Origin of the sequence: Duganella sp. (assembly GCF_039595735.1) — a bacterium.
Classification (GTDB): Bacteria; Pseudomonadota; Gammaproteobacteria; order Burkholderiales; family Burkholderiaceae_D; genus Rugamonas.
In genome coordinates, this window is the sequence record NZ_JBCNLB010000006.1 from 229,168 (window position 1) to 285,225 (window position 56,058).

The window sequence follows — 56,058 nt, forward strand, 5'->3', positions numbered from 1 at the left end:
CCAGCAGGCGCGGGATCTCGGCGCCCGGGTCGCCCACCAGCAGCGCGCGCGCCGCGCCATCTTCCAGCGGCGGATCGGTCGGAATGCCGCTGAATGCGCGCAGCTTGGCGCCGCCCACCAGCCCGCGCTCCAGCGTGAAGATGCTGGAGCTACGCAGCCAGTGCGCATCCTTGCGCGGCACGTCCACCACCACGCGTGCCTTGCCTTCCGGGCTTAGTTCGATGCGCCGCACGCGGCCAATGGGGAAGCCGGCAAAAGTCACATCCATGCCGACTACCACACCCTCCGAATCGTCGGCCTGCAAAATCAGCGTCTGCGTCGCCTCGAAAGCGCCGCGCGCGTACAGCAAATACACCGCCGATCCAAGCACCAGCACCACCATCAGCACCAGCAGCACGGCAGCCTTGAATTCGGCATTGCGCACTGGCGCGGCTTCGTTGTTCTGTTCTGTCATATCAGTAGTAATTACCCATGAGCGAGGCGACTTCGATCAACAGCATCACGCCAAACACGCGCACCATGTCCGACAGGCCGTGCGAGATGCGATTCGAGGTTGCCATCGGTATCAGCCCGACCGCAAAACTGAAGAACACAATCTTCAGCACCAGTATCAGCGCGACCGCAGGATTGAACACCTGCCCGACCACGCGCGTGTAGCCCGTCAGCGCCCATGGCGTAAAGCCGTAGAGCGAGAGATAGGCCAGGATCAGCGTCAGCACGCAGCTGACCGCGGCCAGCATCCAGACCGCAAAAATGCCGGAGACCACGCGTGGAAAGAATTCGCGATGCAGCTCGCCGCCGCTGGCCGTGCCGGCCGCCTGACGGCGCTGCGCCAGTTCCAGCCCGGCGGGCAGGGTGGTGCGCAGGGCAACGAAAGCGGCAGCGGTCAGTGGTATCAATTCCAGCACCAGTACCCGCACCACCATCTCCAGCGCAAAGCGCGACAGGCCGTAACTCTGCGAGGTCACCACCACGATGCGGATCAGCACCAGGCTGACCAGCGCGGATAGCACCCCAAACCACGCCAGATTCGGCACCGTATCGGCCACCAGATGGCGCGCCAGCACCGGCCGGTTGGCGCGGCCATAGCTGGCCGGCGTCAGCGCCATGGAAAACATCAGCACCGCGAAATGCAGCAGCCGCCACCAGCCATGCAGCCAGGCGACAGCGCCTTGGTGCAGTCTTTGCAGGATGCCCGGGGTAGATGCTTGCGTGTTCATGTTGGCAGTTTAGCACCGTCGCGGCTTGGACCGGAGCACGCTATTTGTCCGGGAAGCTGGCGATGATGGCATCGGCGGCCGCGCGCACGCGGGCACTGCGGCTTAAATCGGCATGCATCACCAGCCACACATCGTAATGATCGACGCGCTCCGGCCAGATGCGCACCAGCCGCTTGTCGCTATCGGCCATGTGGCATGGCAGTTCGGCAACGCCCATGCCGAGCCGCGCCGCTTCCAGCATGGCCAGCCCGCTGTTGACCTCCATCGCCACGCGCGCATTGTGTACCGGTTCAAAGCAGATCTTCTCCTGATGGCGTGGCGCCACCGAAGCCTGGTAGATCACAATGTCATGGCCGGCCAGGCCGTTGCCCGGTTCCGGCATGCCGCGCGCCTTCAGGTAAGCCGGCGTAGCGTAGAGGCCCATGCTGCGCTTGGTCAGGTGGCGCGAGATCAGGTCCGGACTGGTGGGCTTGAGCGTACGCACCGCCAGGTCGGCCTCGCGCCGCGTCAGGCTGGTGATGGCGGTGCTGGTGCTGAGCGAGATGCGGATGTCCGGATGCTGCACGTGCAGCCGCTGCATGGCGGCGATGACGAAGTGCGCGGCCATGGTGTCGGAGGTTGTCACCCGCACCACACCGGACAGGCGGTTATCGATGCCCTGCATCTCGCGCTGGAACTGCAGGGCGGCGTGTTCCATCTTTTCGGCGGCGCTGACGGCCAGTTCTCCGGCTGGCGTGGCCATGTAGCCGGACGGCGTGCGCAGGAACAGGCGCGCGCCGAGCGAGCTTTCCAGCGCGTTGAGGCGGCGGCCCACCGTGGCCTGGTCGATGTCCAGCAGCGCGGCGGCGGAGCGCAACGTGCCCTTGCGGTAGATGGCAAGGAAGATGCGGGCGTTGTCCCAGTCCATGAAGTTCTCCTCGGTGATGCAATTTTGCATCAGAGTGCCGATGTTATGCGTATTTACTGCATCAGGCAAGCGGCCTACCATGTGGACATGAATACTTCCACTAGCGCCGCCGTACCAGCACGGCACGTGCCTCCCTTATTGATGCTGATGACGCTGGCCATCGGCTTTGTGATGGCGATGATCGATGTCACCGCCGTGAATACCGCGCTGTCCGATATCTCTGTCAGCCTGGCGGTGCCGCTTACCGGCCTGGTTTGGGTGGTGGACGGTTACACGCTGACTTTTGCCGCGCTGCTGATGGCCGGCGGCGCGCTGGCCGACCGTTTCGGCCCCAAGACCGTGTATCAGGGCGGCCTGAGCGTGTTCATACTCGGTTCGATTTTGTGCGCGCTGGCCCCCAGCGGCAATGCACTGATCGCCGCGCGGCTGCTGCAGGGCGCGGGCGCGGCGCTGTTCATGCCGAGTTCCTTGAGCCTGCTGACGCATGCGTATGAAGATCAGGCCACACGGGCTCGCATGCTGGGCACCTGGTCGGCCATTGTCGGCTGCTCGTCGGCCGCCGGTCCGCTGGTCGGCGGCTTGCTGGTCCACGAATTTGGCTGGCGCAGCGTGTTTTGGGTGAACGTGCCTATCGGCCTGCTGGGGATTGTGCTGACGCAGGCGCTGGCCCCGGCCACCGCGCGCCACAAGCGTGCCTTGTCGATGCTGAGCCACGCGCTGGGGGTGGCGGCGCTGGCAGCCTTGAGTTTTGTGCTGATCGAGGGGCCGGTGCTGGGTTGGCTGTCCGCGCAGGTGTTGACCGCTGGCGCGGCCACGGTGATTGCCGCCTCGCTGCTAGTGCGGCGCGAGCGCATCGGCGCGCATCCGCTGCTGCCCAAGGCTTTGTTCGAAACGCCGGCGTTCGCGGCGGCCAACGGCGTCGGCTTCCTGATTAACTTCGCCGTGTTTGGGCAGCTGTTCTTGCTGAGCCTATTCATCCAGCAGGGAGGGGCGGACGCACTGCGGACGGGCGTCAAGCTGATACCGATGATGGCGGCTTTCGCCATCGGTAACCTGACTTCGGGCCGCATCACGGCACGTGTCGGCACCCGCCCGCCGATGTTGTATGGCTTGATGGTGGGGCTGTCGGTGGCAGTATTGATGCTGCTTGGTCTGCGTCCTGAAACACCATACTGGCTGCTGGTGACGGCTGCGGTGGTAATGAATGTGGCGATCGGGATTGCGATTCCCGGCATGACGGCAACCGTGATGCTGGTGGCCGGCAAGGCCAATGCCAATAGCGCCGCCGCCGCGCTGAACGCCAACCGCCAGATCGGCGCCCTGGTCGGCGTGGCGATGATGGGAACGGTGATGCATGTCGCGCCGCAGTGGGCGCTGCGCCTGCCACTGGCGTTCACGCTGATCGCAGCGGCATACGCGGGCGCCTTGCTACTGGTGTACCGCTACATCAAGCTGGGTAAGCCGGTTTAAACACCGTGCTTGTTGCGCCACTCGATCATCTCCGCGATGGTCAGGATGGGCATCTGGTGCAGTTCCGCGAAACGCTCGATATCGGCGCCACGCATCATGGTGCCGTCCGGGTTCATCAGCTCGCACAGCACGGCCGATGGATTCAGGCCCGCCATGGTGGCCAGGTCCACCGAACCCTCGGTGTGGCCCTTGCGCGCCAATACGCCGCCCGGCGTGGCGCGCAGCGGGAATACGTGGCCCGGATGCACCAGGTCCGACGGCCTGGCGCCGGCCGCGGTGGCGGCGCGGATGGTGGTCACCCGGTCGGCCGCCGAAACGCCGGTGGTCACGCCGTCGCGCGCTTCGATCGATACCGTGAACGGCGTGCCATAACGGCTGCCGTTATTGGCCGCCATCATCGGCAATTCCAGCTCCCGTACCTTGTCGGCGCTGAGACACAGGCATACGATGCCGCTGCACTCGCGGATCATCATGGCCATGGTCTGGACGGTCATCTTTTCAGCGGCGACGATCAGGTCCGCTTCGTTCTCGCGGTCGAAATCATCCAGCAGGATGACCGGCACGCCGGCGCGCATGGCGTCCAGCGCCGCGTGCATGCGGCCTTCCAGATCGTCGGATACCAGGGAATAAGGGGATACTGCTGCTTGGTCAAACATGAAAAACGCTCCTCGCAATAGGCGAAAAACGCGACAGGGCAAGCGAATACGCGCAGCCGGCCACGCCACAAGTGGCGTGCAGGATGCGAAAACCGCACATCTTCTTTCATCCGGACTTTAACCGTCGGCCCTGGAGTTTCACCAGATCTGCGCCTGAGCGCTCGCGGGCTTTACCGCCGGTGGGGAATTGCACCCCGCCCCGAAGACGTCGTTGTTGTACCTGCCGGGCGGCAGGCAGCGAGGATTTTAGCCCAAATTAAGGATTTCAGTGTATGGTAGCTGTTCTCTAAAAAATCCAAGTATCCGGAGACGAAGTTGATTACCCTGCGTACCCTGTGCGGCGCTGCACTTCTGGCCTGTACTTTCCCGGCGCAAGCCGAAGCCCTCCCACCACTGAAACTGAGCGACCAGATTCCTGTCGGTCCGCAGGTAAAAGTTGGCAAATTAGCCAATGGATTGACTTACTACATCCAGAAAAACGGCCGTCCGGAGAAAAAACTGGAATTGCGGCTGGTGGTCAAGGCAGGTTCCATCCTGGAGGACGAGGATCAGCAAGGGCTGGCGCACTTCACGGAACACATGGCGTTCAACGGTTCGACGCACTTCAAGCGCAACGAACTGGTTTCGTATCTGCAGTCGATCGGCGTCAAATTCGGCGCGGACCTCAACGCCTACACCAGCTTTGACGAAACCGTCTACATCCTGCCGATACCGACCGATAAAAAGGAAGTCGTCGAGCAGGGCTTCCAGGTGCTGGAAGACTGGGCGCACGGCCTGTCCTTCAATGATGCGGACATCGACAGCGAGCGCGGTATCGTGCTGGAAGAGCTGCGTCTCGGTAAGGGCGTGGATGACCGCATGAACAAGGTGGTGCTGCCCAAGGTGCTGAACGGCTCGCGCTACGCCGAGCGCATGCCGATCGGTAAAGAAGACATCATCAAGAGCTTCAAATACGATGCCATCAAGCGGTTTTACCGCGACTGGTATCGTCCGGACCTGATGGCGGTGGTGGTGGTGGGCGATATCGAACCGGCCGAAGCCCAGCGCCTGATCGAGCAGCATTTCAACAAGCTGAAAAATCCGGCCAATCCGCGACCGCGCGAGTACGCCAAAATCGCCCAGCGCGAAGAGTCGGAAGGCGTGGTGTTCACCGACAAGGAAGTCGGCGCCAACACGGTCTACATCCGCTACCCGATTCAATCGTGGCCGGCCGGCGAAACGATTGCGGACTATCGCCAGAAGCTGATCGAAGGGATGTACAGCTTTATCCTCAGCCAGCGCATGTACGAATTGACGCAGCAGGCCAATCCGCCTTTCCTGCAAGGCGGCAGCGGCATGAACAAGATCGTGCGCGGCTACCGTTCCTTTGGCGCCGGCGCGGTGCTGGGCAAGGGCGGCGCCACGCCGGCCATCAACGCGCTGGTGCAGGAAGATCAGCGCGCGCGCCAATACGGCTTCAGCGCGGCGGAAGTGGAGCGCGCCAAGAAAGGCATGCTGCGCAACTATGAGCGCATCTACAATGAGCGTGACAAGTCCGATTCGTCCGGTTATGCGGCCGAATACATCCGCAACTTCCTGGAGCAGGAGTCGATTCCCGGGACGGCGGCCGAATACCGCTACGCGACCGAGCTGATACCGGGCATTACGGTGCAGGAGGTGAACGCCGCCGTGCGTGCCGCCATCCCGGACAACCAGAGCAAGCTGGTGATCTATACCGGCATGGAAAAGCAGGGCTTGGCCCAGCCGAAGGCGGACCAGCTGGTGGCAACCGCCACCGCGGCTGAAAAAATCGCCGTCAAGCCGCTGGAAGACAAGGTGTATGCCTCGCAGCTGATGCCCAGGCCACCCAAGGCCGGCAGCATTGTCAGTGAAAAGGTGAATGCCAGCATCGGCACCACGGAGCTCACGCTCAGCAACGGCGTGAAGGTGATGCTCAAGCCCACCGACTTCAATAACGACCAGGTGATCCTGGGCGGCTTGCGCTATGGCGGCTGGTCGCTGCTGCCGGACAGCGATGTCTTTGCCGCGCACTACGCCAGCAGCATCGTCGGCCAGATGGGGGTGTTGAACTACACGCCCAACGATCTGGTGAAAGTCCTGGCAGGGAAGAGTGTGAGTTCCAGCGCCAATGTCAGCTCGCTCAACGAATCGGTCGGCGGCAGCTCGGGCAGCACGGATGTGGAAGCCATGCTGCAGCTGGTCTATCTGCAGATGACGCAGCCGCGCAAGGACGCCGCCATCTACACGGCCTACGTTGACCGTCAGCGTGAGCTGGCGCAGAACAACCTGGCGCGTCCGGAGTCGCTGTTCCACGACACGGTTACCGCCACGCTGTACAACAACAGTCCGCGCGTGCTGCGCGCCGCCAAGCCGGCCGATTTCGACCAGCTGGCGCTGGATCGGGTGCTGGATATCTATAACAGCCGCATGTCGAGCGCGCGCGATTTCACCTTCTTCATTGTCGGCAGCTTCGATGTGGAGAAGATCAAGCCGCTGATTGCCACTTACCTGGCCAGCCTGCCGGTGGGGGAGATTCCGGTGGCCTTCAAGGATGAAGGCGTGCGCCCGATCAAGGGCGTGGTCAAGAAGGAGGTATATGCGGGGACGGAGCCGAAGAGCACCATCTCGCTGTCCTTCACCGGCGAGGTGGAATACTCGCGCGCCGCGCGCATGCGCTTGCAGGCGCTGGTGGAAGTCATGAATATCAAGCTGATTGAAACCTTGCGCGAGAAAATGGGCGCCATGTACAGCGGCGGCATGAGTGGCTCCATGAGCCGCATCCCCTACGGTAACTACACCATCAACGCCAGCCTGCCGTGCGCGCCGGAGAACGTGGACAAGGTGCTGGCCGCCACCTTTGCGGAAATCGACAAGATCAAGCAGGATGGCGTGGAAGAGGCGGATCTCAACAAGGTCAAGGCGGCCTGGATCAAGAGCTACCGCAAGGGCATGCGCGAGAACGGCTATTGGATGGCGTCCCTGCAGAACGCATTCTTTAACAATACCAATCCAGAGGATATACTGACGTACGAGTCGCGCGTCAACGGTTTGACCGTGGCGGACCTGAAGCAGGCCGCGCAGCGCTACTTCGACACCAATAACTACCTGCAGGTAGTGCTGTACCCCGAGAAGTAAGGAGTCATCATGGCAAAGAAAAAGGAAGAGCTGGACCCGGAAACCCTGGAGCTGATTAACTGGTGCATTGAAGTGGAAGGCTTCCTGGTCAAGGGCGGCGCCACGCAGCAGCAGGCGCAGGAGCACATAGAAGAGCAGGTCGAGTGGTTCACCGACCAGTTCTACGAGGGCTTGACGCCCGAGGAAGCGGCCAAGGAAGCTTTGGCTTAATTGTTAACCCGGCTGTGCTTCGTGACAGACGACGCACAGCTTATTCCCCTCTGGATCGCGGAAATAGGCGCCGTAGTAGTTGGTGTGATACTGCGGCCGCAGTCCGGGCGCGCCTTCGCAAGTGCCGCCATGTTCACGCGCCGCCGCGTAGGCGCGGTCCACCATCTCCCTCGACGTTGCCATCAGCGCCAGCATCTGGCCGTTGCCGCAGCTTGCAGGCTGGTTGTCATACGGCGCGCCGATCACGAACAGCGGACGGGCGCCTTCCGCCGGCTGCCACGCCGCCCACGGCCGGTGCGCGTCAACGAAGCGCTGGCGCGCGCCCAGTTCCGTCATCAATGCGCTATAGAACGGCAGGGCTTCTTCAAAGTTGTTAATCCCCACATAAACATGTGACAGCATTTGCTTCCTCCGACGAGTGAGTATATCGTCAACATTGTGAGATATAGTGTACGCGGAGATGAGCGCAAAATGGAAAAAAACACCTTGGAACTGATACCGGGCGTGGCGCCGCCGCGCCGCATCGCGGATTTGCCGGGGCCGAAGGCGCGGCCGCTGTTCGGCAATATACGCGAGATTCGCGCCCAGCCGTTTCACCTGGTGATGGAGAACTGGGCACGCGAGCACGGGCCGCTGTACCGCTTCCGCATCATGCGCAAGCAAATGCTGGCCACCTCGGACCGCGACCTGATCGCCGCGCTGCTGCGCGACCGGCCGGACGTCATCCGGCGCTCCACCCGCTCGGCCGAGATGTTGAACGAGGTAGGCACGCGCGGGCTGTTCACCGCCGAGGGCGACGACTGGCGCCGCCAGCGCAAGCTGGTGATGCGCGCGCTGACGCCGGAAGTGATCCATAACTTCTTTCCCACGCTGGCGGCCATGACGGACCGCCTGCGCCTGCGCTGGGAGCGCGCCATCGCCGCCGGCAAGCCGGTGGACCTGCTGCGCGACCTGAAGGCGTACACGCTGGACGTGACCATCGGCCTGGCGATGGGGCAGGACATCAACACGCTGGAGCTGGAAGAACACCCGCTGCAGCGTGACATCGAATTCCTGTTCAAGCTGGTGGCGCGCCGCCTGACCACGCCGTTCACTTACTGGCGCGTGCCGGTGTTGAAGCGCGCGCAGGACCATGAAGCCACGGCGGCGGCAGCGCGCATCCAGACCGCGATTGCCGGCTTCATTGCCGACGCCCGCCAGCGCATCGCGCACAATCCGGCCTTGCGTCAGAAGCCGGCCAATATGCTGGAAGCACTGATCGTGGCGCGTGATGAACCGGATTCCGGCTTTACTGACGCTGAAGTCATCGGCAACGCCATCACCATGGTGTTCGCCGGCGAGGACACCACGTCCAACACTATGGGCTGGCTGCTGGAGTTCCTGGCCGATCATCCGCCGGCCGCGGCACGCATGGCGCAGGAAGCGTCCGAGGTGCTGGGTGCGCGTGCGGTGCTGGACGATTACCATTTGCTCGATCAGCTCAACTACATCGACGCCGCCACGCGCGAAGCCATGCGTCTCAAGCCGGTGGCGCCGTTCATGGCGGCGGAAACCAATCATGACACGACGCTGGGCGATCTGGCGGTGCCGGCGGGGACCGTGATCTTCCTGCTGTTGCGTCATTCGGCCGAACGCGCCAATGACCTGGCGCAGCCGGAGCGTTTCATGCCGGAGCGCTGGCTGGAAGGGGCGAACGGGCAGGGCGACGACCCAGGCCGCAAGCTGTTCCCGTTTGGCGGCGGGCCGCGCTTTTGCCCGGGGCGATACCTGGCCATGGCGGAGATCAAGATGGCGATGTCCATGCTGGCGCGGCAGTTTGCGCTGGAACGCGTGCCCGGCGCACCGGCGGCGCGCGAGTGCTTTACCTTTACCATGACGCCGGATAAGCTGCCGGTGCGGCTGGCCAGCCGCGCATAAAAAAAGGAGATGCCATGTTCAAGAAAATCATCGTTGGCCTGTCGGTACTGATCCTGATCGTGCTGGCGGTTGCCGCTGTGCAGCCGGCCACCTACAGCGTCACGCGCAGCGTGGCCATCAAGGCGCCGCCGGAGAAGATCCAGCCGCTGATCAGCGACTTCCATAACTGGGTACAATGGTCGCCATGGGAGCATCTGGACCCGGCCATGAACCGCACCTTCAGCGGTGCGCCCAAGGATCTCGGCGCGGTCTATGCTTGGCAGGGCAACCGTCAGGTGGGCGCCGGCCGCATGGAGGTGATCAGCCTGACGCCGTCCAAGGTCGGCATCAAGCTGGACTTCTATGTGCCGGTGGAGTCGTCGTCGCTGACGGATTTCGTGCTGGAGCCGAAGGGCGACGGCACCCAGGTCACCTGGACCATGTCCGGCAAGACTGATTTCGTGGCCAAGCTGATGGGCATGTTCGTCAGCATGGACAGCATGATCGGCCCGGCGTTTGAAAGCGGCCTGGCCAAGATGAAAGCGGTGGCGGAAAAATAAGCGGAGGTGTGTGATGCGAATGCTTGTGGCGGGAGGCTTGGCGTTGATGCTGGCGGCGGCTGCGCGCGGCGAGCCGCTGCGTCACGATCATCCCATCATCGGCACCTGGCGCATCACGCTGCCGGACGGCTCGTGCAGCGAGACGTACCGCATCCGCCCGGACGGCACCACGCTGGTGTTCAGCAACGAGGAGGTGGCCGAGTCCACCTTCACCATCAGCGACCAGCCGGACAAGGATGGCTTTTACCGGCAGACCGATACCATCACCAAGGACAACGGCAAGCGTGACTGCAGCAACCAGATCACCAAGCCTGGTAAGGCCATCACCAACTATCTGCAGTTCCACCCCAACGGCAATCTGTTCGTGATGTGCGTGGACCGCAACCTGGAGCGCTGCATCGGCCCCTTCATCCGCGTGCGCGGACAGTCGATCTAGCTGTTGCGGTAAGCGCCCGGGTTGACGCCGGCCCATTCCTTGAATGCGTGATTGAAGGCGCTCTGCTCCTGGTAGCCGAGCAGGAAGGCAATGTCGATCAGGCTGAGTTCCGGCCGTCGCAAGTAATCCTTGGCCAGCGCAAAGCGGGCCTGGTCCAGCACCTGCTGGAAGCTGGCGCCGGCTTCGCTCAGTTTACGCTGCAGCGTGCGCGGCGACAGTTTCAGTTCCTCTGCAATGGATGCCAGCCGCACCTGCCCGTGCGACAGGTTGGCGACGATGGCCGCGTGCACCTGCTGCGTGATGGCCGGCGGGTGGCTGGCGCTGCGCTGCTGCAGCAGTTGTTCGGCGTGTTGCTGCAGCACCGGGTACAGGCTGACGTCCGCATTTGGTACCGGCCAGGTGAGCATGGCGGCGTTGAAGCTGGCGGCGTTGACGTCCGCGCCGAACACCGGCATGTCGCCCAGCACGCGCGCATATTCGTCGCGCAGCCCGGGCGGGCCGCCATCGTGCGTCAGGCGTAGCTCGTTGGCGGGCAGGGTGATCCCGGCCAGCCAGTTGCTGAATACGCGGATGCCGGAAAATACGCTGTCCACCAGGTGCCGATGCGCGCTGTTGTAGTTACTGTGCCAGCTGTAGCTGGCGATATCGTCTTCCACCGTGATGCTGGAGCGGCCCAGATCGTGCGCCAGCTGTTCGTAGCGCATGGTCTGCTCAAACACCTGGCCGAAGTCACGGCAGCTCAGCAAAATCAGGCCGTAGACGGTGTAGGTCCCCAGTTTGACGCACTGGCCCACGTGCAGGCCGAAGTGCGGGTCATCGGCCAGTTCGGCGCCAATGTCGAGCAGGCGCACGTAGTCGTCTGCGGGCAGGAATTCGGGCAGCGGTTCCAGCGTGCCCGCAGCCAGGCCGGCGGCTTGTTCCAGCGCTTGCGCGCTCACGCCACGCTGGGCTGCGGCTTCCAGCAAGGGCTGCAAATACGAGCCGGCGACACGATTGGCATGATCGAACAAGGTGGCTGTCATGAATGCGCAATACCTGCTGGCGGCATTGTTTTAATCTCAAGTGGTGAATGCTCAGTATAACAAGCGCACCATCAGGGGGATAGCAAAACAATGAAACGCTGGAACGGTTGGGGGGATGAGTCGGTTGAGTTTGCGCTGAACGCGGAAGCGCTGGCGTTTCTGCGGCAGCGTATCGGCGCAGGGCGGCCGGTGGCGGATGCGGCGTTCGGGCAGGCTCGCGGACAGGTCGCGGAGTCGCGCCTGCCGCCGCACCGGCTGGTGGATACCGCGCCCGCAGTTCGGCTGCGCAATGCGCTGGGCCAGAGTTTGCCCGACTGGCTACGCTTGCGTTATGGCGTGATCGGCCGCACGCCGGATGGCGTGGCGTATCCGGAAAGCGCGCAGGATGTGCGTGATCTGATCGATTATGCGCAGCAGTATGGCGTGGCGCTGATTCCGCAGGGGGGCGGCACCAGTGTGGCCGGGCATTTGACCGCGCCTGCCGGGATGCCGGCGCTGGCGGTGAACATGACGCGCATGCGGCAGTTGCTGTATCTGGATACGGAGTCGCAGCTGGCGACCTTTGGCGCCGGTGTGCTGGGGCCGGACCTGGAGGCGCAGTTGCGCGCGCGAGGCTACACGCTGGGGCATTTTCCGCAGTCGTTCGAGTATTCGACCCTGGGCGGCTGGGTGGCGACGCGGTCATCGGGGCAGCAGTCCTTGCGTTACGGGCGCATTGAGCACCTGTTCCGTGGCGGCTCGATGGAAACGCCTTTGGGAACGCTGCATTTGCCTACTTTCCCGGCATCGGCTGCGGGGCCGGATTTGCGCGAGATGGTGCTGGGTTCCGAAGGGCGGATCGGCATTCTCACCGAGGCGACCGTGCGGGTAACGCCGGCCCCGGCGTATGAGGCGTTTCATGCGGTGTTTTTCCCGAACTGGGGAGCGGCCGAGACGGCGGTCAGGCAGATCGTGCAGGCGGGGTTGTCGTTGTCGATGCTGCGGCTGTCGAATGCGCTGGAGACCACCACCATGCTGGCGCTGGCGGGACACAAGAAATTGATCTCGCTGCTGGAAGGCTATCTGTCGCTGCGCGGCTGCAAGGACGGCAAGTGCATGTTGATGATCGGCGTGAGCGGCCGCAAGTCGCTGGCGCGGGCGGCGTTGCGCGAGGCTTTGCTGGTGGCCTTGCCGCATGGCGGCGTGCACGTGGGGCGCTACATGGGCAATAAGTGGAAGCAGAACCGCTTCCGCAATGTGTATCTGCGTAACGCGGCGTGGTCGCATGGTTATGCGATCGATACGGTGGAGACGGCGGTTGACTGGCCGCGCGTGGAGATCATGATGCGGGCTGTGGAGGCGGCTGCCGCGGCGGCGTTGGAGCAGTTCGGGGAGAAGGTGCACACATACACGCATCTGTCGCATCTGTATGCGCAGGGGGCCAGTGTCTATACGACCTTTGTGTATCGGCTGGCCGGAGACTATGAAGCCGATCTGGCGCGCTGGAAGGCTTTGAAGAAGGCAGCCAGCATGGCGATTGTGGAGAATGGCGGAACGATCAGCCACCAGCACGGTGTCGGCAGCGATCATGCGCCCTATCTGGCGGCGGAAAAGGGGCGGCTGGGGATGTCGTCGCTGCGGGCCTTGTTTGAACATCTGGATCCGCAAGGGATTATGAACCCCGGGAAGCTGCTGCCATGAGCGGGCGTGCATTGCCCGCCGGACCGTGGGATATGGTGGTGATTGGCGGCGGCATCACCGGCGCGGGAATTTTGATGGAGGCGGCGCGGCGCGGTCTGCGCGTGCTGCTGGTAGAGCAGCGTGACTTCGCATGGGGGACGTCGAGCAGGTCGTCAAAGCTGGTGCATGGCGGCTTGCGGTATTTGAAGGAAGGGCAGTTTGCGCTCACGCGTGAGTCGGTGCATGAGCGTGAGCATTTGTTGCGGCAGGCGGCGGGTTTGGTGGAACCGCAGAGTTTTGCGTTTGGCGATTATGTTGGCCGCAAGCCGGGCAAACGGGCCTTCCTGGTGGGACTGGCGATTTACGACCGGATGGCGGGGCAGCGCGGGCGCCATTATTTCGACCGCGGCGAGTTTCTGGCGATGGCGCCAAATGTGGCTGCGGAAGGCTTGCAGGGCGGGATGGTCTACTCGGACGCCAAGACGGACGACGCACGCCTGGTACTACGCGTGCTGCAGGAAGCGCGCCAGCATGGCGGTATCGCGATGAATTACATGGCCGTCGAGTCGTTGCTGCGCGATGGTGATGAGGTGTGCGCCGTGCGGCTGCGCGATGCTCTGAGCGGCGCGCAGCACGAGGTGAACGCGCGGCTGGTGATCAGCGCGACCGGCGCCTGGGCCGACCGGCTGCGCGCGGTGAGCAGCGATGGCCGCCAGCAGCGCGGGGACTCCGCCGGTACTGTGGCGTCGACACGGGCAGGGACGGTGCCGGTGCAGCGGCTGCGGCCTTTGCGTGGGAGTCATCTGGTCTTGCCGGCGTGGCGGCTGCCGCTGGCGCAAGCCATCAGCTTGATGCATCCTGCCGACGGCCGTCCGGTGTTTGCTTATCCGTGGGAAGGTGTCACGCTGGTCGGCACCACCGACGTCGATCACGCCGAGGACCTGTCGCGCGAAGCGGCCATCACGCGCGTCGAATGCGACTACCTGATGGCCGCCTTGCATGCCCAGTTCCCGCAACTGAACCTGAGCGATGACGACATCATCGCTACTTACGCCGGCGTGCGCCCGGTGATCGACAGCGGCAAAGCCGATCCATCCAGGGAAACGCGTGACCATGCGCTGTGGCTGGAGCACGGCCTGCTCACCGTCACTGGCGGCAAACTCACCACTTTCCGCGTGATCGCTCTGGACGCCCTCAAGCTGGCCGCCACGCGGCTGCCGGAACTGCAAGGTCAATTGACGCCACAGCCAGTGTTCACTCCTTCGCCGCCACTGCGCTACACGCCGGACCTGCCGCCGGGCCAGGCGCAGCGCCTGCAAGGCCGCTATGGCGCATCGGCACAGGCGTTGGTGGACGCAGCCCACGAGGGAGAACTGCAATGCATCCCCGGCACGGAAACCATCTGGGCACAGCTGCGCTGGGCCGCGCGCCGCGAGGACGTGTGCAAGCTGGAAGACCTGCTGCTGCGCCGCACGCGCATCGGCATCCAGTTGCGCGGTGGCGGCATCGACATCCTGCCGCGCATCCGGGCCATCTGCCAGCCCGAACTCGGCTGGAGCGACGAACATTGGAGCGCCGAGCAGGCAGATTACCTGGCCTTGTGGGCCAAGCATTACAATCTACCAAAAACATAAAGAGACACCATGGCAGACCAATACCTGCTCTCCATCGACAACGGCACGCAGAGCGTGCGCGCGCTGCTGTTCGACTTGCACGGCAACCTCGCCGCCAAATCGCAGATCCACCTGCAAGCCTACTTCTCCGAGCATCCCGGCTGGGCCGAGCACGACGCAGAAGGATACTGGGACGCGGTATGCGCCGCCTGCCAGCAGCTGTGGCAGTCCGCCGGCATTCCGCGCAGCGCCATCAAGGGCGTGGCGGTCACCACCCAGCGCGGCACCGTGGTGAACCTGGACCGCGACGGCAAAGTGCTGCGGCGCGCCATCACCTGGCTGGACCAGCGCCGCGTTGGCAGGCAGAAGCCGCTCAGCTGGTGGTGGCGCGCCGCGTTCAAGGCGGCGCGTGTGGAGGACACCATCGAATACTTCCGCCGCGAAGCGGAGATCAACTGGATCGCTGAACGCCAGCCGGAGATCTGGGCGCAGACCCACAAATATCTGCTGCTCTCCGGTTTCCTCAACTACCGCCTGTGCGGGCGCCATGCCGATTCGACCGGCTCGCAAGTCGCCTACCTGCCATTTGACTATAAACGCCACCAGTGGGCCGGTGCGCGCGACTGGAAATGGCAGGCGCTCAAAGTCCGCGCCGACATGCTGCCGGAGCTGGTGGCGCCGGGCACCGTCATCGGCGCCATCACCGCCGCTGCCGCCGCGGCAACCGGCATCCCGCGGGGCACCCCGCTGGTGGCCGCTGCTGCCGACAAAGCGTGTGAAGTGATCGGCGCCGGCAGCCTGGCGCCGCATATCGCCTGCTTGAGCTACGGCACCACCGCCACGATCAACACGACCAGCAAAAAATACATCGAAGTGACGCCGTTCATTCCGCCTTATCCGGCGGCGGTGCCGGGCGCTTACAGCACCGAAGTGCAGATCTTCCGCGGCTACTGGATGGTGAACTGGTTCAAAGAGCAGTTCGGCCATCTGGAACAAATGGCCGGCGCGCAGCAGGGCATGGCGCCGGAAGTCATGTTCGACCAGCTGGTGAACGAGGTGCCGCCGGGTTCCATGGGCCTGATGCTGCAGCCATACTGGAGCCCTGGCATTCGCATTCCCGGGCCGGAGGCCAAGGGCGCAATGATCGGCTTTGGCGATGTGCATACGCGCGCCCATATATACCGGGCGATTCTTGAAGGCCTGGCCTATGCGCTGCGGGAAGGGAAGGAGCGGATTGAAAAGCGCAGCGGCACGCCGGTGACGGAACTGCGCATTGCCGGCGGCGGTTCGCAAAGCGACGCCGCCATGCAGCTGACCGCCGATATTTTCGGACTGCCGGCGGCGCGCGCGCATGTGTACGAGACATCGGGGCTCGGCGCGGCGATCGCGATTGCGGCCGGGCTGGGGCTGCATAAGGATTTCGACACCGCCACCCGCGCCATGACGCGACCCGGCCGCGTGTTCCACCCGATCGCTGCCAATCATGCAATCTACGACCAGCTTTATCGCCGTGTGTACCTGAAGATGTACAAGCAGTTGCAGCCGATGTACCAGCAGATCGCTGACATCACCGGCTATCCGGAGCAGGTTTAACGCATCACCAGCGACTTGACGGCGGCCAGCGAGGCGCCGCCGGTTCTGGTGGCCTGCACCTGATTGCGGCCGCCTTCCTTGGCCGCGTACATGGCGCGGTCGGCGGCCACGAACAGCGACTCGGTGTTATCCAGCTGGTGCGGATGTATGGTCGCGACGCCGATGCTCACGGTGAGCCATGCCGAGGTGGTCGAACGAGGATGTGGAATCTGCAGCGATTCGATATGTGCGCGTATCGATTCCGCCAGCAGATGGGCAGCCTCCGCGTCCGTCTCCGCGAACAGGATCACGAATTCCTCGCCGCCGTAGCGCGCCGCCAGGTCGGTCGGCCGCAGCGCGTGCGAGGCGATGGCCTGGGCCACCTGCTGCAGACAGGCGTCGCCGGCCGGATGGCCCAGCGTGTCGTTGTATAGCTTGAAGTGGTCGACGTCCAGCACCACCAGCGACAAGGGCTGGCCGCTGCGCATGGCGCGTTGCCATTCCTTTTCCAGGAAGGAGTCGAAGTGGCGGCGGTTGGCGATTTTGGTCAGCGGGTCCACCATGGCGGCGCGCTGCAGCGCGTCTTCCGATTGCTTGTGATGCGTGATGTCGTGCAGCAGGCCGATAAACAGCGGCTGGCGCAGATACATCGGCGTCAGCGTCAGGTCCATGCACACCGAGCTGCCGTTGCGGTGGCGGATGATGACCTCGCGCGTGCCGTGGTTGTGCGCGGACTGCGGCGCGGCGGCGTAGCGCGCGAAGTAGTCGAGGTATTCCTGCGCCACCAGAGGATTCAGCAGATCGTGGATGCTGCGTCCCGCCAGCGGTTCCAGCTGGTAGCCCAGGTATTTGTCGCAGGCAGGATTGGTCATCTGGATGCGGCCGTCCGCCTCGAAGATCAGCAGCCCCTCGGCCATGTTGTTGACGATGGTGCGCAGGCGCTCGGCCTGTTCTTCGTGGGTCTCGCTGCGGTTGCGGATCTGCAGCTGGGTGCGCACGCGCGCGCACACTTCCGGCATGCGCAGCGGCTTGCTGATGTAATCGACCGCGCCAATGTCAAAGCCGGCCACCACGTCCTCGGTCTCGGTGCGCGCGCTCATGAAGATGATGGGAATGCGCTGGGTGGCGGCTTGGCTTTTCAGCTGGCGGCAGGTCTCATAGCCGTCCATCCCCGGCATCATGATATCGAGCAGGATCAGATCGGGATGCACGCGGCGCGCGATTTTCAGCGCACGCTCACCGGTGGTGGCGACAAAAGTCTGATAGCCCTGCTGGACCATCATCTTGCGCAGCGCGCCGAGGTTTTCGGGAGCGTCATCAACGATCAATATTGCGGCATCGCGCCGCGTGGCGTAACTCAGACTTCCAGGGTTCATTGCGATTCGCCTTTAACCGGGTGGGTTGCGTTGGCGTGAGTCGTCAGTTGCGCGGGTCGGCAACGGCGTGGGCAAGCAAGGGTGATTGGTGCGCGTTTCAACAAAGGCTGGCCTGACTTGAAAGTGACTATCCGTTCAAATCATACCGCTTTGCAATGGTTGTCGGGGGAAAAATATCCAGTGTTTTTTTGAGTATTGTCTCGGTGTCATCAGGCCGCAGCGAGACTAGCGCCTAAAGGTGTAAGTAATGTTGGCGGGATATTAAAGGATTGCGCGGTTTTTGTGACTATTGGTGACAATTTCGCCGCCGGTGGTGTTGTATTTTTGTGGGCGGCGAGCGCCGCCCACGGAGGCCGTTTTCAGATCTTGGCGGCGATCAGTTTACCCAGCACTTCAATGCCGTGGCGGATGCGTTCCGGCGGCACCGTCACGAACGACAGGCGCAGGGTGTTGGTGGCCGGTTCGTTGGCGTAGAACGGCGAACCTGGCACGAAGGCGACCTTCTGCGCGATCGCTTCATCCAGCAGCTTCATGGCATCGATGTGCTTCGGCAGCGTGACCCAGATGAACATGCCGCCTTCCGGCTTGGTCCACTCGACGCCGGCCGGGAAGTGCTGCGCCATGGCGTCCAGCATCACCTGGCACTGGTCGCCGTACAGGGTGCGGATTTTTGGAATGTGCTGGTCCAGGAAGCCATCCTTCACCACTTCGTGCACCACCATCTGGGTCAGCTGCGAAGTGTGCAGGTCGGCGGCCTGCTTGGCCAGCTCCAGGCGGCGCGCCAGCGGCAGCGGGGCGCACACGTAGCCCAGGCGGATGCCAGGGGTCAGCACCTTGGAGAAGGAGCCCATGTAGATCACGCCGTCCGGGTTCATGGCCACCATCTTTGGCGATGGCGCGCCCTTGTAGCTCAAGGCGCCGTATGGATCGTCCTCGATCAGCGGCAGGCCCAGACGGGCGCAGGTTTCCACCAGTTCCTGGCGGCGTTCGACGGACAGCGAACGGCCGGTCGGGTTCTGGAAGTTCGGCAGGGAGTACAGCAGGCGCGCGCCCTGTGCCACGGCGTCGATCGACGATGGCACCAGGCCGTGGTCGTCGGTCGCCACCGATTTGAATTCAGGCAGGTACACCGAGAACGCCTGCAGCGCGCCCAGGTAGGACGGGGTCTCGACCAGCACGCGGCTGCCTTCGTCGATCAGCACTTTGCCCAGCAGGTCCAGCGCCTGTTGCGAGCCGGAGGTCATCAGGATTTGTTCCGGCACGATCCTGGCGCCGTCCACCGACAGCGAGTCGGCGATCCACTGGCGCAGCGGGGTGTAGCCGTCGGTCGGGCCGTATTGCAGGGCCACTTTGCCGTTTTCGCTCAGGACCTTGTCGTAGGCCGCTTTCATTTCGTCGACCGGGAAAGTGGCCGGCGATGGCAGGCCGCCGGCAAAGGAGATGATCTCTGGCTGCTGCGTGATCTTCAGGATCTCGCGGATGAACGAAGCCTGCAGCTGCTCGGCGCGTTCAGCGAAGCGCCACTGGATCGGGTTGGGATTTTCGATTTTCATACGTGTCTCACTCAGAGGATGTAATCAGCGCGCTTGTGGCGTGCTTTTATAAAAGGAACGGCAGCGGGTAAGCTGCCGCCCGCTTACGCGACTTCCGCGATCAATTCGATTTCGACGCAGGCGCCAAGCGGGATTTGGGCAACACCAAAGGCGGAGCGGGCGTGTTTGCCGGCATCGCCGAAGACTTCGCCCAGCAGCTCGGAAGCGCCATTGGTGACCAGGTGCTGTTCAGTGTAATCCGGGGTCGAGTTCACGAGGCTCATGACCTTGACGATGCGCTTGACGCGGGTCAGGTCGCCGCCGACGGCCGCTTGCAGCGTGCCGATCAGGTCGATGGCGATGGCGCGCGCGGCGGCCTTGCCTTCCGCGGTGTCGATATTCTTGCCCAGCTGGCCCACCCATACGCTGCCGTCTGCGCGCTTGGCGATGTGGCCCGATAGGAATACCAGATTGCCGGTTTGGGCGTACATGACGTAGGCGGCGGCAGGGGTTGCTGGTGCGGCCAGGGTGATATCAAGCGCTTTCAGTTTTTCGTAAACAGACATGTGGGATTTCCAGTTGCGGTTGTTATGTTATGTGTTGAGACTGATATTGTACTCTTGCCGGGGTGGATGCTCACAATTGAGGCAAAATCAAGATACTGTATGGTGTCAGCCGCGTTTTACCTGCATTTTGCGGCCCGCCCCCACCACGGCGATGACGGCGATTGCGAACACCAGGGTTTGCCATTCCAGCGTCTCGCCCAGCACCACGGTGGCAGCCAGTACAGACAGGAAGGGCTGGACCAACTGTACTTGTCCTACCCGCGCCACCCCGCCCAGCGCCATGCCGCGATACCAGAAGAAAAAGCCGATAAACATTGAAAAGATGGAAACGTAGGCGAAGCCGGCCCAGGCTGCGGCGGCGGCACGCTGGATTTGCGCCGATTCCTGCCAGCTGATCCAGCCTACCACCGGCAGCAGTGGCGGCGCGGCCAGCACCAGCGCCCAGCAGATGGTTTGCTGTCCGCCCAGTGTTTGCGACAGGCGGCCGCCGGCGGCGTAGCCCATGGCGGCAGCCAGTACAGCCAGGAAGATGGCCAGGTCGGCCGCATGCAAACTGCCGCCGCTCTGGCGCAGCGCAAAGCCGACCACCACTACCGAGCCTAAGATCGCCATGGTCCAGAAGCCTTTGGACGGTTTTTCGCCACCCGGCAGGGCGGCGAAAACGGCGGTGGCCAGCGGCAGTACGCCGACCAGTACAGCGCCGTGGGCGGCCGGCAGGCTGCGCATGGCGACCGAGGTCAGCCACGGGAAACCGATCACGCAGCCGCCGGCCACCATGGCCAGCGCCGGCAGGGCGGAGCGCGGCGGCAGCGGGGCGCGGTTCCACAGCAGCCAGGCGCCGGCCAGCAGCGCGGCGGCCAGGGCGCGGCCGAGGGCGACGAAGATTGGCGACAGCCCGGCGCCGGTACTGGTCTCGGCGCCGCCTACTGCCAGCCGGGTGAAAGGCAGGGTCAGGCTGAAAATGGCGACACCAACCAGGCCAAGCAGCATGCCGGCCGTCTCGTCGCTCAGGCGGCGGTGGGTGGTGAGGGTGGTGGCGATGGGATTCATGGCTTCATCCTACGTGACAAAACCAGTACAGTGCCAGTACACTTGGCAACATAATTCATCATACTGTTACGGTAAAATGACCAATACACGAACACGCACTTCCCTGTTGGGGGCCGCAGCGGCTGCGGCAGCGGAGGCAGTCAACGAGGCGCTGGCCGCCGCGCAGGCCCGCGCCATGGCCGCCCCGGCGCCTGGCCCGGCGGTGACCTCCGTGCCGGTCGCCCGCAGCGCCATGCGCAATCCGGCGGCCCGCGCGCCTGGCCATGCGCCGGACGCACGAGGCGGCGCTGGCAGGGGGGCGGAGCCAACCCCGGCACCGGCCGGACGGGGCGCCGGGCCGACCTTTGGCTTGCTGCTGCGCGAATCAGGGGAAACGCTGATCGACCAGATCGTCCGTTCGGTGGCCGCGCGCATCGATGACCGTCTGCTGCGCGGCGGCGCGCGCATGCCGTCGATCCGTGCGTTTGCGGCTTCGCATAATGTGTCGGCGTTCACCGTGGTGGCCGCGTACGACAAGCTGGTGGCCACCGGCTACCTCGAATCCCGCCGTGGCGCCGGCTTCTTCGTGCGCGAACGGCCGGCCATGGCGCTGAATTCCGCGGATGGCGCGGCGGCGGCACTGCCGCTGCGCGCGCAATCCGGCTTCGACGCCAAGCCGATCGACGTGGTCTGGCTGGTGCGGAATATGTTCCGCCAGATGCCGCATCAGCAAATGCCCGGCTCCGGCGTGCTGCCGCCGGAATGGCTGGACGGCCCGGCCATCGCCAACGCGTTGCGCGCCGTCAGCCGTCAGAATCCCAACCTGCTGCTTAGCTACGGCGTGCCGCAAGGCTTCCTGCCGCTGCGCCAGCAGCTGCAGCACAAACTGGCCGAACTGGAAATCGCCGCCATCCCCGACCAGATCGTCACCACCGCAGGCGTGACGCAAGCGCTGGACCTGGTGGCGCGCGAATTCACCCGCCCCGGCGACACCATCTTCGTCGATGACCCGGCCTGGTTCCTGATGTTTGGCTCGTTTGCCGCGCTGGGCGCCAAGGTGATCGGCATCCCGCGCCTGGCCGACGGCCCGGATATCGCCCGCCTGGCCGAACTGGCGGCGCTGCACAAGCCCAAGCTCTACATCATCAACTCCGTGCTGCACAACCCGAGTTCGACCTCGCTGTCGGCGGCCAAGGCCTTCCAGGTGCTGCGACTGTCGGAAGAACATGGCTTCCTGATCGTGGAAGACGATATCTACTGCGACCTGCATCCCGGCAGCGCCGTGCAGCCGGCCACGCGGCTGGCGGCGCTGGACCAGCTGCAGCGCGTGATTTACCTGGGCGGCTTCTCCAAGACCATGGCCGCCAACCTGCGCGTCGGTTACATCGCCACCTCGGTCGAACGTGCCGAGCGCCTGGCGGACCGCAAGATGCTGTCCACCCTCACCACCAGCGACATCGGCGAGCGCGTGGTATACAAAGTGCTGTCCGAAGGCTCCTACCGCAAGCACGCCGACCGCATGCGCGCGCGGCTGGACGGCATCCGCGCCAAGGCCCTGCGCCAGATGGAGCGGGTCGGCCTGAAGGTGGACGCCTCGCCGCCGGCCGGCATGTTCGTCTGGGTCGATGCCGGCTGCGACACCAACGTCCTGACCGAACGCGCCATGACGGACAACCTGCTGCTGGCGCCGGGCAGCCTGTTCTCGCCCAAGCAGCTGCCATCCACGCGCATGCGCCTGAACGTGGCGGCGATGCAGGAGCCGGCCACCTGGCGCTTCCTTGAACGCGAACTGGGCGGCTCTTGAAAACGCTTTTATAATCCCCATTTTCGTGAAATCTTAACCAAAAGACTATTTAAAAATGGCTGATACTGAAAAACAAACCCTTGGCTTCCAGGCCGAAGTGAAGCAGCTGCTGCAGCTGATGATCCACTCCCTGTACTCCAACAAAGAGATCTTCCTGCGCGAGCTGATTTCCAACGCTTCCGACGCATCGGACAAGCTGCGTTTTGAGGCGATCAACAACGACGCCCTGTACGGCAACGACCACGAACTGAAAATCAAGGTCAGCTTCGACAAGGCGGCGCGCACCATCACCATTTCCGACAACGGCATCGGCATGAGCCGCGACGAGGCGATCTCGCACCTCGGCACCATCGCCAAATCGGGCACCAAGGAGTTCTTCGGCAAGCTGTCCGGCGACCAGCAGCAGGACGCGGCCCTGATCGGCCAGTTCGGCGTGGGCTTCTACTCGGGCTTCATCGTGGCCGACAAGATCACCGTCGAATCGCGCCGCGCCGGCGCCGCGGCCTCGGAAGGCGTGCGCTGGGAGTCGACCGGCGAGGGCGATTACTCGGTCGAGCAGATCGACAAGCCTAACCGCGGCACCGACATCATCCTGCACCTGCGCGAAGGCGAAGACGAGCTGCTGTCGTCGTGGAAGATCAAGTCCATCATCCGCAAATACTCCGACCACATCTCGCTGCCGATCGTGATGCAGAAAGAAGAGTGGGACGACGAGAAAAAGGAAACCGTCCTCAAAGACGAACTGGAAACCGTCAACCAGGCCAGCGCCCTGTGGGCGCGCAGCAAATCCGACATCACGCCGGAGCAGTACGACGAATTCTACAAACATGTTTCGCACGACTTCCAGGCGCCGCTGACCTACACCCACAACCGCGTCGAAGGCCGCAGCGAATACACCCAGCTGCTGTACATCCCGGCCAAGGCGCCGTTCGACCTGTGGGACCGCAACAAGCGTGGCGGCATCAAGCTGTACGTCAAGCGCGTGTTCATCATGGACGATGCCGAGCAGCTGATGCCGACCTACCTGCGCTTCGTCAAAGGCGTGATTGATTCGGCCGACCTGCCGCTGAACGTCTCGCGCGAAATCCTGCAGGAGTCGCGCGACGTGAAAGTGATCCGCGACGGCTCGACCAAGCGCGTGATCGGCATGCTGGAAGAACTGGCCAACGCCGAAGAGCAAGAGAAGAAAGACAAGTACGCGACCTTCTGGACCGAATTCGGCCAGGTGCTGAAAGAGGGCATCGGCGAAGACGCGGCCAACAAGGATCGTCTGGCCAAGCTGCTGCGCTTCGCTTCGACCGCCAACGACAGCGACACCCAGAACGTCTCGCTGGAGCAGTACATCGCGCGTGCCAAGGAAGGCCAGGACAAAATCTACTACGTCACCGCCGACAACTACGTGGCGGCGAAAAACAGCCCGCACCTGGAAATCTTCCGCAAAAAAGGCGTGGAAGTGCTGCTGCTGACCGACCGCGTGGACGAATGGATGCTGTCCTTCCTGACCGAGTTCGAAGGCAAGGAACTGGTCTCGGTGGCCAAAGGCGGCCTGGACCTGGGCGCGCTGGAAGACGAAGCCGAGAAGAAGGAACACGAAGAAACCGAAACCTCGTACAAGGATTTGGTTAGCAAGATGAAAGAAGTGCTGGCCGATAAAGCCAAGGACGTGCGCGTCACCTTCCGCCTGACCGATTCGCCAGCCTGCCTGGTGGCGGACGAGCACGAGCTGTCGGGCAACCTGTTGCGCATGTTGAAAGCAGCGGGCCAGGCGGCGCCGGAGTCCAAGCCCATCCTGGAAATCAACCCGGACCACCCGCTGGTGCAGCGCCTGAAGAACGAAGACGTGGCCAGCTCGTTCAGCGACTGGTCCAACCTGCTGTTCGACCAGGCCCTGCTGGCCGAAGGCGGCTCGCTGAGCGACCCCGCCTCGTTCGTCAAGCGCCTGAACGAGCTGCTGCTGGCAAAATAAGCACGCCCCAAACTCCGGGGTCAGGTCCAACATTTCTACACGAGCTCAGCGCTATCGCGAGATACTGCTGGGGCCGTGTAGAATTGGCGGACCTGACCCCGGAGTTTTTATGAAGAAATCCGCACTTGCGCTGGCCGTTCTGGCTGGCGCGCTTATTTCCGCTTACGCACAAAATCCGCTGCCCAGCGAAACGCCGGACGAGTTCAAGGCGCCTGTCGAGAGCTTTGATTACGTCAAGCGCTCGGTCATGATTCCGATGCGGGATGGCGTCAAGCTGAATACGGTGATCGTCATCCCGCGCAAGGCGCGCAATGCGCCCATGCTGCTCACGCGCACGCCCTATAACGCCGCCGAGATGACCAATCACGCCGAAAACGCGCAGATGGAGTCGATTCTGCAAGGCTACGATAACCAGCCGGACGTGATCGTCAAGGGCGGCTATATCCGCGTGGTGCAGGATGTGCGCGGCAAATACGGCTCCGAGGGCGATTATGTGATGAACCGGCCCATGGCCGGCTCGCCGTTCAATCCCACTGCCATCGACCACTCCACCGATACCTGGGACACCATCGAATGGCTGAGCAAGAATGTGCCGGAGTCGAACGGCAAGGTCGGCATCATCGGCGGCTCGTATGACGGCTATCTGCCGCTGATCGCTTTGGTGAATCCGCATCCGGCGCTGAAGGTGGCGGTGCCGATGAATCCGATGGTGGATGGCTGGCGCGGCGACGATTGGTTCCATTACGGCGCGTTCCGGCAAATTAATCTGGGCTACATCCTTGAGCAGGTGGTCACGCGCCGCAACGAGGCGCGCTGGTTCACCAGCCATTACGATGACTACGATATGTATTTGCGCGCAGGTTCGGCCGGCGAGCTGGCGCGCCAGCGTGGCGTGGAGCAGAGCGGTTTCTGGCGCAAGGTGGTGGCGCATCCTGCTTATGACGAATTCTGGCAAAGCCAGGCGGTCGACAAGATCCTGGCCAAACAGCCGGTCACGGTGCCGACCCTGCTGGTGCACGGCCTGTGGGATGCCGAGGATATCTACGGCGCCATCGCGGTCTACAAGGCCATCAAGCCGAACGACAAGGATAACAAGGTGTTCCTGGCGATCGGCCCGTGGAATCACGGCGGCCAGGATGGCGATGCCAGCAAGCTGGGGCCGATCAAGTTCAACAGCGACACCGGCCTGCACTTCCGCGAGCAGATCCTGATGCCTTTCCTCGACCGCTATTTGAAGGATGACGCCTCGGCGCCAGCCATTGCGCCAGTCAATGCCTTTGAGACCGGCACCAACAAGTGGCGCGCGCTGGACAGCTGGCCGGCCGGCTGCACGACAGGCTGCTTTATCGCGCCGGCCACGTTGCGCCTGGCCGCCAATGCGCGGCTCAACCTGACCAATAGCGCGCCCACGCCGCTGTCGGCGCCGGCGCAGAAGAACGCTTACGACGAGTACATCTCCGATCCGGCCAAGCCGGTGCCGTTCCGTCAGCGGCCGATTCCGCCGTTTGGCTACGATGAAGCCAAGGGCCAGACCTGGCCGCGCTGGCTGGTCGACGATCAGCGCGAAGCCTCAGGCCGTACTGACGTGCTGACCTACACCACCGGCGTGCTGACCGCGCCGGTGAAGATCAGCGGCGAGCCGGTCGCCCACCTGCTGGCCGCCACCAGCGGCACCGATGCCGACTGGGTGGTCAAGCTGATCGATGTGTATCCGGACCAGGTGGCGGCGCAGCCGGAGCTGGGCGGCTATCAGTTGATGATCTCGGCCGACATTTTCCGCGGCCGTTATCGTGAAAGCCTGGCCGCGGCCAGGCCGATCGCCGCCAACACGCCGCTGCCTTACCGTTTTGCCCTGCCGACCGCCAATCATGTGTTCCTGCCGGGCCACCGCATCATGGTGCAGATCCAGTCCAGCTGGTTCCCGCTGTACGACCGCAATCCGCAGACTTTTGTGCAGAATATCTTCTACGCCCAGCCTGCGGATTACAAGAAGGCTACCCAGCGCATTTATCACGACAGCTATATCGAGCTGCCGCTGGTCGGCGCCAGCGTCAGGTAGATTTGCGGCGGCGCGCCAGCAGCAGCACCGCCGGCAAGCCCAGTCCCAGCATGGCAAAGCCGGCCGGTTCCGGCACCGCCGTGATGGGGGCGAAGAAGCCGCGGATTTCGCCGTCCGGCTCGGCCATGCTGTGGATGTTGAGGTAGGCCGTGCCGGCGTTCAGGCCGGCAAAGAAGGCCGCCTCGGCGCCGGCCGTGGTGCCGCCGTTCGCGCTCAGGAACAAGGGATTCCAGGTCGCGACCAGCGAGGTGTCAAAGCTGCGGCTGTAGGCGCCGGTGGTGACGCCCAGCGGGAAGCCGGCAAACGAGGGCGTGATGGCGCCCGCCAGGCCAGCACCGGGATCGGCGGTGCAGCAGTGGATGTGGGCGGCGGTGCTCTGACCCAGCAGGCCGGCAAAAGCCACGCCCAGCTCCAGCACGTGGGTGTTGGGATCGAACTTGAGGGCGGCCGCGCCGATGCCGTCCGAGCTGTTGGCCGGCATTTCCTTGGCGCCGGTGAGGATGGTGCTGTAGGTGGCAGCGTTGGCCAGACTGGCCGCCGCCGCGCCGATGCACAGCAGAGCTGCTGCTGCCCAGTTGCGTACGTGTTGTTTCATAGACCCTCCCTGTTAAGTGTTTAGCTTAGAGAGGGCCGGCGCGCGCGAGTTCCCGGATCAGAGCGCCGTGCGAAGCGCAAATAATTCGGGGAACAGCACCACGTCCAGCATCTTGCGCAGGTAGCTGACGCCGGCCGTGCCGCCGGTGCCGGTCTTGAAGCCGATGATGCGTTCGACTGTGGTCACGTGGCGGAAGCGCCAGAAGCGGAAGGCGGTTTCCATGTCCACCAGCTTTTCGGCCAGCTCGTACAGCGCCCAGTAGCGCGTCGGGTCGCGGTAGACTTCCAGCCAGGCTTGCTGCACCGAGTCGTCGGCCACGGTCGGCAGGCTCGGGTCGGCGTTCAGGCGGGCTGCGGAAATCGGCAAGCCATTGCGCGCCAGCAGCTTGATGGCTTCGTCGTAGATCGACGGTGTGGCCAGCGCTTGCTGCAGCAGCGGGAATTCCGGCGTGGTGGCGTGGACGTTGAGCAGGGCGGCGTTCTTGTTGCCAAGGATGAATTCGATCTCGCGGTACTGGTAGGACTGGAAGCCGGACGAGGCGCCCAGGTAGGGACGGATCGCCGTGTATTCCGGCGGCGTCATGGTGGCCAGCACGTCCCAGGCGTGCACCAGCTGGTCCATGATGCGTGCCACCCGCGCCAGCATCTTGAAGGCCGGCGGCAGGTCGTCGGCCTGCAGGTGGGTGCGCACGGCGCGCATTTCGTGCAGCATCAGTTTCATCCACAGCTCGCTGGTCTGGTGCTGGATGATGAACAGCATTTCGTTATGGTTGGGCGACAGCGGGTGCTGGGCGTGCAGGATCTGGTTCAGGCCCAGGTAGTCGCCATAGCTCATGTCCTTGCTGAAGTCCATTTGCGCGCCGTGCCATTCGGCGTCCTTGGCGGCGCCATGCATCGGGCATTTATTTTCGCTCATACTGTTTATCTCGTTTTCAGGTGACGGCATCGCGCTTGGCGTCGATGTTGTAGTCTTTGCGGTCCAGGATGTCGCGCAGGATCTCCACCGCGTCCCAGACATCAGCATAGCTGGTGTACAACGGCGTGAAGCCGAAACGCATGATGGCCGGCTCGCGGTAGTCGCCAATCACGCCGCGCGCGATCAGGGCTTGCATCACGGCGTAGCCGTGCGGATGGGTAAAGCTGACCTGGCTGCCGCGCCGGGCGTGCTCGCGCGGCGTCACCAGTCCCAGCGGATGGTCGGCGCAGCGCGCTTCCACCAGTTCGATGAACAGGTCGGTCAGCGCCAGCGATTTGGCGCGGATGGCGGCCATGCTGGTCTGACGGTGTACGTGCAGCCCGCATTCCACCAGAGCCAGCGAGACGATCGGCTGGGTGCCGCACAGGGCGCGGGCGATGCCGTCGGCCGGCTGGAAGTCGGGCGCCATGGCAAACGGCGCGGCGTGGCCCCACCAGCCGGACAGTGGCTGCTGGAAGTGCGGTTGGTGTTTTTTCGGCACCCAGATGAAGGCCGGCGCGCCGGGGCCGCCGTTCAGATACTTATAAGTGCAGCCCACCGCCAGGTCGGCGCCGTCGGCGTTCAGGTCGACCGGCACCGCGCCGGCCGAGTGCGCCAGATCCCAGACGATCAGCGCGCCGGAAGCATGGGCGAGGGCGCTGGTGGCCTTCATGTCGTATTGATAACCGGTGCGATAGTTCACGTGGGTCAGCATGACCAGCGCCACATCGGCGTCGATGGCGGCCGGCAGTTCCTCCGGCTTGTCGATCAGGCGCAGGGTGTAGCCGCGGTCCAGCCAGGCGGTCAGGCCTTGGGCCATATAAATGTCGGTAGGGAAGTTGGCACGCTCGGTGACGATCACGCGGCGGCCGGCGCGCACCGGGTCGTGCGCCTGCAGCATCAGGGCGGCGGCCAGCGCCTTGAACAGGTTGACCGAGGTGGTGTCGGTCACCACCACTTCGCCGTCCACGCCGCCGATCAGCGGCGCCAGCAGGTTGCCCAGGCGCTTGGGCAGGTCGAACCAGCCGGCCGTGTTCCAGCTGCGGATCAGGTCGTGCCCCCATTCCTGGGCGATCACCTGCTGGGCGCGGGCGAGGGCGGCTTTCGGGCGCGCGCCTAGAGAGTTGCCATCCAGATAAATAACACCGTCGGGCAGGTCGAATTGGGCGCGGAGCGCGGCAAGCGGATCGTGCGCGTCGCGCGCCAGGCAGTCGTGGCGAGTGGTCATTTGGGCTGTTGTTTGAGGTCTAAAGTAGTGAGTGTAACCCGAAAAATAGGCCATGGCGCCGACTTTTCAGCGGCAATTTATGGCTTCCTCCCGCAGGATCACTGGACTTGAGCACTTTTTAAAAAATTTTTCGATTTTTTCAAAAAAGCCCTAAAGTTCCCCCAACCCCTGCCGTTACCGTTCTTAGATGTGCAAAAAACCGCCCATCGTAGCGGACCGAAAAAATTTTAAAAATTTTTTCAAAAAACCCTAAAGTTTCCAAAAGGGATGCCGTTACCGGATTAGATGTCGCAAAAAAGAGTCGCTTTACCGCTTTATTTTTCGAATCAAAACAGGGCTTTTCTTGAAGCTTGTATCCAGCAAGAAACCTACGCCGCAAGGGCGTGGATGAGTGATCTGCGAGTGTTTGTCAGACAAACACCGACAGGTCGCGTTCGTCATTTCCCGGTAAAAAATACGGAGAGTCTCCTCTTCTCGTGCTTTTGTTGCTCAAGCAGAATGTATCTCAACGGAAACGCAAAAGTGTTCCGACAGAGAGAAAAACTGTAAGGAGTAGGGAAAATGACCGCAAACGACATGATGGCTGAAATTCGCGACGCCAACCTGAGCTACCTGATGCTGGCTCAGCAAATGATCCGCGCCGACAAGGTCACCGCGATCTTCCGCCTCGGCATCGCCGCCGAAATCGCCGACCTGATCGAAGGCATGAGCAACGCCCAAATCCTCAAACTGGCAGGCGGCAATATGATGCTGGCCCGCTTCCGTTTCGACGACAGCGCCATCCTCTCCATGCTGACCAACTACAACAAGGATCGCGTGCTGGCCCAGTCGCACGCCGCCATCCTGATGGCTGGCCAGCCAGTCGAAGAAATCGTTTAATCGTCAGCGTTCGGAGCACAGATCATGGCCGCCAAGAAAAGTGTCGTATCGGAAGCCCAGGAAATCCAGCTGGCCATCGAACTGATCCAGCTGGGTGCCCGCCTGCAGCTGCTGGAGTCGGAAGTGTCGCTGTCGCGCGAGCGCCTGCTCAAGCTGTACAAGGAGTTGAAGGGCGTGTCGCCGCCGAAGGGCATGCTGCCGTTCTCGACCGACTGGTTCCTGACCTGGCAGCCGAACATCCACTCCTCGCTGTTCATCAACATCCACAGCTTCCTGGTGACCCACGCCGGCGCCACCGGCATCGAGGCGGTGATGAAGGCTTACAAGCTGTACCTCGAACAAATGCCGCCGGAGCCGGGCGAAGAGCCGCTGCTGTCGCTGACCCGCGCCTGGACCCTGGTGCGCTTCTTCACCAGCAAGATGCTGGAACTGGCGCCGTGCAACAAGTGCCAGGGCAAGTATGTGGTCAACGCCATGGACCTGAACGGCAGCTATGTCTGCGGCCTGTGCCACATGCCTTCGCGCGCCGGCAAGACCAAAAAATCGCGCGAATTGGACGCGTTGGCGGCATAATGCCGGCGTGACCTTACCTTATCTACAACGCCTGGCGCGCGCGCCCGCCGTGCGGGCCATGCTGATCCAGTGCGGCGCCATGCCGCTCACGCTGGCCATCATTTATGTGATGGCCAGTTTTCGTTTCTCCGTCGATTATCTGACCGTGGCCGTACTGCAGGGCGTGCTGGCGGCCGGCCTGACCTGGAAGCTGGCGCTGGCGCGCTGGTGGCGCCTGATCCAGCTGCTGTTTCCGCTGGCGGTGCTGACCGCGCTGGCCCTGCAACTGCCGTCCTGGCTGTTTGGCGCGGCCTTTTTACTGCTGCTGGGCTGGTACTGGTCGACGTTCCGCACCCAGGTGCCGTACTACCCGTCCGGCCCGGCGGTGTGGGATGCGGTGCGCCAGCTGCTGCCGGCCGGTCAGGCGCCGCGTGTGATCGACATCGGCAGCGGCCTGGGCGGCTTGGTGCTGTACCTGGCGCGGGTGCGGCCCGATGCGCAGGTGATGGGCATCGAACTGGCGCCGCTGCCGTTCTTATATAGCTGGCTGCGCGCCAGGCTCAGCGGCAGCGCCGCCCGGTTCGCGCGGGGCGACTACGAAACGCTGGATTTCAGCCGCTTTGACCTGGTGTTTGCCTATCTGTCGCCGGCCGCCATGCCGCAATTGTGGCGCAAGGCGCGGGCGGAAATGTGTCCTGGGTCCATGCTTGTCAGCTACGAATTTATCGTTGAGGAAAGATCACCAGATCGCATCCTGCATGTCACAGAGAGCGAAATTCCACTCTACATATGGTACTTTTAAGCATCATTTGACGTTATTCTCTTGCCCGCCTACCCCGACTCAGGCTATTGTAGTTCTATATGTAAATTCTTGAAAAACCGGCCCCGCTCAGACACAATTCGGCCGGTTTTCGCACTGGGGAGTCAGCACACTTGTTAGTCATCATTGGATATGTCGTGGTTTGCGTCGGCGTGTTCGGCGGCTTTGCCATGAACGGCGGGCATCTGGCCGCGCTGTTTCAGCCGCTGGAACTGGTCATGATCGGCGGCGGCGCGGCCGGCGCCTTCCTGGTCGGCAACAACACCAAGACCCTGAAAGCCACGCTGGCGGCCATTCCGACCCTGTTCAAGGGCTCGCGCTACACCAAGGACCTGTACATGGAGCTGATGTCCTTGTTGTTTGATGTGCTGTCCAAGGTGCGCAAGGAAGGTCTGATGTCGATCGAGGGCGATATTGACAGCCCCGAGCAAAGCCCGCTGTTCAGCAAATACCCCAGCGTGCTGGAAGACCACCACATCGTGGAATTCATGACCGATTACCTGCGCCTGATGGTGTCGGGCAATATGGATGCGTTCCAGATCGAGAACCTGATGGATATCGAGATTGAAACCCACCACCACGAGGGGGCCGCGCCGGCCCACGCCATCGCCAAGCTGGGCGACGGCATGCCGGCCTTCGGTATCGTGGCGGCGGTGATGGGGGTGGTGCACACCATGGAATCGGTGGGCTTGCCGCCGGCCGAGCTGGGCATCCTGATCGCGCACGCTTTGGTCGGTACTTTCCTCGGTATTCTGTTAGCCTATGGTTTCGTCGGCCCGCTGTCGAGCTTGCTGGAACAAAAGCTGGAAGAGTCGACCAAGATGTACCAGTGCGTCAAGGTGACCCTGCTGGCCAGCCTGAATGGCTATGCGCCGGCGCTGGCGGTGGAATTCGGCCGCAAGGTGTTGTACTCGACCGAGCGCCCGACCTTCAACGAGCTGGAAGATCACATCAAGAAATCGAAGTCGAAGTAAGCCATGCAGGTCACGGTAACTATGTTAAGGAAGAATCATGGCTGAAGAGGGCTTGCGGCCTATCATCGTGAAACGCATCAAGAAGGGCGGCGGTGGTCACCACGGCGGCGCCTGGAAGATCGCGTATGCCGACTTCGTGACGGCCATGATGGCCTTCTTCCTGCTGATGTGGCTGCTCGGCTCCACCACCAAGGGCGACCTCAACGGCATTTCCGAATACTTCAAGACGCCGCTCAAGGTGGCCATGTCGGGCGGTTCCGGCAGCGGCGACAGCTCGTCCGTGATCAAGGGCGGCGGCAAGGACCTGACCCGCACCGACGGCCAGGTCAAGGCCAGCGACGATCCCACCGTCAAGAAAACCTTTAACCTGACCGCCGCCAAGGCCGCGCTGGAGGCGGAAGAAAACCAGCGCCTGAAAGCGCTCAAGGAAAAGATCGAGAACAAGATCGACGCCAACCCGCTGCTCAAGAAGTACAAGGAGCAGCTGCTGCTGGACATCACCAACGATGGCCTGCGGATCCAGATCGTGGACGAGCAGAACCGCCCGATGTTCGCGCTGGCCAAGGCCGAGCTGCAACCGTACACCAAGGACATCCTGCACGAGATCGGCTTCGTGCTGAACGACGTGCCCAACCGTATCAGCCTGTCCGGCCACACCGATTCCACGCCGTACATGAGCGAGACCGGCTACAGCAACTGGGAACTGTCGGCCGACCGCGCCAACGCCTCGCGCCGCGAGCTGATTGTCGGCGGCATGCAGGATTCCAAGGTGCTGCGGGTGGTCGGGCTGGCCTCGGCCGTCAACCTGGACAAGGCCGACCCGTTCAACCCGATCAACCGCCGCATCAGCATCGTGGTGATGAACAAGCGCGCCGAGGAAAGCGTGCTGCGCGACGGCCGCCAGATCGAGGTGGGCGCCGAAGAGGCGGCCGCTGCCGCGGCGGCGGCCGGGGCGCCGCTGCCGGCGCAGATTGCACCGTCCGGCCCGCCGGTACGGAAATAAGCAAGCGAAGTAAAACGAGACTGTTATGACGAGAAAAAAAATTCTGGGTTCCCACGTCAAGCGCCTGCTGTCCGGCGTGTCTGACCACGGTCGCCGGCATCTGACCGAAGTCGAGACCGACCTGATCCAGACCGGCCTGTTGCTGGAGGAAGCGATTGAAAAGCTGTCCTTCAACTTCATGGCCATCCACAAGACGGTGGAGGCGGAACAGGCCACCATCCAGCTGCTGCTGGATGGCGGCACCGCCACGCCCGAGCAGCGCGCCCAACTGGAGGCGCTGCAAGGGCAGGTCGGCAATTACGTCAATGCCGCCATCACCAGCCTGCAATTCCAGGACATGACCAGCCAGCTGCTGGATCGGACCCTGAAGCGGGTGACCGGCTTGCGCGAGTTCCTCGGCACGCTGGGCGCTCACGGCGCGGAAATGCTGCCCGAGAGCGACAATGAACAGATCGTCGAGCTGCTGGGCAAGGTCAGCATGGCGCTGGCGATACAGAGCCTGGAGCTGCGCAGCGTGTTGCGCAAGGCAGTCAGTCAGCAACACCTGGAGAGCGGCGACATCGAGCTGTTCTAATAACTACATACATTGATTTACTGAGTGAGAAAATAAGATGGCTAAGACTATACTTGCAGTTGATGACTCCAGCTCCCTGCGCCAGATGGTGGCATTCAGCCTGAAGGCCGCCGGTTACCAGGTGGTGGAAGCCGTGGACGGCCAGGACGGCCTGGAAAAAGCCAAGCTGCAGAACGTCGACATGGTGCTGACCGACCAGAACATGCCGCGCATGGATGGCCTGGAACTCATCAAACTGCTGCGCGAGCTGCCCAGCTACGCCAAGACCCCCATCCTGATGCTGACCACCGAATCGTCCGACGAAATGAAAGCCAAGGGCCGCGCCGCCGGCGCCAATGGCTGGCTGGTCAAGCCTTTCGATCCCCAGCGGCTTATCGAGGTAGTGAAAAAGGTCATCGGCTGATAAGAAAGCGCATGCAATGATGCAAAGCGAACGTAACGGAGTATCACCATGACCATCGATATAAGCCAGTTTTACCAGGTCTTTTTCGATGAGGCCGAGGAACTGCTGGCTGAAATGGAGCGGCTGCTGCTGGCCGTCAATGTCGACGCGCCCGATGCCGAGGATCTGAACGCGATCTTCCGCACCGCCCATTCCGTCAAGGGCGGCGCCTCCACGTTCGGCGTGACCGACATGACCGAGGTGACCCACGTGCTGGAAACCTTGCTGGACCGCATCCGCAAGGGCGAGATGGCGCTGACCGCCGAGCACGTGGACGCCTTCCTGGCCGCCAAGGACATCCTCAAGATGCAGCTGGATGGCCACCGCCTCGGCAGCGAGGTGGATCAGGACGCCGTGGCCAATGTGCGCATGATGCTGCAATCGCTGGCGCAGGATGTGCCGGTGGTGGCGCTGGCCCCGGTGGCGCCGGCGTTTACCACCGGCGACGCCAAGGTGGTCGACCACAGCGGCGGGCGCCGCTACCGGCTGGAACTGCCGGCCATGCAGCACCGCGAGGTGCAGGCCCTGGGCGACGAGCTGGGCCTGATGGGCCACGTCTCCATCACGCCGCTGGACAAGGACCGCAACGCCATGGTGGTCACCACGCACGAGAGCCTGGACGACATCATTGCCATCTGCTCGTTCGTGCTGAACCCGGACGACATGCAGATCAGCGAGCTGCCGGCCCTGAGCGACGGCCAGGCGCAGCTGGAAAAGGCCGCGCGCGACAAGGTGGAAAGCGAACTGGGTTACGGCTTCTTCGACCAGACCGAACTCAAGCCAGCGGCCGCCGGCGACGGCTATGGCTTCTTCCAGCCGCTCGACGAAATCCGCGCCAACGCCAGCGCCGCCTCGGAAGATGCGCAAGGCTATGGCTTCTTCCAGCCGGTGGAGCAGATCCGCGCGGCCGCCGGCATCGTGATCGAAACGCCGCCGGAAGAAGAAAAGAAGGTCGTCAAAAAGGAAGAGAAGGAAAAGGACAAAGAAAAAGCCCCGGCCGCCGGCGCCGAATCGTCCTCGATCCGCGTCTCGATCGAGAAGGTCGACCAGCTGATCAATCTGGTGGGCGAGCTGGTCATCACGCAAGCGATGATCGAGCAGCGTGTCGATACGCTGGACCCGATGGTGCACCAGCGTCTGCTCAACAGCGTCAGCCAGCTGACCCGCAACACCCGCGATCTGCAGGAAGCGGTGATGTCGATCCGCATGATGCCGATGGACTTTGTGTTCTCGCGCTTCCCGCGCATGGTGCGCGACCTGGCGCACAAGCTGGGCAAGAAGGTCGACTTCATCACCAACGGCGCCGCCACCGAGCTGGACAAGGGCCTGATCGAGCGCATCGTCGATCCGCTGACCCACCTGGTGCGCAACTCCATCGACCACGGCATCGAGATGCCGGAGGTGCGGCGCGCCGCCGGCAAGAGCGACGCCGGCCGCCTGTTCCTGTCGGCGTCCCACCAGGGCGGCAACATCATCATCGAGGTGTCGGACGATGGCGGCGGTCTGAACCGGGAAAAAATCCTGGCCAAGGCCCAGCAGAATGGCTTGCCGCTGAGCGAGAACATGAGCGATGCCGAAGTCTGGCAACTGATCTTCGCGCCCGGCTTTTCCACCGCCGAGACCGTCACTGACGTGTCCGGCCGCGGGGTCGGCATGGACGTGGTCAAGCGTAACATCACCGCCATGGGCGGCGTGGTCGACATCCGCTCGGCCAAGGGCTTTGGCACCACCATCTCGATTTCGCTGCCGCTGACGCTGGCGATCCTGGACGGCATGTCGATCCGCGTCGGCGATGAAATCTACATCCTGCCGCTGGGCTTTGTGATCGAATCGCTGCAGCCGGTGCCGGAAGACGTCAAGGAAATCAGCGGCAAGGGCCGCGTCATCAAGGTGCGCGGCGAGTACCTGCCGCTGGTGCCGCTGTACCAGATGTTCGATATCGCGCCGCGCTTCACCGACCCGTGCAAGGGCATCGTGATCATTGTGGAAACCGATGGCCGCAAGGCCGGCCTGTTCGTGGACGACCTGGTCGGCCAGCAGCAGGTGGTGGTCAAGAACCTGGAATCCAATTACCGCAAGGTGGCGGGCATCTCCGGCGCCACGATTTTGGGCGACGGCGGCGTGTCGCTGATTCTGGATGTCGCCGCGCTGATACGTTCGTCGCGTCAGCTGGCGGACGAATCGATTTTTTCTTCATAGGGGGCCAACATGGCAGACGCACAAACCACGGCACAAGCCAACGACATCGCCGGCCACGAATACCTGGCCTTCAAGCTGGGCTCGGAAGAGTACGGCATCGACATCCTCAAGGTGCAGGAAATCCGCGGCTACGAAGCGGTCACCCGGATTGCCAATGCGCCCGAGTTCATCAAGGGCGTGATCAACCTGCGCGGCATCATCATCCCGGTGGTCGACATGCGCATCAAGTTCAACCTGGGCTCGCCGGTGTATGACCAGTTCACCGTGGTCATCATCCTCAACATCAGCGGCCGCATCGTCGGCATGGTGGTGGATTCGGTGTCCGACGTCACCACCCTGACCCCGGAACAAGTCAAGCCGGCGCCGGAAATGGGCACCGCCTTCAGCAGCGATTACATGATCGGCCTGGGCACCATCGATGAGCGCATGCTGATCCTGGTGAACATCGACAAACTGATGTCCAGCCCGGAAATGGGCCTGATGGAACAACTGGCTGCCTGACGGGCACGCCGATCCCCGCCGGCGCCATGACCCCGCGCCGGCTGCGCAGCACCACGGACGCGTCCCAAAAAGAAGGCCGCGCCGCCACATCACGACACAAGCATAGAAAGAGGGGAGATTCACATGAACTTACGCGACTTCAAAATCGGCGCCCGGCTGCGCATCGGTTTCGGCATTATCCTGCTGATCCTGGTGGCCATGGTCCTGATGACCAACTACCTCAATTACAGCAACAAGAGCAAGCTGACCGCCGGCCTGGCCACAACCACGGCCAAGAATCTGCACGCCGGCATCATGAAAAGCGCCATGCTGGAAACCGGGATCGCCATGCGCAACATCGGTTTGCAGTCGGACGTCAGCCTGATGCAGAAGGAAGAGCAAAAGGTCAAGGAGCAGCGCGCGCGCTACGACAAGGCCTTGAGTGACCTGAAGGCGGACGGCCTGGAGGACGCGGAGAAGAAGGTGCTGGCCGACCTGGCGGCGCTGGAGAAGGACACCGACGCCGCCTTCAAGGAAGCCATCGGCCAGATCCTGGCGTTCAACAGCGAAGGCGGCGCCAAGGTGATTGCCGGCCGCATCGACCCGCTGAATACCCAGACCCTGGCCCTGATTAACAAGCTGGTCGATATGCAGCAGGCCAATGCCAAGGAAGTCATGGATGGCTCGGTGTCGGCCGACCGCAGCCTGATGCTGGTGCTGTTTGTGCTGGGCGCGGTGGCGGTGGCGCTGGGCGTGGTGTGCGCCACCGTGATTACCCGCTCGATCACGGTGCCGCTGTCGGGCGCGGTGAGCGTGGCGCAGAAGGTCGCCTCCGGCGAGCTGACCTCGCAGGTGTATGTCGAAGGCAAGGATGAAACCAGCGAACTGCTGCAGGCGCTCAAGGACATGAATGAAAGCCTGGCCAAGACCGTCGGCGACGTGCGCACCGGCACCGAGCTGATCTCGACCGCCTCGCAGGAAATCGCCTCCGGCAATGCCGACCTGTCGGCCCGCACCGAGTCGCAGGCCAGCTCGCTGGAAGAGACGGCGTCGTCGATGGAAGAACTGACCAGCACCGTCAAGCAAAACGCCGACAACGCGCGCCAGGCCAACCAGCTGGCCGTGTCGGCCTCGTCGGTGGCGGAAAAGGGCGGCACCGTGGTGTCGCAGGTGGTGCAGACCATGGGGTCGATTACCGAATCCTCGCGCAAGATTGCCGACATTATCTCGGTCATCGACGGCATCGCCTTCCAGACCAACATCCTGGCGCTGAATGCAGCGGTGGAAGCGGCGCGCGCCGGCGAGCAGGGCCGCGGCTTTGCGGTGGTGGCGTCCGAGGTGCGCAACCTGGCCCAGCGTTCGGCCGGGGCCGCCAAGGAAATCAAGGAACTGATCAGCGACTCGGTGGAGAAGGTCGACGCCGGCAGCAAGCTGGTGGATGAAGCCGGCCAGACCATGGACCTGATCGTGACCTCGATCCGCCAGGTGGCCGACATCATGGGCGAAATCACCGCCGCCACCCAGGAGCAGAGCAATGGCATCGAGGAAGTCAACCAGGCCATCTCGCAGATGGATGAGATGACCCAGCAGAATGCCGCGCTGGTGGAGCAGGCCGCGGCGGCGGCGGAAAGCATGCAGGAGCAGGCCGAACTGCTGTCGCAGGCGGTCAGCATCTTCAAGCTGTCGCATGACGAGGGCATGCGCCGTGCCGCGCCGGCGCCGCGCCGCGAAGTGGTGGCGGCTGCGCCAGCCCCGGCCCCGGCCCCGGCGATTGCGGCCCCGCGTCCGGCTCCGGCGCCGCGTCCGGCGGCACCGAAGAAAGCGCCGACCCCGGCTGCATCAGGCGGCGACGAGTGGGAAGAGTTTTAAGCCGTCGCACCGGCGCAGGCCGGTGCCCATGCGAAGTGCGTATGGACACCGGCCTGCACCGGTGTGACGTGGCATAGTTAGCACGCATCAAAAAGGATTTAACGTATGCCGCAATCAAAAGAGACGGTCAAGGAATTTGACTTCAACGCCAGGGACTTCGAGCGCGTACGCGGCTTGATCTACAAGCGCGCCGGCATTTCGCTGGCCGACAGCAAGCAGGAAATGGTCTACAGCCGCCTGGCGCGCCGCCTGCGCGCCACCGGCATCGATTCGTTCGCCAAGTACCTGGACGATCTGGAAGCCGGACGCCTGGGCGAGGAGTGGGAATCGTTCACCAACGCCCTCACCACCAACCTGACCTCGTTCTTCCGCGAAGCCCACCACTTTCCGCTGCTGGCCGAGCACATCAAGGGCAAGCGCGAGCCGCTGAACATCTGGTGCTCGGCCAGTTCCACCGGCGAGGAACCGTATTCGATCGCCATGACGGTCTGCGAGGCCTTCAACACCCTGACGCCGAACTGCCAGATCATCGCCACCGACATCGACACCAATGTGCTGGCCCACGCCGCCAACGGCGTCTACACCATGGACCGGCTGGACAAGATGCTGCCCGAGCGCCAGCGCCGTTTCTTTTTGAAGGGCAAGGGCGACCGCGAAGGGATGGCGCGCGTGCGCCCGGAATTGCGTAATATGATCACGTTCAAGCAGTTGAATCTGCTGGCCGACAGCTGGCCGATCAGCGGCCAGTTCGACGCGATCTTTTGCCGGAACGTCATGATCTACTTTGACAAGGCGACCCAGCGCAAGATCCTGTCGCGCTTTGTACCGTTAATGAAACCGGATGCCCTGCTGTTTGCCGGGCACTCGGAGAACTTCCTGTATGTCTCGGAGTCGTTGAAACTGCGCGGCAAAACCGTCTACGAGCTGGACGACAACGCTGCGGCCCGCAAAACACCGCAACGCACATGAGAATAAAACATGGACCTTGAACAATTTGCCACGAATGTCTATTACGACCGGACGTTCGACTGCCAGGCGGCCAAGATCTTGCCGGGCGAGTACTACTTCACCAACAAGGACATGTTGATCGTGACCGTGCTGGGCTCCTGCGTGTCGGCCTGCATCCGCGACCGCGTCACCGGCCTGGGCGGCATGAACCACTTCATGCTGCCGGATGGCGGCGGCGATACCGGCAGCCCGGTGTCGGCCTCGGCGCGCTACGGCACCTACGCCATGGAGATCCTGATCAACGACCTGCTCAAGGCCGGCGCCAAGCGCGAGAACATGGAAGCCAAGGTGTTTGGCGGCGGCGCGGTGCTGAAGGGCTTCACCGCCATCAACGTTGGCGAACGCAACGCCGCCTTCGTGCTGAACTTCCTCAAGGTGGAGCGCATCCGCGTGGTGGCGGAAGACTTGAACGATATCTATCCGCGCAAGGTCTACTTCTTCCCGCGCACCGGCAAGGTGCTGGTCAAGAAGCTGATGCAAAGCCATAACGACACCCTGGTCAAACGCGAAATTGAATACGCCAGCCGCCTCAAGGTGGCGCCGGTGGGTGGCGAGATCGATCTGTTTTAAATAATAAGAAGGTAGCACTGTCATGAGTAAGATCAAAGTCCTGGTGTGCGACGACTCCGCACTGATCCGCAGCGTGATGACCGAGATCATCAATTCCCAGCCCGACATGGAAGTGGTGGGCGTGGCGCCCGATCCGCTGGTGGCGCGCGAACTGATCAAGCAAACCAATCCCGATGTGCTGACGCTGGACGTCGAAATGCCCAAGATGGACGGCCTCGATTTCCTGGAAAAACTGATGCGCCTGCGGCCGATGCCGGTGGTGATGGTGTCCTCGCTGACCGAGCGCGGCTCCGAGATCACCATGCGCGCGCTGGAGCTGGGCGCGGTGGATTTCGTCACCAAGCCGAAAATCTCGATCCAGGCCGGCATGCGCGAGTACACCGATCTGATCACCGACAAGATCCGCGCCGCCTCCAAGGCGCGCGTGCAGGCGCGCCGCCTGCCGCAGCCGGGTGCGGAAGGGCATGGCGCGGCGCCGTTGTCGGCCTTGCGCAACCCGCTGCTGTCGTCGGAAAAGCTGATCATCATTGGCGCCTCCACCGGCGGCACCGAGGCGATCCGCGAATTCCTGATGCAAATGCCGTCCGACTGCCCCGGCATTCTGATCACCCAGCACATGCCGGAAGGCTTCACCCGCTCGTTTGCCAAGCGGCTGGACTCGCTGTGCAAGATCTCGGTGCAGGAAGCGCAGGGCAACGAGCGCGTGCTGCCGGGCCACGCTTATATCGCGCCCGGCCACTCGCACCTGTACCTGACCCGCAGCGGCGCCAACTACATGACCCGCATCGACCAGGCTGAGCCCGTCAACCGCCATCGGCCATCGGTGGATGTGTTGTTCCGTTCCGCTGCACAAGCCGCCGGTAAAAACGCAGTCGGTGTTATCCTGACTGGCATGGGCAAGGATGGCGCGGCCGGCATGCTGGAGATGAAGAACGCCGGGGCGTATAATTTTGCGCAGGACGAGGCCAGTTGCGTGGTGTTCGGCATGCCGCGCGAGGCGATTGCCGTGGGGGCCACGCACGAAGTTGGGGCATTGCAGGCGCTGCCCGGCATGGTGCTCGGTTACCTCGCACAACACGGTATGCGCGCCTTGCGTGTTTAAATGAACAACTGTGACGTTTTACTGCTACTTTGTTCGCCTTCAAGCAACGAAAATGCTATCCTACAACTTGTTGCCAATTGTAGGCACTATTAACAACCGCGTAGAGAATCAACGGAGCAATTCATGGCTGATCCAAAGATGAAATTTTTAGTTGTTGACGATTTTTCGACGATGCGTCGCATCGTCCGGAATCTGTTAAAAGAACTGGGTTATGCCAATGTCGACGAGGCCGAAGACGGCGTGATGGCGCTGGCCAAGCTGCGTGCGGAGCAGTTCGACTTCGTCGTGTCCGACTGGAACATGCCGAACATGGACGGCCTGACCATGTTGCAAAACATCCGTGCTGATCCAGCCCTGGCCAAGCTGCCGGTGTTGATGGTGACCGCTGAAGCCAAGAAGGAAAACATCATCGCGGCGGCGCAAGCCGGCGCCAACGGCTATGTGGTGAAGCCCTTCACCGCCGCCACGCTGGACGAAAAACTGAACAAGATCTTCGAAAAACTCGGAGCTTGATATCGTCAGGTAATAAAGCAGGGGGTGCGGACCTTGTTTACGCGATAGTGCCATGCACCAAACCAACTTTCTCGTCCGCGAACCCTTGCTTGACCCAAAACAGCGGGTCGTTGGCTACGAACTGACGTGGCAGCAAGCCTCGGCTGGCGGCTCGACGCTTGATGCGCTGGAGTCGCTGGTCGGTTTCGTCGCCAGCCAGGTCCTTGATGAGGATGACGGCTGGTTGTTGCGAGACAAAATCCTTTTCCTTGAAGCTGTTCCCGCCATGCTGTCGACCGACGCGCTGCACGCGCTGCCGCCGGAGCGCACCGTGCTGTCGATCAAGGCGGCCGAGCTGGCCAATCCCGATACCCTGGCCGCCGTGCAGGGGCTGCGCGCCGGCGGTGTCGGCATCCTGCTGCGGCAGATCGACCTGACCCGCGTCGGCAGCCGTCTACCGACCTTGGCTTCCTATGTGGAAGTGCGCTTTTCGGGTGCGGATGTGGGGGCGCAGGCGCGCACCTATGCGTCCTTGAAACAATCTTCGGTGGGCATGATTGCGCGGCCGGTCAGCAACTGGGCCGACTTTGACGCCTGCGCGGCGCTGGGCCTGAACGCCTTTGTCGGCAAGCTGCATCTGACGCCGCGTCCCTCGACCGATACCAAGGGCCTGAATCCGGCCCAGACCATCATCATGCAGCTGATGCAGATGGTGCGGCAGAATGCCGACATCGCCCAGCTGGAAGCGGTGCTCAAGCGCGACGCCACGCTGTCCTACAAGCTGCTGCGCTTCATCAACTCGGCCGGTTTTGGCGCGGGCAGGGAAGTGCAGTCCCTGCGGCAGGCCCTGACCCTGCTGGGCTATACGCCGCTGTACCGCTGGCTGACCCTGCTGCTGGCGACGGCCAGCACCTCGGGCTATTCGCCGGTGCTGCTGGAGACGGCGGTGGTGCGCGGCCGTCTGGCCGAGCTGCTGGCGCAATCGGCGCTGGGCAAGAGCGAGGCGGAGAATGTGTTCGTGGCGGGGATGTTCTCGCTGCTGGACCGGCTGCTGGGCATTCCGATGCAGGAAGTGCTGGCCAATATTCAGCTGTCCGACGATGTGGTGGCCGCGTTGCTGACGCGCAGCGGCAAATACGGTCCTTACTTGGCGCTGGCCGAAGCCTGCGAACTGAATTCCGACCTGGTGGCCTCGCTGGCCGCTAACTTGAAACTGAGCCCGCTGGACGTCAACAAGGCCCACCTCTCCGCCCTGGCCTGGGCCCAAAACGTCGCCGCCTGATTCACATCAAACACCGGACGCGCAACCGTTGACGCTCCCGATTGCGCAGCGCATGATGGCTTCATCATGAACGCCAATTCCGACAGAGAGTACATCGACAACAAGGTAGGTGACGTGCGCACCGCCGTTGATGACCTGCGCCTGGTGATGACCGAGCGCTTTACCACCATCCATGCGCGCTTTGACGCGGTTGATGCCAAGATAGTCAGTGCGATTGAAACGGCGAAGGCCGAGATTATCAAGTGGATAGCCGGGCTGCTCATCGCCATGATCGCGATGTTCGTTGCAACGTTCCTCGGGATGGCTGGATTGATGATGAATCTGCTGTCGCACCAGCCTCCCGTGACGCCACCGGCTGCTGTGCCCATCAGCACGCCGGCGGTCATCATCCAGCTGTCGCCGCAGGGCGCGGCCGTGTTGCCGGCCGTGCCGCCTGCGGGCAAGCCTTAGATTTCCAGATTGTCGATCAGGCGGGTGGTGCCGAGCTTGGCGGCGGCCAGCACCACCAGCGGCGTGCCTTGCGCCAGATCGCCGGCGTTTGGCGGTTGCAGGTCGTTGCGCTTGCGGATCGAAATGTAATCGGGCTTCCAGCCGCGCTTAGCCAGATCGTCCATCGCCTTGTGTTCCAGCTGGAACACGTCCAGATGGCCCGAACGCACTTCGTTGGCCACCGCATTCAGCGCCTGATACAGCGCCGGCGCCTCGGCGCGCTCCGCCTCCGACAGGTACATATTGCGCGACGACAGCGCCAGGCCATCATCCGCGCGGTAGGTCTCCGCAGCGATAATCTCGGTCGGCATGGCAAACTGGCGCGCCATATTCCGCACGATCATCAGCTGCTGGTAATCCTTCTTGCCGAACACCGCCACGCGCGGCTGCACGCACGAGAACAGCTTGGTCACCACCGTGCACACGCCGTTGAAGAAGCCCGGACGGAATTCGCCTTCCAGCGTATTGCCGAGACCATCCGGCGGCTGCACGCGGTACTCCTGCGGCTCCGGATACAGATCCTTCTCGGTCGGCGCAAACAGCACATACACGCCTTCCTTCTCCAGCTTCTCCACGTCGGCCTGGAAGGTGCGCGGATACTTGTCGAAGTCTTCGTTCGGGCCGAACTGCAGACGGTTGACGAAGATCGACGCCACCACCGGGTCGCCGTGCTTGCGCGCCAGGCGCATCAGCGACAGGTGGCCTTCGTGCAGATTGCCCATGGTGGGGACAAACGCCGTGCGCAGCTGGCCGCTCAGTTGGTCGCGCAGTTCTTCAATGGAGGTGATGATTTTCATGGTGGTGTCAGCTCATTCTTGGTGCCGGCTTACGCCGGCGAGTAGGCCAGCCGCACGTAAATCGGTGCGAACGGTTCGGCCTGGGTAATTTCAATCAGGGTTTCCTTGGCCAGCTCCAGCAGCGCCACAAAGTTCACCACCACCACCGGCACGCCGCCGGCGATGTCGAACAGGTCGGCAAACTCGACGAAGCGGGCCGATTGCAGGCGGCGCAGGATGCTGGTCATGTGCTCGCGCACCGACAATTCCTCGCGGCTGATTTTGTGGTGCTGGGTTAGCTTGGCGCGCTTCATCACGTCCATCCAGGCTTGCTGCAGGTCGATCGCTTCGACATGCGGCCAGGCCGGTGTGAGGCTTTGCTCGATGAAGATCTGGGTGCGGACGAAATCGCGGTCGACTTGCGGGATGGCGTTGAGGTCGTAGGCGGCCAGCTTGATCTGTTCGTATTCCAGCAGGCGGCGCACCAGCTCGGCGCGCGGGTCGTCCGCTTCCACGTCCAGGTCGGCCTGGCGCTGCGGCAGCAGCATGCGCGACTTGATCTCGATCAGCATCGCCGCCATCAACAGATATTCCGCCGCCAGTTCAAGGTTGGACAGGCGGATCTGGTCGACATACTTCAGGTACTGCAGCGTCAGCTGCGCCATCGGAATGTCGAGGATGTTGAAGTTTTGCTTGCGGATCAGGTACAGCAGCAGGTCGAGCGGGCCTTCAAACGCGTCGAGGAAGACTTCCAGCGCGTCGGGCGGGATGTACAGGTCGGTCGGCAGCTTGAGCAGCGGCTCGCCGTACAGGCGGGCGAGGGCGGCAACTTCTTCGGTGAGGGCGGCGGCTTCGGCTGCAGCGGCCTCGGCCGCCGCAGGATCGGCCGGTTTGGCCGGTTCGGCGGCGTCGGCCGGCTGCGGGAGCGCATCGTTGGCGGCAACGGCTTCGGCTGCCTTGGCTGCCTCGGCAAGCGGGTTAGCGCTGCCTTCCGGCGTGCCGAGATCGGCTTCCGGTACTGGCGGCTCCAAGTCAGCCGTATCGTCTGGCAACATCCTTGCCGCCCCGCGTGTGGTGCTTAGACCTTGTTCTGGTAGACGTAAGCTTGTTGCTTGACGGCTGATTCCAGCTGACGCTGCTGCTCATCCAGCGAGATCGGCGGACGGTCCCACAGCAGCGCGCGGCCTTTCTGCTGGCCTTCTTCAATGCCAGGATTCTTTTCCTTCAACGCCTTGATGAACAGGGTGTGCTCGGATTCGTACATCGAATGTTGTTTAGAAAGTTTCATATTATCTAAGTGGGTGGATCAGCAACGGGTATTTTACCGCGCCGCAGCGTTCCCGCGCTATTTCTATCGCTCGCGATCGGGTATGCTCTGGAGGACAATGTTGTACGAATAGTAAAAATGACATCCCGCCTGACACCCAAAACCATTTTCCTGCTGACCCTGCCGCCGCTGCTGTGGGCCGGCAACGCCATCGTTGGCCGCCTGGTGCACGACATGCTGCCGCCGGTGCTGCTGAACTTCCTGCGCTGGGCCATCGCCTTCTTCATCCTGCTGCCGCTGGCTGGCCCGGTGTTCCGTCGCGAGGCCGGACTGTGGCAGCACTGGAAAACCTACGCCATCCTCGGCCTGCTGGGCATCGGCATGTACAACGCGCTGCAATACATGGCGCTGCAAAGCTCGACGCCGATCAACGTCACCCTGGTGGCGTCCGGCATGCCGGTATGGATGATGCTGACCGGCCGCCTGTTCTTCGACGTGCCAGTCAGCCGCAAACAGATTGCCGGCGCCGTGCTGTCGATTGCCGGGGTGCTGCTGGTGCTGGCGCGCGGCGAATGGCGCCATGTACTGGAATTGCGGCTGGTGGCTGGCGACCTGTTCATGATACTGGCCACCATCGCCTGGTCGCTGTACAGCTGGCTGCTGCTGCGCGCCAAGGAACCGGCCGCGGTACGGGCCAACTGGGCCAGTTTCCTGCTGGCCCAAGTGGCGTTCGGCACGCTGTGGTCGGGCGCGTTCGCAGTGGGCGAGCAGGCGCTGGGCGCGATAGCCGTGCAGTGGGGCTGGGCGCTGGCGGCGGCGTTGGTGTATGTTTCCACCTGCCCGGCGATCATCGCGTTTGGCTGCTGGGGCGCGGGCGTGCGAGAGGCGGGGCCGTCGGTCGGCGCTTTCTTCGTCAACCTGACGCCGCTGTTTACCGCCGTGTTGTCCTCGGCCTTCCTGGGCGAGGCGCCGCATGGCTATCATGCCGCCGCTTTCGCCCTGATCGTCGGCGGCATTGTGGTTTCGGCTAGCCGCCGGTAGCGGCTTTCAAGGCGTCGATGAAGACGCGCACCTTCTGCGGCAAATGCGAGGTGGCGGGGTAGACCGCGTGAATATCGCTCTCCGGCAGCGACCAATCGGGCAGCACCCGCACCAGCCTTCCTGCCGCCACATCGTCCTTGACCGAAAACGTGGTGGCACGCAGGATGCCGTCGCCGGCCAGTGCCGCCGCGCGCGTGGCGTAAGCGGTGTTGGACGAGAATACCGTGTTCCGCATGCGCACGTCGACCTCGCTGCCGGCATGGTCGCTCAGGGTGAACTGTGCCGGCTGCGGGATCACGGACAAGGCAATGTAGGGCAACGCCGGCAAATCGTCCGGCGTGGCCGGGGTGCCATGGGCGGCCAGGAAAGCCGGACTGGCCACCAGCCAGCGCGTCAGCGTATCCACCCGGGCGGCCATGTGGCCGGAATCGGCCAGCTTGCCCAGCCGGACCGTGACGTCGATGCCTTCCGCGATCAGGTCGATGCGATGGTCGCCGCAGGTCAGGTCGATCTTCAGCGCCGGGTAGCGGGCGCGCAGCTGCGCCAGCACCGGCGACACCACAATCACGCCATAGTCGATCGGCGACGCCACCCGCAGCGTGCCCTGCGGCGCGTTGCGCCCGCTGCGCACCTGCTCGATGGCTTGCTCCGCCGCCTGCAGCAGCTGGCGGCTGGAATCGTAAAACGTGCGTCCCGCCTCGGTCAGACTCAGCTTGCGGGTGGAGCGCAGCAGCAGGCCTACGCCAATTTCCTGCTCCAGCAACTGCATATGCTTGCTGACCATGGACTTGGCCAGTCCCAGGCGCTCGGCGGCGGCCGTGAGCGAACCGGCCTCGACCACCGCTACAAAGGTGGTCAGGCGGTTCAGGTTGATGGTGTTGAGATCGATCATATTTTCGATTGTACACTTTAAGTGGACTCTGATTCCTTATTTGTCCGGCTTATCAGGACGATGGCAGCTCCCTATACTGGCCTCATCAACCACCAAGGAGTCATCATGAAACTGTACGGCATTCCACTTTCCGGCCACACCCACCGCGTGCAACTGTTCCTGAGCCTGCTGAATCTGCCGCATGAATATGTGACGGTCGACCTGGCCAACGCCGAGCACAAAAAACAACCGTTCCTGAGCATGAACGCCTTTGGCGAAATCCCGGTGCTGCAAGACGGCGCCGTCACGCTGGCCGACTCGAATGCCATCCTGGTCTACCTGGCCTCAAAATACGACGACACCGGCCGCTGGCTGCCGCGCGATCCTGTTGTCGGCGCCCATGTGCAGCGCTGGTTGTCGGTCGCCGCCGGCAAGATCGCCGGCGGTCCGGCCACTGCGCGCCTGGTCACCGTGTTCAACGCGCCGCGCGATCACGAAGCCGCCAAAACCATGGCCGTGCGCCTGTTCGACGTGATGGAGCGCGAACTGCAAGGCCGCCGCTGGCTGGTGGGCGATCACGCCACCATTGCCGATGTCGCCGGCTACAGCTATATCGCCCACGCGCCGGAAGGCGGCGTGTCGCTCAAACCGTACCCCAACATCCGCGCCTGGCTGGACAACGTCCGCGCGTTGCCGGGCTTTGTGCCGATGCCTGCCACCAAAGCCGGTCTGGCACCAGAGGAGGTATAAATCATGACGCCCTTCCATGCTGGCGAATTGGCGATCCAGGAACGCGTAGGCGTGCGCGATCACATGGCCGGCGCGGCGGCATTCATCCGCGACTTCATGCCGGAGCAGCATCGCCAGTTTTATGGTGCGCTGCCGTTCTTCTTCCTTGGCGCGCTGGATGCGTCGGGCCAGCCGTGGGCCACCATGCTGGCGGCTGCTCCAGGCTTCATCAGCACGCCGGACGAATGCACGCTGCACATCAGCGGCGGCATGTTGGCCGGCGATCCGCTGGAAGGGCAAGTGCGCCTTGGCGATCATGTGGGCGGTCTGGGCCTGGAGCCGACCACGCGCCGCCGCAATCGCGTCAATGGCGAGATCGTGGCGGCGGACGAGGGCGGGCTGCGTATCGCCGTGACGCAGAGCTTCGGCAACTGCCCGCAGTACATCCAGCACCGTCAGCACAGCGCCGCGCCGGATGACGGCCACAAAGTGCAGGTGCTGCGCGGCGTGGCGCTGACGGCGGCTGATCGTGAACTGATCGCCCGCGCCGACACCTTCTTCATCGCCACCGCCAACATGAACGAGGAGGCGGGCCGTGGTCGCGGCGTCGACGTATCGCATCGCGGCGGCCGGCCTGGCTTTGTGCGCATTGATGACGAGCGCACGCTGACCTCGCCAGAATTTGTCGGCAACTTCTTCTTCAACACACTGGGCAACGTGAACGAGTACCCGCGTGCCGGCCTGCTGTTTATCGATTTCGAACGTGGTGACATGCTGCACATCGCGGTGGATGCGGAGATTATCTGGGACGGCCCGCAACTGCAGGCCTTTGCCGGCGCCGAACGGTTGCTGCGTTTCCATGTACGCGAAGTGGTGCGCAACGTCGCCGCGCTGCCGTTCCGCTGGACCGACGCGCAGCCCGCGATGCAAGTGGCCCGTACCGGCAGCTGGACTGAAGCGGACCGCGCGCAGTCCGCCGCTGTGATGTCGCAAAGCTGGCGTCCGTTCAACGTGGTGCAAGTGGTGCAGGAAAGCGCCGACGTGCGTTCCTTCTACCTTGAGCCTGCGGACGGCTTCGGCGTGGCCGCGCACGCGCCGGGACAATACATCACGCTGCGGGTGCCCGCGTGGGCCGAGGGCGGCGCGGCTTCGCAGGAGCGCAGCTACACGATTTCCGATGCCGCCAACGGCCGCAGCTACCGCATCAGCGTCAAGCGCGCCGGCGTGGTGTCGGCATGGCTGCACGCGCACCTTGCCCCCGGCGGGCAGATTGAGTTGATGGGACCTGGCGGCGACTTCGTGTTTGAAGAAGGCACCCAGCGTCCGGCGGTGATGCTATCGGCCGGCATCGGCATCACGCCCATGATCGCCATGCTGAACAGCGTGCTGGTTAACGGCAGCCGCACGCGCCACCGTCATCCGATCTACTTCATTCATGGCGCGCGCGAGGTGGCGCATCCATTTGCCGTGCACCTGCAAACGCTGGCGGCGGGGCACAACAACCTGGCGGTGCACGTACAGCGCGAGCGGCTCGACCTGCAACGCCTGCGCCAGCTGCTGCCGCCCGGTGATTACGATTTCTACCTGTGCGGCCCGACCGGCTTCATGCAAACGATGTATGCCGCCCTGCGCGAGCTGAATGTGCCCGACCAGCGCATTCGCTTCGAGTCGTTCGGTCCGAGTCGTCCGGTGCCTCAGCCCAGCGACTTGATGTAGCGGGGATCAACCTGCGCGCAATAGCTGGCGCAGGACTGGCGTGCCGCGTTGGCGGCGGCATGCACCAGCATCTCGGCATTGGTGTGAAGGCACATGGAGACGATAATCGACGGCGGTTCCGGCTGTACCGGCAGCTCAACGAATTCGCCGCTGTCGAGCAAGCCCGCCACGAACAGGCTGGGTATCGCGGCCACGCCATAACCATCCTTCATCAACTGCACAATCGCCGCCACCGACGGCGAGCAGGTGATGCGCGTCTGCTCCAGCGGCACCATGGCCAGGTTGGCCATCTTGCTGACGATCTCCTCCAGCATGCGGTGCGGCGCCGTGCCGCGCCCAAAGGTCAGGATCGGCAGTTGCAGCAGGCGCTGATTCAACCCTTCCTTGCGCGGGTCCAGCAGGCCTTTGCGCGCGATCCAGTGCAGCGGATAGGCCGCCAGCGCTTCAGACACGATATCGCTGCTTTCCACCCCCTCCACCTGAATCACCAGATCCAGCTCGCGGGCGCGCAGCCGGCGCTCCAGCACATTGCTCATGTCGACCGCCAGATCGACTTCGATTTCCGGATACAGCGCGTTCAGCTCACGGATGTACTGCGCCAGCCAGCTGTGCACCACCGATTCGATCACGCCCAGGCGCAAGCGGCCGCGCACCGCACTGTCCTTGTGCGCTGCCGCCTGCAGGCGGCGGGTCGCATCGACCACCGCTTTGGCATGACCCAGCAGGTATTCGGCATTGGCGGTGAGGCGGAAGTCCTTGCTGTTGCGGTCGATGAGCTCCGTTTGCAGCTCTTCTTCCAGCGTCTTGATGCGCAGGGAGATCGCGGCGGGCGTGGCGTGCAGCGCTTGCGCCGTCGCGCGGAAGCTGCGCAGCTGGGCGAGGATGACGAAGGTCTCCAAGAAGCGGGTATTCATGCAACAAGAATACCTTAACCCCATGCACCAGGATAGCGCAGAGTGGTAAGAAAAACTAAACAACAACAGCAACAATAACTAGATAGCCTGTGTGGTTATTCGAGATTATTCTTATCTCATGCAGTTTTAATATGATTAGCGAGCCAGCCATGACACCACTTGAATTGCGCCAGCAGGTCCGGAGCGGCGCCTTCCGCCAGCCCACCGCCGGTTATTGCGGTCCCTATGCCCAGGCCAACCTGGTCATCCTGCCGCAAGCGCATGCGCATGACTTCCTGCAGTTCAGCCAACGCAACCAGCGCGCATGTCCACTGCTGGCGGTGGGCGAGCCGGGGCAATGGAATCTGCCGCGCCTGGGCGCCGACCTGGACATCCGCAGCGACATCCCCGGCTACAACATTTATCGCGAAGGTAAATTGGCCGGGCAAACCTGGGCGCTGCATGAGGTCTGGCGGGATGACCTGGTGGTGTTTGCCATTGGCTGCTCGTTCTCGTTTGAGCACATGCTGCAGGAAGCGGGCATCCGTCTGCGCCATGTGGAGCAGCGCCGCAATGTCGCCATGTTCCGCACCAATATCCGTAACCATCCCGCCGGCCCGTTCGGCGGCGAGATGGTGGTCTCCATGCGGCCGATGAAAGCGGCCGATGCCATCCGCGCGATTCAGATCACCAGCCGCTATCCAGCGGTGCATGGCGCGCCGGTTCATCTGGGCGATCCAGGCCTGATCGGCATTACCGACATCTTGCAGCCCGACTACGGTGATGCGGTCGAGATCATGCCTGATGAAATCCCTGTGTTCTGGGCTTGCGGTGTGACACCGCAGGAAGCCATACGCCACGCGGGTCTGCCGCTGGTGATCACCCACCAGCCGGGCTACATGCTGGTGACCGACATACTCAATTCTTCACTCGCAGCTTTTTAATCTAAAAACAGCGCAGCACCGGAACGGGCCAATACCACTGGCCCGAACGGGGACTGCTGCGCCTTCAAAAAGGGGAACACGATGAGCACACAAGCACTAAGCACCGAACAGCGGGAAGGGTTCTTTTCCTGGTTTTTCGCCCTGACCGGCAAGGAGCGCCGCACCTTCTGGAGCTGCAAGATCGGTTACGCGCTGGACGCAATGGATACGCAGTTCCTCAGCTTCGTCATTCCCACGCTGATCGCCACCTGGGGCCTGTCCAAGGGCGACGCGGGCCTGATCGGCACGGTGACGCTGCTGACTTCCGCTGCCGGCGGCTGGATCGCCGGTATCCTGTCCGACCGCATCGGCCGCGTGAAAGCGCTGCAGATCACGATACTGTGGTTCGCCTTCTTCACCGTGCTGTGCGGTCTGGCGCAGAATTTCACCCAACTGCTATGGGCGCGCGGCCTGATGGGCTTTGGCATGGGCGGCGAGTGGACGGCCGGCGCCATCCTTATCGGGGAAGTCATCCGCGCCAAGGACCGTGGCAAAGCGGTCGGCATGGTGCAGGCCGGATGGGCGATCGGCTGGGGCGTGTCCGCACTGCTGTATGCCCTGATGTTCTCGCTGCTGCCGGCCGAATGGGCGTGGCGATCGCTTTTCCTGCTGGGGATACTGCCAGCGCTGTTCGTGATCTTTATCCGCCGCTTTGTCGATGAGCCGGAAGTGTACGTGGCCGTGAAAAAGAAGGCTGCGCGTGCCGAAGGCCAGCCATCGTTCTGGCAGATCTTTTCGCCAAAGATGCTGAGCGTGACCCTGCGCGCCGTGCTGCTGACCACCGGCGCACAAGGCGGCTACTACGCCATTACCACCTGGCTGCCGACTTTCCTCAAGACCGAACGCCACCTGACGGTGCTGGGCACCGGCGGCTACCTGGCCATGGTGATCGTCGGCTCCTATGTCGGCTACATCGTCAGCGCCTTCCTGACCGATTACCTGGGGCGCAAGAAGAACTTCATCCTGTTTGCCACCGGCTCGATGTGCATTGCCCTGGCTTATACCCGTTTGCCCGTGACCGATGGCGTGATGCTGTTCCTCGGCTTCCCGCTGGGCTTCTGCGTGTCCGGCGTGTTCAGCGGCATGGGCGCTTTTCTGACGGAGCTGTTCCCGACTGCCATCCGCGGCTCGGGCCAGGGCTTCAGCTACAACATGGGCCGCGCGGTGGGATCGCTGTTCCCGCTGATGATCGGCATGAGCAGCCAGTCGATGGCGCTTGGCGAGGCGATCGGCATCTTTGCCGGCACGGCGTACGGCGTCATGATCCTGGCGGCTTTGACCTTGCCGGAAACCGCCGGCAAACAACTCGAATCCTGAAGTACAGATCATATACACAGACTTAAAGGCATCATCATGAAAAACGACATCCCCGCTCAACAACTGCGCTGGCAATTCTGGGTCGACCGCGGCGGCACTTTCACCGACATCGTGGCGCGCCGCCCCGACGGCAAGCTGGTAACGCACAAGCTGCTGTCCGAGTGCCCGGAACGGTATGACGACGCGGTTACCCAAGGTATGCGCGAGATGCTGGGACTGAAAACCGGCGAACCGCTGCCAACCGGGCAGATTGAAGTCATCAAGATGGGCACCACGGTGGCAACCAACGCGCTGCTGGAGCGCAAGGGCGCGCGCACGGCGCTGGCCATCACGCGCGGTTTTGCCGACCAGCTGCGCATCGGTTATCAGGACCGACCGGACATCTTTGCCATGCACATCGCGCTGCCGGACCTGATCTACGAAGAGGTGATTGAAATCGACGAGCGCATCGGCGCGCGCGGCGAAGTATTGCAGGCGCCTGACGAAGCACTGCTGCGCCGCCAGTTCCAGACGCTGCGCGAACGCGGTATCGATGCAATTGCGATTGTGCTGATGCACGCCTACCGCTATCCTCAGCACGAGCAGCGCCTGCAGGTGCTGGCGGCGGAAGCGGGCTTCACGCAGATTTCGGTCAGCCACCAGGTCAGCCCTTTGATGAAAATCGTCGGTCGCGGCGACACGACAGTGGTGGACGCTTATCTGTCGCCGGTCCTGCGCGACTATGTATCGCGCGTCTCGGCTGATACCGGCGATACACGCCTGATGTTCATGCAGTCCAATGGCGGCCTGACGGACGCCAGCCGCTTCCAGGGCAAGGATGCGATCCTGTCCGGCCCCGCCGGCGGTATCGTCGGCGCGGTTAAAAGCTGCGAAGCGATAGGTTTGAAGCAGGTGATCGGCTTTGATATGGGCGGCACCTCGACCGACGTCGCCCATTATGACGGCACTTACGAGCGCGTATTCGAGACGGTGGTCGCCGGCGTGCGGGTGCGCGCGCCGATGATGCACATTCATACCGTGGCGGCGGGCGGCGGCTCGATCTGCAGCTTTGAGAACGGCCGCTTCAAGGTCGGCCCGGAGTCGGCTGGCGCCAACCCGGGGCCGGCGAGCTACCGCAAGGGCGGGCCGTTGACGGTCACCGACTGCAATGTAATGCTGGGCCGTATTCAGCCCGAGCACTTCCCGCACGTGTTTGGCCCCAACGGCGATCAGCCGCTGGACCGGGATGTGGTGGTGCGCCGCTTCAGCAAGCTGGCGGAGCAGATCCACGCCGAGACCGGCACGCGTTTGTCGCCGTCGGCGGTGGCGGATGGCTTCCTGGCGGTCGCAGTCGACAACATGGCGCAGGCGATCAAGTCGATTTCGGTGGAACGCGGTTATGACGTCAGCCGTTATGCCATGTGCTGCTTCGGCGGCGCGGGTGGCCAGCACGCCTGCCGTGTGGCCGACGTGCTGGGTATGAGCAAGATCGCGATCCATCCCTTTGCTGGCGTGCTGTCGGCATTCGGCATGGGCCTGGCGGACATCCGCGCCATGCGCGAAGCCGCCGTCGAGCAGCCGCTGACTGCAGCGACCCTGACCGCGCTGGAGCCGCAACTGGCTGCACTGGCGCAGCAGGCTGCCGATGAGCTATTGGCGCAGCAGGTCGCCCAGGCCGACATCAGCGTGGAACTGTGCGCCCGCTTGAAATACCAGGACAGCGATTCCACCTTCGTGGTCGCCCTGGGCAGCGAAGTGGCCATGGCCGAAGCCTTCTCCACGCTGTACCGCAGCCGTTTCGGCTTCGTGATGGAAGGCCAGCCGCTGGTCATCGAGTCCATCTCGGCAGAGGCCATCGGCGCTGGCGACGGCCTTGACTTTGAAATCTCGGTGCCGGCTGGTGGCGAACGCGTGACGGATGGCCGGGTCTACAGCTATGTAGACGGTGACACCGTGCCGATTCCGCTGTACGTGCGCGCTGAACTGCCGGTGGGCAGCCGCGTCGCCGGTCCGGCGCTGATCCGTGAAGCCATCGCCACCACCGTGGTGGACGCCGGCTGGAGCGCGCGCGTACTGCCCGACCATACGCTGCTGCTGGAGCGCGTGGTCGCAGCCGGCGCGGCGCACAGGATGACTACCGCGGTGCATCCGATACATCTGGAGATCTTCAACAACCTGTTCATGGCGATTGCCCGCCAGATGGGAACGACGCTGGAAAACACGGCCTACTCGGTCAACATGAAAGAGCGGCTGGACTTTTCCTGCGCGGTGTTCGACCGCCACGGC

52 protein-coding genes and 1 riboswitch (2 of these 53 cut by a window edge) are annotated in these 56,058 nt (G+C 63.1%); of the genes, 34 read left to right on the forward strand and 18 right to left on the reverse strand.

Annotation, left to right across the window (positions count from 1 at the left end):
- The 3 genes in view from ABDW57_RS14085 to ABDW57_RS14095 are tightly spaced (at most 40 nt apart) and all read right to left on the reverse strand, a layout consistent with a single transcriptional unit that may run on beyond the window.
- Window positions 1-454 carry the beginning of an MlaD family protein gene (locus tag ABDW57_RS14085; protein ID WP_343730812.1) on the reverse strand. The gene continues 494 nt to the left of window position 1, outside the view, so the window shows 454 of its 948 coding nt (coding positions 1-454); it begins with the start codon at window positions 452-454; its stop codon lies off the left edge, out of view.
- Between the two features lies 1 nt (window position 455).
- Window positions 456-1,220 carry an ABC transporter permease gene (locus ABDW57_RS14090; protein WP_343730813.1) on the reverse strand — a complete coding sequence of 255 codons (765 nt, stop codon included), beginning with the start codon at window positions 1,218-1,220 and terminating at the stop codon, window positions 456-458.
- Window positions 1,221-1,260: 40 nt separating this feature from the next.
- On the reverse strand, window positions 1,261-2,127 hold the full coding sequence (locus ABDW57_RS14095) for a LysR family transcriptional regulator (protein WP_343730873.1): 867 nt from the start codon (window positions 2,125-2,127) through the stop codon (window positions 1,261-1,263).
- Window positions 2,128-2,214: 87 nt separating this feature from the next.
- Here ABDW57_RS14095 and ABDW57_RS14100 point away from each other — a divergent pair, with 87 nt between their 5' ends.
- A complete protein-coding gene (locus tag ABDW57_RS14100) occupies window positions 2,215-3,597 on the forward strand; it encodes an MFS transporter (RefSeq protein ID WP_343730814.1) in 1,383 nt (460 codons plus the stop codon).
- Here ABDW57_RS14100 and ribB read toward each other — a convergent pair.
- Window positions 3,594-4,253, reverse strand: coding sequence for a 3,4-dihydroxy-2-butanone-4-phosphate synthase (gene ribB, locus ABDW57_RS14105; protein WP_343730815.1), 660 nt, complete (start codon window positions 4,251-4,253; stop codon window positions 3,594-3,596). The two genes, ABDW57_RS14100 and ribB, sit on opposite strands and share 4 nt — an antisense overlap.
- A gap of 94 nt (window positions 4,254-4,347) precedes the next feature.
- Window positions 4,348-4,464, reverse strand: a riboswitch (FMN riboswitch).
- A 104-nt stretch (window positions 4,465-4,568) separates the two neighbouring features.
- On the opposite strand from ribB, the gene ABDW57_RS14110 reads away from it, so the two are divergent.
- The gene (locus tag ABDW57_RS14110) at window positions 4,569-7,388 is read left to right on the forward strand and encodes an insulinase family protein (RefSeq protein WP_343730816.1); all 2,820 of its coding nucleotides are present in this window, start codon (window positions 4,569-4,571) and stop codon (window positions 7,386-7,388) included.
- Window positions 7,389-7,397: 9 nt separating this feature from the next.
- Window positions 7,398-7,598, forward strand: coding sequence for a hypothetical protein (locus tag ABDW57_RS14115; protein ID WP_176644689.1), 201 nt, complete (start codon window positions 7,398-7,400; stop codon window positions 7,596-7,598).
- 3 nt (window positions 7,599-7,601) lie between these two features.
- Here the strand turns inward: ABDW57_RS14115 and ABDW57_RS14120 are convergent, their stop codons facing one another.
- Window positions 7,602-8,000 carry a VOC family protein gene (locus ABDW57_RS14120; RefSeq protein WP_343730817.1) on the reverse strand — a complete coding sequence of 133 codons (399 nt, stop codon included), beginning with the start codon at window positions 7,998-8,000 and terminating at the stop codon, window positions 7,602-7,604.
- Window positions 8,001-8,069: 69 nt separating this feature from the next.
- Here ABDW57_RS14120 and ABDW57_RS14125 point away from each other — a divergent pair, with 69 nt between their 5' ends.
- The 3 genes from ABDW57_RS14125 to ABDW57_RS14135 are packed head-to-tail and all read left to right on the forward strand — an operon-like array spanning window position 8,070 to window position 10,490.
- On the forward strand, window positions 8,070-9,515 hold the full coding sequence (locus tag ABDW57_RS14125; RefSeq protein ID WP_343730818.1) for a cytochrome P450: 1,446 nt from the start codon (window positions 8,070-8,072) through the stop codon (window positions 9,513-9,515).
- 14 nt (window positions 9,516-9,529) lie between these two features.
- Complete coding sequence (locus ABDW57_RS14130) at window positions 9,530-10,054, forward strand: SRPBCC family protein (RefSeq protein ID WP_343730819.1); 525 nt, start codon at window positions 9,530-9,532, stop codon at window positions 10,052-10,054.
- 13 nt (window positions 10,055-10,067) lie between these two features.
- Entirely contained in the window at window positions 10,068-10,490 is a 423-nt protein-coding gene (locus tag ABDW57_RS14135; RefSeq protein WP_343730874.1) for a hypothetical protein, read from the forward strand.
- Here ABDW57_RS14135 and ABDW57_RS14140 read toward each other — a convergent pair.
- Entirely contained in the window at window positions 10,487-11,512 is a 1,026-nt protein-coding gene (locus ABDW57_RS14140; protein WP_343730820.1) for an AraC family transcriptional regulator ligand-binding domain-containing protein, read from the reverse strand. The two genes, ABDW57_RS14135 and ABDW57_RS14140, sit on opposite strands and share 4 nt — an antisense overlap.
- A gap of 90 nt (window positions 11,513-11,602) precedes the next feature.
- Here ABDW57_RS14140 and ABDW57_RS14145 point away from each other — a divergent pair, with 90 nt between their 5' ends.
- The 3 genes from ABDW57_RS14145 to ABDW57_RS14155 are packed head-to-tail and all read left to right on the forward strand — an operon-like array spanning window position 11,603 to window position 16,377.
- Window positions 11,603-13,192: an FAD-binding oxidoreductase gene (locus ABDW57_RS14145; protein WP_343730821.1), complete on the forward strand. Its 1,590-nt coding sequence runs from the start codon at window positions 11,603-11,605 to the stop codon at window positions 13,190-13,192.
- Window positions 13,189-14,805 (forward strand): glycerol-3-phosphate dehydrogenase/oxidase, encoded by a 1,617-nt coding sequence (locus ABDW57_RS14150; protein ID WP_343730822.1) that lies wholly within the window; start codon window positions 13,189-13,191, stop codon window positions 14,803-14,805. The genes ABDW57_RS14145 and ABDW57_RS14150 overlap by 4 nt, the downstream gene beginning before the upstream one ends.
- A 9-nt stretch (window positions 14,806-14,814) precedes the next feature.
- Window positions 14,815-16,377: an FGGY-family carbohydrate kinase gene (locus ABDW57_RS14155; RefSeq protein WP_343730823.1), complete on the forward strand. Its 1,563-nt coding sequence runs from the start codon at window positions 14,815-14,817 to the stop codon at window positions 16,375-16,377.
- Here the strand turns inward: ABDW57_RS14155 and ABDW57_RS14160 are convergent.
- The 4 genes from ABDW57_RS14160 to ABDW57_RS14175 all read right to left on the reverse strand — a co-directional run bounded on the left by ABDW57_RS14160 (window position 16,374) and on the right by ABDW57_RS14175 (window position 20,880).
- Window positions 16,374-17,732, reverse strand: coding sequence for a diguanylate cyclase (locus ABDW57_RS14160; protein WP_343730824.1), 1,359 nt, complete (start codon window positions 17,730-17,732; stop codon window positions 16,374-16,376). The genes ABDW57_RS14155 and ABDW57_RS14160 overlap by 4 nt on opposite strands.
- Before the next feature lie 359 nt (window positions 17,733-18,091).
- On the reverse strand, window positions 18,092-19,285 hold the full coding sequence (locus ABDW57_RS14165) for a PLP-dependent aminotransferase family protein (RefSeq protein WP_343730825.1): 1,194 nt from the start codon (window positions 19,283-19,285) through the stop codon (window positions 18,092-18,094).
- A gap of 83 nt (window positions 19,286-19,368) precedes the next feature.
- Window positions 19,369-19,830, reverse strand: a complete 462-nt coding sequence (locus ABDW57_RS14170; protein WP_092273034.1) for a RidA family protein — start codon at window positions 19,828-19,830, stop codon at window positions 19,369-19,371.
- A 105-nt stretch (window positions 19,831-19,935) separates the two neighbouring features.
- Window positions 19,936-20,880, reverse strand: coding sequence for a DMT family transporter (locus ABDW57_RS14175; protein WP_343730826.1), 945 nt, complete (start codon window positions 20,878-20,880; stop codon window positions 19,936-19,938).
- A gap of 76 nt (window positions 20,881-20,956) precedes the next feature.
- Here ABDW57_RS14175 and ABDW57_RS14180 point away from each other — a divergent pair, with 76 nt between their 5' ends.
- The 3 genes from ABDW57_RS14180 (at window position 20,957) to ABDW57_RS14190 (ending at window position 26,688) form a co-directional block, all read left to right on the forward strand.
- Window positions 20,957-22,663, forward strand: coding sequence for a PLP-dependent aminotransferase family protein (locus tag ABDW57_RS14180; RefSeq protein ID WP_343730827.1), 1,707 nt, complete (start codon window positions 20,957-20,959; stop codon window positions 22,661-22,663).
- A gap of 55 nt (window positions 22,664-22,718) precedes the next feature.
- Window positions 22,719-24,629 (forward strand): molecular chaperone HtpG, encoded by a 1,911-nt coding sequence (gene htpG, locus ABDW57_RS14185; protein WP_343730828.1) that lies wholly within the window; start codon window positions 22,719-22,721, stop codon window positions 24,627-24,629.
- A gap of 109 nt (window positions 24,630-24,738) precedes the next feature.
- Entirely contained in the window at window positions 24,739-26,688 is a 1,950-nt protein-coding gene (locus ABDW57_RS14190; protein WP_343730829.1) for a CocE/NonD family hydrolase, read from the forward strand.
- On the opposite strand, the gene ABDW57_RS14195 is transcribed toward ABDW57_RS14190, so the two are convergent.
- From ABDW57_RS14195 to kynU, 3 genes are read right to left on the reverse strand one after another with little or no spacing between them, the layout of a single operon-like run.
- The gene (locus ABDW57_RS14195; protein WP_343730830.1) at window positions 26,681-27,283 is read right to left on the reverse strand and encodes a CHRD domain-containing protein; all 603 of its coding nucleotides are present in this window, start codon (window positions 27,281-27,283) and stop codon (window positions 26,681-26,683) included. The genes ABDW57_RS14190 and ABDW57_RS14195 overlap by 8 nt on opposite strands.
- A 57-nt stretch (window positions 27,284-27,340) precedes the next feature.
- Window positions 27,341-28,198, reverse strand: coding sequence for a tryptophan 2,3-dioxygenase (gene kynA, locus ABDW57_RS14200; RefSeq protein WP_343730831.1), 858 nt, complete (start codon window positions 28,196-28,198; stop codon window positions 27,341-27,343).
- A 16-nt stretch (window positions 28,199-28,214) separates the two neighbouring features.
- Window positions 28,215-29,465, reverse strand: a complete 1,251-nt coding sequence (gene kynU, locus ABDW57_RS14205; RefSeq protein ID WP_343730832.1) for a kynureninase — start codon at window positions 29,463-29,465, stop codon at window positions 28,215-28,217.
- A 561-nt stretch (window positions 29,466-30,026) separates the two neighbouring features.
- On the opposite strand from kynU, the gene flhD reads away from it, so the two are divergent.
- The 16 genes from flhD to ABDW57_RS14285 all read left to right on the forward strand — a co-directional run bounded on the left by flhD (window position 30,027) and on the right by ABDW57_RS14285 (window position 44,161).
- Window positions 30,027-30,344 carry a flagellar transcriptional regulator FlhD gene (flhD, locus tag ABDW57_RS14210; RefSeq protein WP_090177486.1) on the forward strand — a complete coding sequence of 106 codons (318 nt, stop codon included), beginning with the start codon at window positions 30,027-30,029 and terminating at the stop codon, window positions 30,342-30,344.
- A 24-nt stretch (window positions 30,345-30,368) separates the two neighbouring features.
- A complete protein-coding gene (gene flhC / locus ABDW57_RS14215) occupies window positions 30,369-30,917 on the forward strand; it encodes a flagellar transcriptional regulator FlhC (RefSeq protein ID WP_343730833.1) in 549 nt (182 codons plus the stop codon).
- Window positions 30,918-30,975: 58 nt separating this feature from the next.
- A complete protein-coding gene (locus ABDW57_RS14220) occupies window positions 30,976-31,698 on the forward strand; it encodes a class I SAM-dependent methyltransferase (protein ID WP_343730875.1) in 723 nt (240 codons plus the stop codon).
- Window positions 31,699-31,829: 131 nt separating this feature from the next.
- Complete coding sequence (gene motA / locus ABDW57_RS14225) at window positions 31,830-32,690, forward strand: flagellar motor stator protein MotA (RefSeq protein WP_343730834.1); 861 nt, start codon at window positions 31,830-31,832, stop codon at window positions 32,688-32,690.
- Window positions 32,691-32,727: 37 nt separating this feature from the next.
- Window positions 32,728-33,693: a flagellar motor protein MotB gene (gene motB / locus ABDW57_RS14230; RefSeq protein ID WP_343730835.1), complete on the forward strand. Its 966-nt coding sequence runs from the start codon at window positions 32,728-32,730 to the stop codon at window positions 33,691-33,693.
- Between the two features lie 25 nt (window positions 33,694-33,718).
- Entirely contained in the window at window positions 33,719-34,267 is a 549-nt protein-coding gene (locus ABDW57_RS14235; protein ID WP_343730836.1) for a chemotaxis protein, read from the forward strand.
- A 37-nt stretch (window positions 34,268-34,304) separates the two neighbouring features.
- On the forward strand, window positions 34,305-34,670 hold the full coding sequence (locus ABDW57_RS14240) for a response regulator (RefSeq protein WP_092273000.1): 366 nt from the start codon (window positions 34,305-34,307) through the stop codon (window positions 34,668-34,670).
- 48 nt (window positions 34,671-34,718) lie between these two features.
- A complete protein-coding gene (gene cheA / locus ABDW57_RS14245; RefSeq protein WP_343730837.1) occupies window positions 34,719-36,908 on the forward strand; it encodes a chemotaxis protein CheA in 2,190 nt (729 codons plus the stop codon).
- 9 nt (window positions 36,909-36,917) lie between these two features.
- Window positions 36,918-37,409: a chemotaxis protein CheW gene (locus ABDW57_RS14250; protein ID WP_343730838.1), complete on the forward strand. Its 492-nt coding sequence runs from the start codon at window positions 36,918-36,920 to the stop codon at window positions 37,407-37,409.
- 123 nt (window positions 37,410-37,532) lie between these two features.
- Complete coding sequence (locus tag ABDW57_RS14255; RefSeq protein WP_343730839.1) at window positions 37,533-39,257, forward strand: methyl-accepting chemotaxis protein; 1,725 nt, start codon at window positions 37,533-37,535, stop codon at window positions 39,255-39,257.
- A 105-nt stretch (window positions 39,258-39,362) separates the two neighbouring features.
- Window positions 39,363-40,226, forward strand: coding sequence for a CheR family methyltransferase (locus ABDW57_RS14260; RefSeq protein ID WP_343730840.1), 864 nt, complete (start codon window positions 39,363-39,365; stop codon window positions 40,224-40,226).
- A gap of 9 nt (window positions 40,227-40,235) precedes the next feature.
- Entirely contained in the window at window positions 40,236-40,835 is a 600-nt protein-coding gene (cheD, locus tag ABDW57_RS14265; protein ID WP_343730841.1) for a chemoreceptor glutamine deamidase CheD, read from the forward strand.
- A 22-nt stretch (window positions 40,836-40,857) separates the two neighbouring features.
- The gene (locus tag ABDW57_RS14270) at window positions 40,858-41,937 is read left to right on the forward strand and encodes a chemotaxis response regulator protein-glutamate methylesterase (protein ID WP_343730842.1); all 1,080 of its coding nucleotides are present in this window, start codon (window positions 40,858-40,860) and stop codon (window positions 41,935-41,937) included.
- 123 nt (window positions 41,938-42,060) lie between these two features.
- Complete coding sequence (gene cheY / locus ABDW57_RS14275; protein ID WP_028104141.1) at window positions 42,061-42,450, forward strand: chemotaxis response regulator CheY; 390 nt, start codon at window positions 42,061-42,063, stop codon at window positions 42,448-42,450.
- A gap of 52 nt (window positions 42,451-42,502) precedes the next feature.
- The gene (locus ABDW57_RS14280; protein WP_343730843.1) at window positions 42,503-43,711 is read left to right on the forward strand and encodes an HDOD domain-containing protein; all 1,209 of its coding nucleotides are present in this window, start codon (window positions 42,503-42,505) and stop codon (window positions 43,709-43,711) included.
- A gap of 66 nt (window positions 43,712-43,777) precedes the next feature.
- Complete coding sequence (locus ABDW57_RS14285; protein WP_343730844.1) at window positions 43,778-44,161, forward strand: hypothetical protein; 384 nt, start codon at window positions 43,778-43,780, stop codon at window positions 44,159-44,161.
- Here ABDW57_RS14285 and panC read toward each other — a convergent pair.
- From panC to ABDW57_RS14300, 3 genes are read right to left on the reverse strand one after another with little or no spacing between them, the layout of a single operon-like run.
- Window positions 44,158-44,997, reverse strand: coding sequence for a pantoate--beta-alanine ligase (panC, locus tag ABDW57_RS14290; protein ID WP_343730845.1), 840 nt, complete (start codon window positions 44,995-44,997; stop codon window positions 44,158-44,160). The genes ABDW57_RS14285 and panC overlap by 4 nt on opposite strands.
- 29 nt (window positions 44,998-45,026) lie before the next feature.
- Window positions 45,027-46,031: a ScpA family protein gene (locus ABDW57_RS14295; protein WP_343730846.1), complete on the reverse strand. Its 1,005-nt coding sequence runs from the start codon at window positions 46,029-46,031 to the stop codon at window positions 45,027-45,029.
- 23 nt (window positions 46,032-46,054) lie between these two features.
- Window positions 46,055-46,264 carry a DUF3460 family protein gene (locus tag ABDW57_RS14300; protein ID WP_155467470.1) on the reverse strand — a complete coding sequence of 70 codons (210 nt, stop codon included), beginning with the start codon at window positions 46,262-46,264 and terminating at the stop codon, window positions 46,055-46,057.
- Between the two features lie 117 nt (window positions 46,265-46,381).
- On the opposite strand from ABDW57_RS14300, the gene ABDW57_RS14305 reads away from it, so the two are divergent.
- Entirely contained in the window at window positions 46,382-47,284 is a 903-nt protein-coding gene (locus ABDW57_RS14305) for a DMT family transporter (protein WP_343730847.1), read from the forward strand.
- Here ABDW57_RS14305 and ABDW57_RS14310 read toward each other — a convergent pair.
- Complete coding sequence (locus tag ABDW57_RS14310) at window positions 47,271-48,176, reverse strand: LysR family transcriptional regulator (RefSeq protein ID WP_343730848.1); 906 nt, start codon at window positions 48,174-48,176, stop codon at window positions 47,271-47,273. The two genes, ABDW57_RS14305 and ABDW57_RS14310, sit on opposite strands and share 14 nt — an antisense overlap.
- A gap of 105 nt (window positions 48,177-48,281) precedes the next feature.
- Here ABDW57_RS14310 and ABDW57_RS14315 point away from each other — a divergent pair, with 105 nt between their 5' ends.
- Both ABDW57_RS14315 and ABDW57_RS14320 read left to right on the forward strand, forming a co-directional pair.
- Window positions 48,282-48,905 carry a glutathione S-transferase gene (locus ABDW57_RS14315; protein ID WP_343730849.1) on the forward strand — a complete coding sequence of 208 codons (624 nt, stop codon included), beginning with the start codon at window positions 48,282-48,284 and terminating at the stop codon, window positions 48,903-48,905.
- A 3-nt stretch (window positions 48,906-48,908) separates the two neighbouring features.
- A complete protein-coding gene (locus ABDW57_RS14320) occupies window positions 48,909-50,600 on the forward strand; it encodes a pyridoxamine 5'-phosphate oxidase family protein (protein ID WP_343730850.1) in 1,692 nt (563 codons plus the stop codon).
- Here the strand turns inward: ABDW57_RS14320 and ABDW57_RS14325 are convergent.
- Complete coding sequence (locus tag ABDW57_RS14325; RefSeq protein WP_343730851.1) at window positions 50,579-51,514, reverse strand: LysR family transcriptional regulator; 936 nt, start codon at window positions 51,512-51,514, stop codon at window positions 50,579-50,581. The two genes, ABDW57_RS14320 and ABDW57_RS14325, sit on opposite strands and share 22 nt — an antisense overlap.
- Before the next feature lie 149 nt (window positions 51,515-51,663).
- On the opposite strand from ABDW57_RS14325, the gene ABDW57_RS14330 reads away from it, so the two are divergent.
- From ABDW57_RS14330 to ABDW57_RS14340, 3 genes are all read left to right on the forward strand, one after another.
- Window positions 51,664-52,437 (forward strand): putative hydro-lyase, encoded by a 774-nt coding sequence (locus tag ABDW57_RS14330; protein WP_343730852.1) that lies wholly within the window; start codon window positions 51,664-51,666, stop codon window positions 52,435-52,437.
- A gap of 81 nt (window positions 52,438-52,518) precedes the next feature.
- Window positions 52,519-53,793 (forward strand): MFS transporter, encoded by a 1,275-nt coding sequence (locus ABDW57_RS14335; RefSeq protein WP_343730853.1) that lies wholly within the window; start codon window positions 52,519-52,521, stop codon window positions 53,791-53,793.
- A gap of 36 nt (window positions 53,794-53,829) precedes the next feature.
- Window positions 53,830-56,058, forward strand: partial view of a hydantoinase B/oxoprolinase family protein gene (locus ABDW57_RS14340; protein WP_343730854.1) — the 5' portion only. The gene runs 1,386 nt beyond the window's last position; only the first 2,229 of its 3,615 coding nucleotides appear in the window; its start codon is at window positions 53,830-53,832; its stop codon lies beyond the right edge, outside the window.

What these genes read in the sequence shown, in the direction of transcription:
- ABDW57_RS14150 (WP_343730822.1), top strand. Translation starts at nt 13,189, where the DNA reads ATGAGCGGGCGTGCATTGCCCGCCGGACCGTGGGATATGGTGGTGATT.
- cheA (WP_343730837.1), top strand. Translation starts at nt 34,719, where the DNA reads ATGACCATCGATATAAGCCAGTTTTACCAGGTCTTTTTCGATGAGGCC.
- panC (WP_343730845.1), bottom strand. Translation starts at nt 44,997, where the DNA reads ATGAAAATCATCACCTCCATTGAAGAACTGCGCGACCAACTGAGCGGC.
- ABDW57_RS14255 (WP_343730839.1), top strand. Translation starts at nt 37,533, where the DNA reads ATGAACTTACGCGACTTCAAAATCGGCGCCCGGCTGCGCATCGGTTTC.
- ABDW57_RS14320 (WP_343730850.1), top strand. Translation starts at nt 48,909, where the DNA reads ATGACGCCCTTCCATGCTGGCGAATTGGCGATCCAGGAACGCGTAGGC.
- ABDW57_RS14180 (WP_343730827.1), top strand. Translation starts at nt 20,957, where the DNA reads ATGACCAATACACGAACACGCACTTCCCTGTTGGGGGCCGCAGCGGCT.
- ABDW57_RS14100 (WP_343730814.1), top strand. Translation starts at nt 2,215, where the DNA reads ATGAATACTTCCACTAGCGCCGCCGTACCAGCACGGCACGTGCCTCCC.
- ABDW57_RS14300 (WP_155467470.1), bottom strand. Translation starts at nt 46,264, where the DNA reads ATGAAACTTTCTAAACAACATTCGATGTACGAATCCGAGCACACCCTG.
- htpG (WP_343730828.1), top strand. Translation starts at nt 22,719, where the DNA reads ATGGCTGATACTGAAAAACAAACCCTTGGCTTCCAGGCCGAAGTGAAG.
- cheY (WP_028104141.1), top strand. Translation starts at nt 42,061, where the DNA reads ATGGCTGATCCAAAGATGAAATTTTTAGTTGTTGACGATTTTTCGACG.
- ABDW57_RS14235 (WP_343730836.1), top strand. Translation starts at nt 33,719, where the DNA reads ATGACGAGAAAAAAAATTCTGGGTTCCCACGTCAAGCGCCTGCTGTCC.
- ABDW57_RS14135 (WP_343730874.1), top strand. Translation starts at nt 10,068, where the DNA reads ATGCGAATGCTTGTGGCGGGAGGCTTGGCGTTGATGCTGGCGGCGGCT.
- ABDW57_RS14325 (WP_343730851.1), bottom strand. Translation starts at nt 51,514, where the DNA reads ATGAATACCCGCTTCTTGGAGACCTTCGTCATCCTCGCCCAGCTGCGC.
- ABDW57_RS14220 (WP_343730875.1), top strand. Translation starts at nt 30,976, where the DNA reads ATGCTGATCCAGTGCGGCGCCATGCCGCTCACGCTGGCCATCATTTAT.
- ABDW57_RS14160 (WP_343730824.1), bottom strand. Translation starts at nt 17,732, where the DNA reads ATGAACCCTGGAAGTCTGAGTTACGCCACGCGGCGCGATGCCGCAATA.
- ABDW57_RS14190 (WP_343730829.1), top strand. Translation starts at nt 24,739, where the DNA reads ATGAAGAAATCCGCACTTGCGCTGGCCGTTCTGGCTGGCGCGCTTATT.
- ABDW57_RS14270 (WP_343730842.1), top strand. Translation starts at nt 40,858, where the DNA reads ATGAGTAAGATCAAAGTCCTGGTGTGCGACGACTCCGCACTGATCCGC.
- cheD (WP_343730841.1), top strand. Translation starts at nt 40,236, where the DNA reads ATGGACCTTGAACAATTTGCCACGAATGTCTATTACGACCGGACGTTC.
- ABDW57_RS14250 (WP_343730838.1), top strand. Translation starts at nt 36,918, where the DNA reads ATGGCAGACGCACAAACCACGGCACAAGCCAACGACATCGCCGGCCAC.
- ABDW57_RS14295 (WP_343730846.1), bottom strand. Translation starts at nt 46,031, where the DNA reads ATGTTGCCAGACGATACGGCTGACTTGGAGCCGCCAGTACCGGAAGCC.
- ABDW57_RS14310 (WP_343730848.1), bottom strand. Translation starts at nt 48,176, where the DNA reads ATGATCGATCTCAACACCATCAACCTGAACCGCCTGACCACCTTTGTA.
- ABDW57_RS14240 (WP_092273000.1), top strand. Translation starts at nt 34,305, where the DNA reads ATGGCTAAGACTATACTTGCAGTTGATGACTCCAGCTCCCTGCGCCAG.
- ABDW57_RS14305 (WP_343730847.1), top strand. Translation starts at nt 46,382, where the DNA reads ATGACATCCCGCCTGACACCCAAAACCATTTTCCTGCTGACCCTGCCG.
- ABDW57_RS14335 (WP_343730853.1), top strand. Translation starts at nt 52,519, where the DNA reads ATGAGCACACAAGCACTAAGCACCGAACAGCGGGAAGGGTTCTTTTCC.
- ABDW57_RS14195 (WP_343730830.1), bottom strand. Translation starts at nt 27,283, where the DNA reads ATGAAACAACACGTACGCAACTGGGCAGCAGCAGCTCTGCTGTGCATC.
- flhD (WP_090177486.1), top strand. Translation starts at nt 30,027, where the DNA reads ATGACCGCAAACGACATGATGGCTGAAATTCGCGACGCCAACCTGAGC.
- ABDW57_RS14260 (WP_343730840.1), top strand. Translation starts at nt 39,363, where the DNA reads ATGCCGCAATCAAAAGAGACGGTCAAGGAATTTGACTTCAACGCCAGG.
- ABDW57_RS14170 (WP_092273034.1), bottom strand. Translation starts at nt 19,830, where the DNA reads ATGTCTGTTTACGAAAAACTGAAAGCGCTTGATATCACCCTGGCCGCA.
- ABDW57_RS14130 (WP_343730819.1), top strand. Translation starts at nt 9,530, where the DNA reads ATGTTCAAGAAAATCATCGTTGGCCTGTCGGTACTGATCCTGATCGTG.
- ABDW57_RS14090 (WP_343730813.1), bottom strand. Translation starts at nt 1,220, where the DNA reads ATGAACACGCAAGCATCTACCCCGGGCATCCTGCAAAGACTGCACCAA.
- ABDW57_RS14330 (WP_343730852.1), top strand. Translation starts at nt 51,664, where the DNA reads ATGACACCACTTGAATTGCGCCAGCAGGTCCGGAGCGGCGCCTTCCGC.
- flhC (WP_343730833.1), top strand. Translation starts at nt 30,369, where the DNA reads ATGGCCGCCAAGAAAAGTGTCGTATCGGAAGCCCAGGAAATCCAGCTG.
- ABDW57_RS14175 (WP_343730826.1), bottom strand. Translation starts at nt 20,880, where the DNA reads ATGAATCCCATCGCCACCACCCTCACCACCCACCGCCGCCTGAGCGAC.
- ABDW57_RS14155 (WP_343730823.1), top strand. Translation starts at nt 14,815, where the DNA reads ATGGCAGACCAATACCTGCTCTCCATCGACAACGGCACGCAGAGCGTG.
- ABDW57_RS14165 (WP_343730825.1), bottom strand. Translation starts at nt 19,285, where the DNA reads ATGAAAATCGAAAATCCCAACCCGATCCAGTGGCGCTTCGCTGAACGC.
- ABDW57_RS14095 (WP_343730873.1), bottom strand. Translation starts at nt 2,127, where the DNA reads ATGGACTGGGACAACGCCCGCATCTTCCTTGCCATCTACCGCAAGGGC.
- ABDW57_RS14285 (WP_343730844.1), top strand. Translation starts at nt 43,778, where the DNA reads ATGAACGCCAATTCCGACAGAGAGTACATCGACAACAAGGTAGGTGAC.
- ABDW57_RS14145 (WP_343730821.1), top strand. Translation starts at nt 11,603, where the DNA reads ATGAAACGCTGGAACGGTTGGGGGGATGAGTCGGTTGAGTTTGCGCTG.
- kynU (WP_343730832.1), bottom strand. Translation starts at nt 29,465, where the DNA reads ATGACCACTCGCCACGACTGCCTGGCGCGCGACGCGCACGATCCGCTT.
- kynA (WP_343730831.1), bottom strand. Translation starts at nt 28,198, where the DNA reads ATGAGCGAAAATAAATGCCCGATGCATGGCGCCGCCAAGGACGCCGAA.
- ABDW57_RS14120 (WP_343730817.1), bottom strand. Translation starts at nt 8,000, where the DNA reads ATGCTGTCACATGTTTATGTGGGGATTAACAACTTTGAAGAAGCCCTG.
- ABDW57_RS14280 (WP_343730843.1), top strand. Translation starts at nt 42,503, where the DNA reads ATGCACCAAACCAACTTTCTCGTCCGCGAACCCTTGCTTGACCCAAAA.
- motB (WP_343730835.1), top strand. Translation starts at nt 32,728, where the DNA reads ATGGCTGAAGAGGGCTTGCGGCCTATCATCGTGAAACGCATCAAGAAG.
- ABDW57_RS14125 (WP_343730818.1), top strand. Translation starts at nt 8,070, where the DNA reads ATGGAAAAAAACACCTTGGAACTGATACCGGGCGTGGCGCCGCCGCGC.
- ABDW57_RS14315 (WP_343730849.1), top strand. Translation starts at nt 48,282, where the DNA reads ATGAAACTGTACGGCATTCCACTTTCCGGCCACACCCACCGCGTGCAA.
- ribB (WP_343730815.1), bottom strand. Translation starts at nt 4,253, where the DNA reads ATGTTTGACCAAGCAGCAGTATCCCCTTATTCCCTGGTATCCGACGAT.
- ABDW57_RS14115 (WP_176644689.1), top strand. Translation starts at nt 7,398, where the DNA reads ATGGCAAAGAAAAAGGAAGAGCTGGACCCGGAAACCCTGGAGCTGATT.
- ABDW57_RS14140 (WP_343730820.1), bottom strand. Translation starts at nt 11,512, where the DNA reads ATGACAGCCACCTTGTTCGATCATGCCAATCGTGTCGCCGGCTCGTAT.